The sequence below is a fragment of the Mesosutterella faecium genome (assembly GCF_022809315.2).
Taxonomy (GTDB): Bacteria; Pseudomonadota; Gammaproteobacteria; order Burkholderiales; family Burkholderiaceae_F; genus Mesosutterella; species Mesosutterella faecium.
On sequence record NZ_JAKZJU020000001.1, the window covers coordinates 1470006 to 1520000 of the forward strand.

Annotated in this window: 40 protein-coding genes (2 of these 40 running past the window's edge); 25 read left to right on the top strand and 15 right to left on the bottom strand. The window is 64.6% G+C overall.

Annotated features, from left to right (window positions below; translation table 11 throughout):
* On the top strand, positions 1–2803 hold the 3' portion of the coding sequence (locus MUN46_RS06845; RefSeq protein ID WP_243376533.1) for an SbcC/MukB-like Walker B domain-containing protein. The gene continues 686 nt to the left of window position 1, outside the view; the window shows 2803 of its 3489 coding nt (coding positions 687–3489); the start codon falls outside the window, past its left edge; the stop codon is at positions 2801–2803.
* Positions 2804–2920: 117 nt separating this feature from the next.
* On the opposite strand, the gene MUN46_RS06850 is transcribed toward MUN46_RS06845, so the two are convergent.
* Positions 2921–3484, bottom strand: coding sequence for a hypothetical protein (locus MUN46_RS06850; protein ID WP_243376534.1), 564 nt, complete (start codon positions 3482–3484; stop codon positions 2921–2923).
* A gap of 138 nt (positions 3485–3622) precedes the next feature.
* Positions 3623–4480 (bottom strand): posphoenolpyruvate synthetase regulatory kinase/phosphorylase PpsR, encoded by an 858-nt coding sequence (ppsR, locus tag MUN46_RS06855; RefSeq protein ID WP_243376535.1) that lies wholly within the window; start codon positions 4478–4480, stop codon positions 3623–3625.
* Between the two features lie 127 nt (positions 4481–4607).
* Here ppsR and ppsA point away from each other — a divergent pair, with 127 nt between their 5' ends.
* From ppsA to MUN46_RS06885, 6 genes are all read left to right on the top strand, one after another.
* Entirely contained in the window at positions 4608–6983 is a 2376-nt protein-coding gene (gene ppsA / locus MUN46_RS06860) for a phosphoenolpyruvate synthase (RefSeq protein ID WP_243376536.1), read from the top strand.
* Positions 6984–7090: 107 nt separating this feature from the next.
* Entirely contained in the window at positions 7091–7525 is a 435-nt protein-coding gene (locus MUN46_RS06865; protein ID WP_243376537.1) for an NfeD family protein, read from the top strand.
* Positions 7526–7562: 37 nt separating this feature from the next.
* Complete coding sequence (locus MUN46_RS06870; RefSeq protein ID WP_243376538.1) at positions 7563–8516, top strand: SPFH domain-containing protein; 954 nt, start codon at positions 7563–7565, stop codon at positions 8514–8516.
* Positions 8517–8635: 119 nt separating this feature from the next.
* The gene (locus MUN46_RS06875) at positions 8636–9184 is read left to right on the top strand and encodes a hypothetical protein (RefSeq protein WP_243376539.1); all 549 of its coding nucleotides are present in this window, start codon (positions 8636–8638) and stop codon (positions 9182–9184) included.
* A gap of 74 nt (positions 9185–9258) precedes the next feature.
* Positions 9259–9570, top strand: coding sequence for a hypothetical protein (locus MUN46_RS06880; protein ID WP_243376540.1), 312 nt, complete (start codon positions 9259–9261; stop codon positions 9568–9570).
* Positions 9571–9811: 241 nt separating this feature from the next.
* Positions 9812–10324 (top strand): hypothetical protein, encoded by a 513-nt coding sequence (locus MUN46_RS06885; protein ID WP_243376541.1) that lies wholly within the window; start codon positions 9812–9814, stop codon positions 10322–10324.
* Between the two features lie 98 nt (positions 10325–10422).
* On the opposite strand, the gene MUN46_RS06890 is transcribed toward MUN46_RS06885, so the two are convergent.
* Positions 10423–11040 (bottom strand): response regulator transcription factor, encoded by a 618-nt coding sequence (locus tag MUN46_RS06890; RefSeq protein WP_285230579.1) that lies wholly within the window; start codon positions 11038–11040, stop codon positions 10423–10425.
* Positions 11041–11447: 407 nt separating this feature from the next.
* On the opposite strand from MUN46_RS06890, the gene MUN46_RS06895 reads away from it, so the two are divergent.
* From MUN46_RS06895 to MUN46_RS06945, 11 genes are all read left to right on the top strand, one after another.
* A complete protein-coding gene (locus tag MUN46_RS06895; RefSeq protein ID WP_243376542.1) occupies positions 11448–11885 on the top strand; it encodes a hypothetical protein in 438 nt (145 codons plus the stop codon).
* 446 nt (positions 11886–12331) lie between these two features.
* The gene (locus MUN46_RS06900; RefSeq protein WP_243376543.1) at positions 12332–12553 is read left to right on the top strand and encodes a FeoA family protein; all 222 of its coding nucleotides are present in this window, start codon (positions 12332–12334) and stop codon (positions 12551–12553) included.
* A 23-nt stretch (positions 12554–12576) separates the two neighbouring features.
* Positions 12577–12804 carry a FeoA family protein gene (locus tag MUN46_RS06905; protein ID WP_281069861.1) on the top strand — a complete coding sequence of 76 codons (228 nt, stop codon included), beginning with the start codon at positions 12577–12579 and terminating at the stop codon, positions 12802–12804.
* 15 nt (positions 12805–12819) lie between these two features.
* Complete coding sequence (gene feoB, locus MUN46_RS06910; protein ID WP_243376544.1) at positions 12820–15165, top strand: Fe(2+) transporter permease subunit FeoB; 2346 nt, start codon at positions 12820–12822, stop codon at positions 15163–15165.
* A gap of 92 nt (positions 15166–15257) precedes the next feature.
* The gene (locus tag MUN46_RS06915) at positions 15258–15512 is read left to right on the top strand and encodes a FeoC-like transcriptional regulator (protein WP_243376545.1); all 255 of its coding nucleotides are present in this window, start codon (positions 15258–15260) and stop codon (positions 15510–15512) included.
* Between the two features lie 799 nt (positions 15513–16311).
* Positions 16312–17592 carry an MFS transporter gene (locus MUN46_RS06920; protein WP_243376546.1) on the top strand — a complete coding sequence of 427 codons (1281 nt, stop codon included), beginning with the start codon at positions 16312–16314 and terminating at the stop codon, positions 17590–17592.
* Between the two features lie 69 nt (positions 17593–17661).
* Positions 17662–21348 (top strand): nitrate reductase subunit alpha, encoded by a 3687-nt coding sequence (locus tag MUN46_RS06925; RefSeq protein WP_243376547.1) that lies wholly within the window; start codon positions 17662–17664, stop codon positions 21346–21348.
* 36 nt (positions 21349–21384) lie between these two features.
* Positions 21385–22839 carry a nitrate reductase subunit beta gene (narH, locus tag MUN46_RS06930; RefSeq protein ID WP_243376548.1) on the top strand — a complete coding sequence of 485 codons (1455 nt, stop codon included), beginning with the start codon at positions 21385–21387 and terminating at the stop codon, positions 22837–22839.
* A 6-nt stretch (positions 22840–22845) separates the two neighbouring features.
* Positions 22846–23445, top strand: coding sequence for a nitrate reductase molybdenum cofactor assembly chaperone (gene narJ / locus MUN46_RS06935; protein ID WP_243376549.1), 600 nt, complete (start codon positions 22846–22848; stop codon positions 23443–23445).
* 14 nt (positions 23446–23459) lie between these two features.
* The gene (gene narI, locus MUN46_RS06940; RefSeq protein ID WP_243376550.1) at positions 23460–24164 is read left to right on the top strand and encodes a respiratory nitrate reductase subunit gamma; all 705 of its coding nucleotides are present in this window, start codon (positions 23460–23462) and stop codon (positions 24162–24164) included.
* A 321-nt stretch (positions 24165–24485) separates the two neighbouring features.
* The gene (locus MUN46_RS06945) at positions 24486–25739 is read left to right on the top strand and encodes a YihY family inner membrane protein (protein WP_243376551.1); all 1254 of its coding nucleotides are present in this window, start codon (positions 24486–24488) and stop codon (positions 25737–25739) included.
* Positions 25740–25821: 82 nt separating this feature from the next.
* On the opposite strand, the gene MUN46_RS06950 is transcribed toward MUN46_RS06945, so the two are convergent.
* Together MUN46_RS06950 and MUN46_RS06955 are read right to left on the bottom strand one after the other, a co-directional pair.
* Complete coding sequence (locus MUN46_RS06950) at positions 25822–26727, bottom strand: XRE family transcriptional regulator (protein ID WP_285230580.1); 906 nt, start codon at positions 26725–26727, stop codon at positions 25822–25824.
* A gap of 13 nt (positions 26728–26740) precedes the next feature.
* A complete protein-coding gene (locus MUN46_RS06955) occupies positions 26741–26944 on the bottom strand; it encodes a hypothetical protein (RefSeq protein ID WP_243376553.1) in 204 nt (67 codons plus the stop codon).
* Positions 26945–27142: 198 nt separating this feature from the next.
* Between MUN46_RS06955 and MUN46_RS06960 the strand changes: the two genes are divergently transcribed.
* The gene (locus MUN46_RS06960; protein WP_243376554.1) at positions 27143–28930 is read left to right on the top strand and encodes a flavocytochrome c; all 1788 of its coding nucleotides are present in this window, start codon (positions 27143–27145) and stop codon (positions 28928–28930) included.
* A 236-nt stretch (positions 28931–29166) separates the two neighbouring features.
* On the top strand, positions 29167–30108 hold the full coding sequence (locus MUN46_RS06965; protein ID WP_243376555.1) for a DMT family transporter: 942 nt from the start codon (positions 29167–29169) through the stop codon (positions 30106–30108).
* Between the two features lie 13 nt (positions 30109–30121).
* On the opposite strand, the gene MUN46_RS06970 is transcribed toward MUN46_RS06965, so the two are convergent.
* From MUN46_RS06970 to queF, 6 genes are all read right to left on the bottom strand, one after another.
* Positions 30122–32032, bottom strand: coding sequence for an ABC-F family ATP-binding cassette domain-containing protein (locus MUN46_RS06970; RefSeq protein WP_243376556.1), 1911 nt, complete (start codon positions 32030–32032; stop codon positions 30122–30124).
* Between the two features lie 91 nt (positions 32033–32123).
* A complete protein-coding gene (gene prmB / locus MUN46_RS06975) occupies positions 32124–33062 on the bottom strand; it encodes a 50S ribosomal protein L3 N(5)-glutamine methyltransferase (protein ID WP_243376557.1) in 939 nt (312 codons plus the stop codon).
* 64 nt (positions 33063–33126) lie between these two features.
* On the bottom strand, positions 33127–34302 hold the full coding sequence (dapE, locus tag MUN46_RS06980; protein ID WP_285230581.1) for a succinyl-diaminopimelate desuccinylase: 1176 nt from the start codon (positions 34300–34302) through the stop codon (positions 33127–33129).
* A 111-nt stretch (positions 34303–34413) separates the two neighbouring features.
* Positions 34414–35229, bottom strand: coding sequence for a 2,3,4,5-tetrahydropyridine-2,6-dicarboxylate N-succinyltransferase (gene dapD / locus MUN46_RS06985; protein WP_243376559.1), 816 nt, complete (start codon positions 35227–35229; stop codon positions 34414–34416).
* Positions 35230–35274: 45 nt separating this feature from the next.
* Positions 35275–36495, bottom strand: coding sequence for a succinyldiaminopimelate transaminase (gene dapC / locus MUN46_RS06990; RefSeq protein WP_243376560.1), 1221 nt, complete (start codon positions 36493–36495; stop codon positions 35275–35277).
* Positions 36496–36528: 33 nt separating this feature from the next.
* Positions 36529–36948, bottom strand: coding sequence for a preQ(1) synthase (gene queF / locus MUN46_RS06995; RefSeq protein ID WP_243376561.1), 420 nt, complete (start codon positions 36946–36948; stop codon positions 36529–36531).
* A gap of 210 nt (positions 36949–37158) precedes the next feature.
* On the opposite strand from queF, the gene smc reads away from it, so the two are divergent.
* Together smc and MUN46_RS07005 are read left to right on the top strand one after the other, a co-directional pair.
* Positions 37159–40686 (top strand): chromosome segregation protein SMC, encoded by a 3528-nt coding sequence (smc, locus tag MUN46_RS07000; protein ID WP_243376562.1) that lies wholly within the window; start codon positions 37159–37161, stop codon positions 40684–40686.
* 175 nt (positions 40687–40861) lie between these two features.
* Positions 40862–41944, top strand: a complete 1083-nt coding sequence (locus MUN46_RS07005) for a hypothetical protein (RefSeq protein WP_243376563.1) — start codon at positions 40862–40864, stop codon at positions 41942–41944.
* 103 nt (positions 41945–42047) lie between these two features.
* Here the strand turns inward: MUN46_RS07005 and panF are convergent, their stop codons facing one another.
* Together panF and MUN46_RS07015 are read right to left on the bottom strand one after the other, a co-directional pair.
* A complete protein-coding gene (gene panF, locus MUN46_RS07010; RefSeq protein ID WP_243376564.1) occupies positions 42048–43547 on the bottom strand; it encodes a sodium/pantothenate symporter in 1500 nt (499 codons plus the stop codon).
* Entirely contained in the window at positions 43544–43858 is a 315-nt protein-coding gene (locus MUN46_RS07015) for a YhdT family protein (RefSeq protein ID WP_285230582.1), read from the bottom strand. Before MUN46_RS07015 ends, panF begins: the two co-directional genes overlap by 4 nt.
* Before the next feature lie 143 nt (positions 43859–44001).
* On the opposite strand from MUN46_RS07015, the gene ligA reads away from it, so the two are divergent.
* Positions 44002–46143, top strand: coding sequence for an NAD-dependent DNA ligase LigA (gene ligA / locus MUN46_RS07020; RefSeq protein ID WP_281069862.1), 2142 nt, complete (start codon positions 44002–44004; stop codon positions 46141–46143).
* A gap of 16 nt (positions 46144–46159) precedes the next feature.
* Entirely contained in the window at positions 46160–46924 is a 765-nt protein-coding gene (locus MUN46_RS07025; RefSeq protein WP_243376566.1) for an S-methyl-5'-thioinosine phosphorylase, read from the top strand.
* Here the strand turns inward: MUN46_RS07025 and MUN46_RS07030 are convergent.
* Both MUN46_RS07030 and MUN46_RS07035 read right to left on the bottom strand, forming a co-directional pair.
* Positions 46901–48646, bottom strand: a complete 1746-nt coding sequence (locus MUN46_RS07030; RefSeq protein WP_243376567.1) for a SulP family inorganic anion transporter — start codon at positions 48644–48646, stop codon at positions 46901–46903. The genes MUN46_RS07025 and MUN46_RS07030 overlap by 24 nt on opposite strands.
* Before the next feature lie 36 nt (positions 48647–48682).
* On the bottom strand, positions 48683–49573 hold the full coding sequence (locus tag MUN46_RS07035) for a DMT family transporter (RefSeq protein WP_243376568.1): 891 nt from the start codon (positions 49571–49573) through the stop codon (positions 48683–48685).
* Between the two features lie 256 nt (positions 49574–49829).
* Here MUN46_RS07035 and MUN46_RS07040 point away from each other — a divergent pair, with 256 nt between their 5' ends.
* Positions 49830–49995 carry the start of a DNA-deoxyinosine glycosylase gene (locus MUN46_RS07040; protein ID WP_285230583.1) on the top strand. The gene runs 332 nt beyond the window's last position, so the window shows 166 of its 498 coding nt (coding positions 1–166); the start codon lies at positions 49830–49832; its stop codon lies beyond the right edge, outside the window.

Below are 49995 nucleotides of genomic sequence, written 5' to 3' on the forward strand. Positions count from 1 at the left end.
CCGCCGGCAGGCGCTTCGCGACGAAATCGAGGCGCTGCGCCGCAGCAAGGAGGAGCTTTCCGTCAGGCTCGAGGCGCTGCGGCGGCTCGAGGCGCTCCGCGGCGAGCAGGAGCGGGCGAAGGCCGAGCTCGAGCGGGCGCAGGCCGAGGACCAGAATTTTTCCGCAACGCGCGCGAAGCTTGAGCTCGCGCGCCTGGCGCGGCGCTACGAGCCGAAGTACCTGGAGCTGCAGCGGCTCGAGCAGCAGCTCTCCGGCGAAAAAAGGCTGAGCCTGGATCTCTCGGACGTGGAAAAGGACAAGCAGCGGCTCGTGGAAAAAATGCGGCCGCAGATCGAAGAGGCGGGCCGGGAGCTGGAGCGCGGGCGCGCAGCGCTGGCCGAGCTCGAGCAGAAGGCGCCGGAAATCCTCCGCCTGGACGAGCAGTGCGCAGTCCTGTCGACGCGCCTCGAGGCGGCGAGCGAGGCGCTGGAGGCGGCCAAAAAGGAGAACGCCGCTCGAAGCGCCGACCTGAAGGAACTCGAAGGGCGTCAGAGCAGGCTCCTCGCCGACCGGGACCGGATCGCGCAGAGCCTGAAGAAGACGCAGAAGAACGATGCCCTGCTCGCGGGCTTTTCCGGGCTGGAGGCCAAGGCCTCGAGGCTCGCCGAGGCGAGCTCCCAGCTGGAGAGCCTGAAAGCGCAGGAGCGCCGCGCCGCGGCGGCCTCGGCCTCTGCCTCGGCCTCGGAGCGCGAGTCCGAGCGCCGGGTCGCGGCCGCCCGCGACGGACTGCAGCGCGCCCGTGAAAAGGCGGAAACGGCCCGGGTGAACCTCCAGGCCGCGCAGGCCGGGCAGACCCAGACCGGCCAGATGGCGGCTCTGGTCGCGGTGCAGGAGGAGATGGCGCTCGCCGGCTCGCTCATCACGGCCCGCAAGGAGCTTGAGCGCGCTTCGATTGCGCTGGAAAAAGCCGAGGCCAAATGCCGCGCCGCCGAGCAGGCGAGCCAGGAGAGCGAGCAGAGGGCGCAGCAGGCGAAGCGCTCCGGCATTGAGACTGCCGTGAGCTTCGCGCATGTCGCGGGCGAAAAGGCGGAGCGGCTCCGGGCCATCAAAAACGACGAGATCCCCCGCTGCAGAACCGAAAAACTCGCGCGCGAGGCAGCCCTGTCGCGCCTCGCTTCGAGGAACCCTTCGCTTTACAAGCGCTTTCAGAGCGAGTCAGCCCTGGCGCAGCAGCTGGTCAGGCAGCGCGACGCGATCCTCACCTGGACCCGCCAGACGGAGGCCTCGGCGCAGAAGGTCCGCGAGGCCGAGAAGGCCGTGCAGGAGGGCAGCCGCAGGCTCGAAGAGCTGAAGGAAGCGCAGGCCGGATTCCGCTCGGAAGCTTCAAGGCTCGGGCAGGCCGCGCAGACTGCAGCGGATCAGCTCGAGGCCGCCGGCGCGCGCTGCGCCGAAATCCGCAGCGACTGGGAGGCGGCCCTTGAGCCCCTGGGGCTGGACGGCTCCTCGCTCGCCCCCTCTCTGATCATGCAGCGTCTCTCCGAGCTTCGCGCCTCCAGGCTCGAGGTGCTGCGCGAGCGAGACGAAAACGAGCAGGCCCTTTCCTCCGGCCAGTCGCTCATCGCCCGGGCGCAGTCCGAGCTGCAGGACGCTGCCTCGGCCCTTGATCAGGCCCTCAAGTCCGAGGCAGACGCCCGCGCCCGCCAGCAGTCGGCGCAGGCCGAGCGTCGTGCGCTTTTCGGGACTGCGAGCCTGCAGGAGGAGCGCCGAGAGCTTACCGGACGCCGGGACCGCGCGGCCGCCGCCCTTGAGAGCGCCCGCGCCTTGAGCCGGGGCGCGGAGGACGCGCTGCGGGATGCCCGCACGCGCTCGGCACAGCTTTCCGGGCAGATCGCAGCGCGCGAGCAGGAGCTGCGGACCCTCGAGGCCGGATTCGAAACCGCCGTGAGCGAGTCCTTCGAAAGCCGGCAGGCTTTTCTCGCCGCCCGGCGCGACCCCGAGATCATCACGCGGTGGGAAAACGAGGACGCGGTGCTGCGCAGCAGCGTCAGGAGCACCCAGGAGAGGCTCTCGGCCCTCAGCCGCAGGCTCTCCGAGCAGACGGCCGCCATAGCCCGCCCCGCGGGGGCGGGGGACGTGCAAAAGGAGATCGAGCAGGTGGACGACCGGCTGCTTGCCGCAGCGGGCGAGGCCTCTTCGGTCGAGACCGAACTGTCGGCCGACGAGTCCCGGCGACGGGAAGCCGAGGAGGCGCGCCGGCTCACGGCCGAGGCTGAGGCCGACTACGAGCGCTGGCAGGAGCTCAACGCACGAATCGGCAGCGAGGACGGTTCACGCTTTGCCCGCTACGCCCAGTCGCTCACGTTCAGGCGGCTGCTGCATTTCGCCAACGAGGAGCTCGGGCGGCTTTCGCGCCGCTTTGTGCTGGAGCCTGCCGAAGGAGACCCCCTTGACATTCAGGTCGTGGACAACGCGCTGAACTGCATGAGGCGCTCGGCGACCAACCTCTCGGGCGGGGAGTCTTTTCTCGTGAGCCTCGCTCTCGCCCTCGGCCTTTCCCGCATGAGCAGCGAGAGCTCCGAGGGAAGCCTTCGGGTGGACACCGTGTTCCTCGACGAGGGCTTCGGCACGCTTGACCCCGAAATGCTCGAGAACGCGCTTTATGCGCTCTCGCAGCTGCGCGAGCAGGGAAAGCTGGTGGGCCTCATCTCCCACATTGAGGAAGTACGCCAGAAAATCCCGGTTCAGATCGAGGTCTCGGCCAACTCCACGGACGGGCACAACACGATTTCGGGGCCCGGGGTGAAGAGGCTGCAGACCGCTTAAGGGTTCAGGCCGCCCGCCTGCGGGCGGAGGGCCGGGGTTCTGCCCGGGCCGTTCGGTCATTTCGCGGCGGCTGAAGGCCGCCGCGAAACAGTCCCGGGCTTCATCGCAGCGTCATGCTCAGCGTCTGCCCGGTCCCCGCGGCGGCGGAGGCGGCGGGGGACGGTGGCCGCGCGGCGGCGGCCCCCAGAACATCGGCCCGCCGAACCATCCGCCCCAGCCCCAGCCGTCCATCATCTCGAGGTCTCTTTCGGCCGCTTCGGCCCGCGCCCGTTCGAGATCGGCCCGGCGCTGCGCGTTGCGAAGCGCGGTCCTCAGGTCGTCTTCGAGCCCCGGCGCATCCTTCGGCCTGTCAAAGCGGATCTGAAAGGCGACGTCGCGCGAGCCGCCCGGATCGCAGAGCTCAAGCGGGGAGGCGCTTGCGGCCTTCGCGCCCGAACCCCAGACCGCCTCGTAGCCCGAAGGCAGCCGGTAGCAGCCGGGCCTTGTCATCAGGTTGGCGATCTTGTCGCGCTCCATCGTCACCGTAAAGGGGGTGGTGCCTACGACCGAGCCGCTGTCGAGCGCCTTCACCACGGCGCCTTCCGGATCCGAAACGAACTGGAACGAGGCGGTCGCGCAGCCTGAAAGCGCGACGGCTGCGGCTCCCAGCGAAACAAGGGTTCTGGCAATGCGATGATTCATGGCGATCGCCCTGAAAGAGTGATATCTGAAGTGAGGCGGCGGCAGCCTGCCGCCGCCTCCTCCTTAATGTAGCTCGAGGAGCCGCCCGCGGATTTTATTTTTTTGTAAGAAATTTCCGAAAGGGCTGTTCCCGTATCCTCAGCCGATGCGCTCGTGCTTTTCGAGATGCAGCGTCGCGATGATCGTGGCGGCGATTTCCTCGATCGACTTCGTGGTCGAGGAAAGGTAGGAGATGCCGTTGCGGTTCATCATCGCCTCGCAGGCCGCGATCTCGGCGCGGCAGTTCTCGAGCGAAGCGTAGCGCGAGTTCGGGCGCCTTTCGTTGCGGATGTCGTGCAGCCTCTCCGGGGCGATCGTGAGCCCGAAGAGCTTGTCCTTCACCGACTGGAGCGCCTCCGGCAGGGTCCCGCGCTCGAAGTCCTCGGGAATGAGGGGGTAGTTGGCGGTCTTGATTCCGAACTGCATCGCGAGGTAAAGCGAGGTGGGCGTTTTGCCCGAGCGCGACACGCCCACGAGGATCACTTCGGCTTCCTCCAGCCCGTAGTCGGTCTGGCCGTCGTCGTGAGTGAGCGTGTAGTCGATGGCGGCAATCCGCCGGTCGTAGTTCTCCTCGTTGCGGATGCGGTGGGTTTCGCCCACCTGATGGGTGCTCTCCATGCCCAGCTCTTCCTCGAGGGGATTGACGAAGCTGCGGAAGAGCTCTGTCACGTAGCCCGTGCATTCCTCGCAGAAGGCCTCGCTGATCGTCTTGCGCGAAAAGGTTGAGAAGACCAGCGGGCGCATTCCGGTGCGTTCCTGCACCTGGTTGATCCGGTCCGCCGTCGCGGTGGCTTTTTCCACCGAGTCGATGAACGGAATGCGGCGCTGTTCATAATTGAGGTTCGGAAACTGCGTGAGCACAGCCTGGGCGAGAGTCTCCGCTGTGATGGCCGTTCCGTCCGAGACGATGAAGACGGGGCGCGGCGCGGTCTGATTGGGGCTGCTAGAGATGGTCATAGGATTCCGGAGGGGCGGCATCGCACGTTTTGGGGCGTGGATTTGCGCCTGCTATTAAAATTAACGATTACAATCCCGTTCGATTCTAAACAATCCCCGGTTCGGGGGCAGTTAAAGAGGACAAGGTATGCAGGGTACGTACGTTATTCCGTTCAGCGAACTGAGATACAAGGACGTCGACCGCGTAGGCGGCAAGAACGCTTCTCTCGGAGAGCTGCTTTCTCAGCTGACGAGCGCGGGAATTCGCGTGCCCGACGGATTCGCGACAACCGCGGATGCTTTCCGCCTGTTCCTGAAGGAAGGCGGGCTGGACAAGCGCATTGAGGAGCGCCTGAAGGACCTGAACGTCGAGGACGTGAAGGAGCTGGCGAAGGCCGGCGCCGAAATCCGCTCCTGGGTTGAGAAGGCCCCGTTCCCGGCCGCCCTCGAAAAAGAGATCCGCGAGTACTACGACTGGCTCTGCGCCGGCGAGAAGATCTCCGTTGCCGTGCGTTCCTCGGCTACTGCCGAGGACCTGCCTGACGCGTCCTTCGCCGGCCAGCAGGAAACCTACCTCAATGTGAACGGCATCGATCAGGTGCTCGCCCGCATGCGCGAGGTGTTTGCCTCGCTCTACAACGACCGCGCCATCTCCTACCGGGTGCTCAAGGGATTCGATCACTCCAATGTGGCTCTGTCCGCGGGCGTGCAGCGCATGTGCCGCTCCGACAAGGGCGCGGCCGGCGTGATGTTCACGCTCGACACCGAGTCGGGGTTCGATCAGGTGGTGTTCATCACCGCTTCCTACGGCCTGGGCGAGACGGTGGTGCAGGGCGCCGTGAACCCCGATGAGTTCTATGTGCACAAGCCCATCCTCGAGCAGGGCAAGTACCCGATCATCCGCAAGAGCCTCGGCTCCAAGCTGATCAAGATGGAGTTCAACCCCGAGCCCGGCGCGAAGGAGTCTGTCCGCACGGTGGACACCACCGCCGAAGAGCGCCGTCACTTCGCGATCACCGACGAGAACGTGATCGAGCTCGCCCGCTTCGCGCGGCTGATTGAGAAGCACTACGGCTGCCCGATGGACATCGAGTGGGGCAAGGACGGCATCGACGGCAAGATCTACATTCTGCAGGCGCGTCCCGAGACTGTGAAGAGCCGCCAGAACAAGGCTGACGTTCAGGAGCGCTTCGCCATCAACACCAAGGGCCTCAAGGCTCTGGTCACCGGCCGCGCGATCGGCCAGAAGATCGGCGCGGGCCCGGTTCGCGTGGTGCTCTCCGCCAAGGAGATGGACCGCGTGCAGACCGGCGACGTGCTCGTCACCGACATGACCGACCCCAACTGGGAGCCGGTGATGCGCCGCGCCTCCGCGATCGTGACCAACCGCGGCGGGCGCACCTGCCACGCGGCCATCATCGCCCGTGAGCTGGGCATTCCGGCCGTTGTCGGCTGCGGCAACGCCACCGAGACGCTCAAGGAGGGCGAGGAGGTGACGGTCTCCTGCGCCGAGGGCGACACGGGCCACGTTTACGCGGGCATCGTGGACTACCAGAAGTCCGAGGTGAAGCAGGGCGCGCTGCCCGAGATCCCCGTGAAGATCATGATGAACGTGGGCAATCCCCAGCTCGCCTTCGAGTTCCAGAAGATCCCCGCGAAGGGCGTGGGTCTCGCGAGGCTTGAGTTCATCATCAACAACAACATCGGCGTGCACCCGAAGGCCTGCCTCGAGTACCCGAACATCCCCGGAGAGATCCGCGATGCGGTCGAGCGGCTTTCGGCGGGCTACGCCAATCCCCGCGAGTTCTACATCAGCAAGATCGCCGAGGGCGTCGCCACCATCGCCGCCGCCTTCTATCCGCGCAAGGTGATCGTGCGCATGTCCGACTTCAAGAGCAACGAGTACCGCAAGCTGATTGGCGGCAAGCTCTTCGAGCCGCTTGAAGAGAACCCGATGCTCGGCTTCCGCGGAGCCTCGCGCTACATTTCGAACTCGTTTGCCGAGTGCTTCGAGCTCGAGTGCCTCGCCATGAAGCGCGTCCGCGACGACATGGGCCTCACGAACGTCGAGCTGATGATTCCGTTCTGCCGCACGCTCGATGAGGGCCGCCGCACGGTCGAGATCATGAAGCAGCACGGCCTCGTCCAGGGCGTGAACGGACTCAAGATCAACATGATGTGCGAGATTCCGAGCAATGCGCTGCTGGCCGATGAATTCCTCGACATTTTCGACGGCTTCTCCATCGGCTCGAACGACATGACGCAGCTCACCCTCGGCCTTGACCGCGACTCGGGGCTCGTCGCCGCTTCGTTCGATGAAAGAAACGAGGCCGTGAAGAAGATGCTCGCCATGGCGATCAGCGCCTGCCGCCGCCGCGGCAAGTACTGCGGCATCTGCGGCCAGGGTCCCTCGGACCACGAGGATCTCGCCCGCTGGCTGATGGAGCAGGGCATCGAATCGATGTCGCTCAATCCCGACACGGTCGTCTCCACCTGGAGGCGGCTTGCCGAGCCGAAGGCCTGAGAAGGAAAAAGCCTGCCGTCAGCCGGATAACCCGGTAGACTAGGGGAAAGAGGCTGCAGCGCGTGTGAAAGCCGCTGCAGCTTTTTTTCTCGAAGGAGTAAACGACAATGCCGATCTGGATCTGGCTGGTGGCGGCCGGCGTGCTCGGGGCGGCCGAGCTGCTCACGGGGACCTTCTACATGCTGGTGCTCGCAGCGGCCTCGCTGTTCGGCGCGGCCGCCGGCGTCCTGGGCTGCGGGCTCGAGCTGCAGGTGCTTGCGGCCGCGGCGGCCGCCGTGCTCGGCTGCGCGCTCGTCTGGAAATTCCACCGGAAGCCCGCCGCGTCGGAGCCCGCGCAGTCCTCGCTCGACGAGGGCCAGAGCGTGGAGGTGCGCGCCTGGCGCGAGGACGGCACCGCCGAGGTGAAGTACCGCGGCGCCGTCTGGACGGCGGTGGCGGCTCCCGGCAGCAGGCTCGTCCCCGGGATCTGGGTGATCGTGCGCACCGAAGGCCCGCGGCTGCTTATTTCACCCGGCCCGCGCAGCGGCGCCGGCCCCGCCTGACCCTTTCTCTTTTTTGTCAACTTTAGGAACAGCAGCTATGTCATCTGGTTTGATTTTCACGCTGGTGCTCGCGCTGATTGCGGTCATCATCGCCTACAAGGGCATCTGCGTGGTGCCTCAGCAGACGGCCTGGGTCGTGGAGCGGCTCGGGCGCTTTCATGTCGTGCTCAATCCCGGTCTCAATTTCATTGTTCCGTTCGTCGACCGGGTCGCCTACAAGCATTCCCTGAAGGAGGTCCCGCTGGACACTCCGCAGCAGGTCTGCATCACCAAGGACAACACCCAGCTGTCTGTCGACGGCGTGCTCTTCTTCCAGGTGACCGATCCCCAGCGCGCCTCCTACGGGACCAGCAACTACGTGATTGCCATCACGCAGCTCGCGCAGACGACCCTGCGCTCGGTGGTCGGCCGCATGGAGCTCGACCGAACCTTTGAGGAGCGCGACGCGATCAACCATTCGGTGGTCTCCGCCATCGATGAGGCCGCCCTCAACTGGGGCGTGAAAGTGCTGCGCTATGAGATCAAGGACCTCACGCCTCCCTCCGTGATCCTGCAGGCGATGCAGCGGCAGATCACGGCCGAGCGTGAGAAGCGCGCCGTAGTGGCCGCCTCCGAAGGCAAGAAGCAGGAGGAAATCAATATCGCCGAGGGCGAGAAGGCGGCGGCGGTCGCCCGCTCCGAGGGCGAGAAGCAGGCGAAGATCAACGTGGCTGAAGGACAGGCTGCGGCCACCGTGGCGCTCGCGCGCGCCACGGCCGAAGCCCTGCGTCAGGTCGCGGCGGCCACGCAGGAGCCGGGCGGCATGAACGCAGTGAACCTCGATGTGGCCAAGAAGTACGTCGATGCGTTCAGCAAGGTGGCGGGCTCCAGCAACACTCTGGTCGTTCCCGCCAACATGGGCGACCTCGCGAGCCTGGTCACTTCGACCCTGGCCATTGTGAAGGGCGGGGATGCGAAGAGCGCCGCCGGCGGCGCCTCGCCCAGGGCCTGAGAGAGCGCGCGGCTTGTCCGGCAGGGGGCGAAGGCCCCCTTTTTTCTGGCTCGCCAGGGGCCGCGTGAAGGCCCAGGCGTTTTTTTCGAAAAATAAACAGAAAGGCTCAGGGAAAAAAAGTGGAAAACGACAGCAATGATGAAGCCCGCAGCGCCGGGCAGCCCGAAGCGCAGGCGGTCCGGCTCTCGCTGGGCGACCGCGATGATGTTTACCAGATCTGCTTCGCATTCATCGAGAACGTGAGCGAAATCCTCGTTTCGGCCTCGGCCGGCGAGATTACAAGCGAGGAGGCTGAAGAGCGCATGGCCTCCGTGAATCAGTGGCTCACCGCGGCGCTGCTCGGAAAGATCCCCGGAATCAAGGCCGAGCCCGGGTGGACGGGCGCGCCTCTTGCCCGAAGCCTCGCCTCGCAGCTCGCCTCGGAGCTCTCGCGGCTGCCGCGCGAGGCTCAGGAGGAGCTCTCCTCGGTCGAGGGCGTGCTCATGTTCACCTCGATGGTCTTCATGCACGAGGTGCAGGAGATGGTGAGCCGGATCAACCACGTGCCCGAGGACCAGGCCGAAGAGGCGGTCGAGCGGCAGGGCCGGGAAATGCACGAGCTGTGCGAGAAATGGGCCGACCGCTTCACGGGGGGCGGCCGTCCTGATATCATCATTGCTTCGTCTTGAAGCCGGGTTGTTCCGCGGGCTCCAGAGCCCGCGCACTGACGATTCGGCTGAAACACTAAAGGATGGAAAAGAAAATGGCAGAAGAAGAAAAGAAGGCCGCGCCCGCGGCTGCTGCGAAAGAGGCCCCCACCGAGAAGCCCCGCTTCGTGCACATGCTCGTCCTGGGCGTGGGCGGCATCATCCGCAATGTCCAGATTGTCACCGACAATCCCCAGATCCCGAAGTCGTTTGCCGAATTCATCAACGGCTTCCGCTCCGGAAAGCTCGACCTCATCTGGACGCCGAACCCGTCCAACCCTGTTTTCGCGATCCGCATGAATTCGGTCGATTTCTACGAGTATCGTTCCGGTCCGGCCCAGGCCGCCGACAAGGGTTCGATTTCCTGATCCTCGAGCCGCCCCCTCTGCGGGGGAGGCCGGTCAGGCTTTCTGCTCCTGCGGGGCGGCCGGCCCCGCGGCTGCAGTCCTGCTTTCAAGGCCGCTGATGCGGCCTTTGCTGTAAACGAAGCCCGCGCCGGACGGAGCCGGGGCCAGGGGGGAGGCAGGCCCCGGGCCTGCCGCTTCCGTCCGGCTTCGCCGCACATCGGACGCGAGAGGCGTGAAGAAGAGAAAAAAGGAGCTTTTTGACATGTCTGCCGGACATTCCAAGCCCATCTGCGCGGGCTACAGCCCGTCGTGCCCCTCGCGCTGCCGCCTTGACCTCTCTTCGAAGCGGGATCTCGGCCCGCAGCTGACCGATCCGCGCGTGATCGAGGAGATCTTCCGGGCCGCGGTGGCGAAGACCGCCTCGAGGATGAGGGCCTGCCAGGAAGGGCGGATGACTGCTCAGGAGCTCAGGGAGGCCGACGGCCGGCTCATCGACTGGCTCGCGGCGACTCTGTCGGGAGAAAATGAAAACTTCGGGACAACGGAAGGGTGGAACCCCGAAGGGCTCGCCCGGTTTCTGAGCAGCGAAATCCCGGGCGCCCTGTCGCACGCGCTCGGACGCGAACCCGAATCGCAGGAAGAGGTGATCAGGGCGGCCGCGGAGCTCATGACGGCAGACATCTGGAGTTCCCTGCGCGCGGGAGAGGCTGCGCTCGAGGAGGCGGCGCTGCGCTGGTCCTCGCTTCTGACCGGGGCACCGGCTGAGTTTGCCTGAAAAAGAAACGCTTATTCCGGAAAGCTGGAACGACTCCGGCGCCGGGAGCATTCCGCGCTTTTTTTCAGCGCAGGAGCTCCCTCAATCCACAGCCGCGTTCAGAGAGGATCCCCGCAGCGCATCAGCAGCCGGGCGATTTCGGCCGCGTTGTGAATTTCAAGCTTCCGGTAGGCGGAGCCGCGGTGCACCTGAACCGTTTTTTCGGAAATGCCCAGCCCTTCGGCCACCGCCTTGTTGGAGGCTCCCTGGGCGACCATGCGGATCACCTCGCGCTCGCGCTGGGTGAGAGACTCAAGCTTCGCGCGGAAGCTCGCCACCTCGGCGTCAGCCCGCCGCTCATTCAGATTTTTCAGGACCGCGTTGTTGATCGCCTCGAGCAGCCTGCGGTCGTCAACCGGCTTCTGCAGGAAGTCCATGGCGCCGCTTTTGAGCCCCCTCACGGCCATGTCGATGTCGCCGTGGCCCGAAATGAAAATGATGGGCAGGTCCACTCCCTTTTCCTTCAGGGCGTCCTGCAGTTCCAGCCCGCTCATGCGGGGCATTCTCACATCAAGCAGCAGGCAGCCCGGGCGCGCAAAGTCATTGGCCGCGAGGAAGGCGAGCGCGTTCGAGTACGTCACCACTTCCCAGCCTTCGCCCTCGATCAGAAAAGCCCAGGAGCGTCGCATAGCGTCGTCATCGTCAATGACGCGGATGAGGGGTTTTAAAGTGTCCACGGTTGATCTCCATGTCGAATGTCTCAGGCGGGCCGGCAGGTGCGGCCCGTCCCTGCGGGGGCGCCTTTTCTCGGCAGCCCCCCGGCAGCGGAGCGCGGCCGCCGGCCTGACTAATCTGCATATAAGCCGATTTTAATCAAACGGCCTGTTTCCGGGCGATGCGCCGGGCCGGGAGCGGGGTGGCCGCCATAATAATTCCCGCGGTTATATTGAATCATGAGTCCCGCGGCCTTGTTTGCCTTTTATTCTGCTTAAATGCCCTAATATCGGGGTGTTTCATAATGTAACACTCATGTCTAATGGAAATAACCAAATTTATTTAACGAAAAAATAAGCTTTTTCGTCCCATAATATCGTTACCTAAAAGATGGGAACAGGTTTCCCGCGATTCGAGGAGTCAACCAACCATGCTGATGCACGATATCAACCTGCTGCTTCCCTCTGCGATTCGAACGATGCGTTCTGCGCTGCGGGACATTTCCCGGCAGCAGATTCCCTTCACGATCGAAGGGCTTGTCAGGCAGGGGCTGCCGGAAAAATTCGCCGGCATGCTCAGGGCCTCTGTGGATCAATGCGGCGGCGAGCGGCTCGTGGTCGCCCGCTTCATCGCAGACCTTTTTGCCATGAACCACGAGGACTACAAGGCGAGGGAGTCCCTCAAGCGCTGGCTTGACAGCCACGAGGGCGAACACCGCGAGGCGGTGAGGGCGCTCACGCGCTCCGTCCTTAAAAACTGGTACCGCGACGAGTTCGGACCGGGGCAGCCCGAAAGCGTTGAAATATCGGACGCCGATGTCGTGAGCCCCGGCTCCCGGGGCCGCTCTGTGGTCTTCAGGCTGTTCTAAGCGGCCCGGTCTTTCTTTCACGAGGTTTTTTCTCCCGGCTTTCCGAAAGGAAGCCGGGATTTTTCGACGCTGAAATCTCCCGCGGCGCGGGCTGAAAGCGCAAAAGGCTGCCGGCCGCTTCGGGCAAAACAATGCCTGCTTCCGGGGCAGAGGCTTGCGGCCCCTAGCACGCGAAGGCAGCGGCCGAGGTCTCCGGCAGAGCTGAATCCAGGCTTTCTTTCTTCTCTTCTTGTTTTTTTCTCTGACGCTCCCCGCCCGGGGCCCGCGCGCCGTCTTTGCACTTCTTTTCAATCTGCCCGCCTGTTCTGCCGTGCGATCCTTTTTGAGAGTGAGAGAGTAAGTAAAAAAATAAATGCAAGTAGAAATAATTCTCAATATGGATTAAGATGCAGGCGTCTTAAGCCTCCGTTAAGGGGGCGGGCTGTTTTTTCAAAAAGGGGTGTGAATTGGTCAAGCCGCTGTCCGAGCTGGAACTCAACGTTCCGGCAACCGTTGCGTTTCTTCGCGGGTCCGACAAGGATCTGAAGTCGCTCAAGGATCTGGGGCTGCGCACAGGCTCTCAGATCACGGTGCTGCACCGGGGCGAAGGCGACTCGCTGCTCGTTGCGATCGGAGAGACGCGCATCGGCGTCAATTTCGACCTTGCAAAGAACATCCTCGTCAACTGATTTCTTCAAAAAAGAGCAGAAAGATGAATCTAAACGACATGAAAGTGGGAGAAAAGGGAAAGATTCTCGCTTTTAACGCAGGCGCCCCGGACTACCGCCGCCACCTTCTGATGATGGGCGCGACGCCCGGATCGGAATTCGAGGTGGTCCGCGTCGCGCCGATGGGCGACCCGATCGAAATTCGCGTCCGCGGCTCCATGGTGTCCGTGCGCAAGCATGAAGCGGCCATCGTGGAAGTCGAGAAGATCTGAAGAAGGGGGTGAAAAGTGGCAAATCACAGAATCTGCATCGTCGGCAATCCGAACTGCGGCAAGACCACACTCTTTAACGCCATGACGGGCGCCCGCCAGGAAGTTGGAAACTGGCCCGGCGTCACGGTCGAGAAAAAGAGCGGCTTCTACCGCTCCGGCGACCAGGAGATTGAGATCGTCGATCTGCCCGGCATCTATTCCGTGACGCCTTCGCGCGCGACCGGGGAGGACGAGAGAATTGCCCGCGACTACCTCGTCTCCGGCGAGGCCGAGGCCGTCGTGAACATCGTTGACGCGAGCAACCTCGAGCGCAACCTTTACCTCACCACCCAGCTCACCGAGATGCGCATCCCGATGATCGTGGTGCTCAACATGATGGACATCGCCCGCGCGCACAAGCTCGCGATCGACATCAACGCGCTGTCCGAAGAACTCGGCTGCCCGGTGCTCAGCGTCGTGGCCAGCCGCGGCACCGGCGTCGAGGAGCTCAAAAAGAGCATTGACGCGATGCTCGAAAAGCAGACCGTGCCGCCGCTTAAGCTGCGCTATCCCTCGGACATCGAGGGGGTGATCGAGCAGCTGGGCTCGCGCCTTGAGAAGGCGGGGCAGAAGCACGGCCGCTGGAACGCGACCCAGATTCTCGAGGGGGCGCAGCCCGTGGAGCCGCTTCCTCCGGAGGTTGAGTCCGACCTCGCTTCGATCCGCAGGCCGCTCGAGCACTACGGCGCGGATCTCGACATCGAGATCGCCAACGCCCGCTACCAGTTCGTCTCCGGGGTTGTCTCGAAGGTCATGCGCCGCAAGGGCGAGATCGGCGCGACGATCACCGACAGGATCGACCGCATCGTGCTCAACCGCTGGCTCGGCATCCCGATCTTCCTGTGCATGATGTACCTGATGTTCGTGTTTGCCATCAACGTGGGCAGCGCTTTCATCGACTTCTTCGACATCCTCGTGGGGGGAGTCCTTGTCGACGGCTTCGGGGGTTGGCTTGAAAGCATCGGCGCTCCGGGGTGGCTGAAGACGCTGCTCGCCAACGGCGTGGGCGGCGGCATCCAGACGGTCTCCACCTTCATTCCGCCGGTGACCTGCCTGTTCCTCTTCCTGTCCGTGCTTGAGGACTCGGGCTACATGGCCCGCGCGGCATTCGTGATGGACCGCTTCCTGCGGGCGATCGGCCTGCCGGGACGCGCCTTCATCCCGATGATCGTGGGCTTCGGCTGCGGGGTTCCGGCCATTATGTCGACCCGCACGATGAACCGCGAGTCCGACCGCATCATGACCACCATGATGGTGCCGTTCATGTCCTGCGGCGCAAGGCTGCCGGTGTACGTGCTGTTCGGCGCCGCGTTCTTCGCGGGATCCGGCTCGCTGCTGATCTTCACGCTTTACCTGATCGGCATTCTTGTCGCCATCGCGACCGGCTGGCTTCTTAAGAAGAACACCTTTCCGGGCGACAACGCCTCCTTCATTATGGAGATTCCTCCCTACCATATCCCGACCCTCAAGGGCGTGCTCACCAGCACCTGGGACCGGCTCCGCGCCTTTATCCGCCGCGCCGGCATTGTGATCACGGGCGTGGTGGTCGTGATCTCCTTCCTCAACTCCTGGGGCACGGACGGAACGTTCGGCCACGAGGACAGCGACTCGAGCGTGCTCTCCGCGATCGGCAAGACGATCGTCCCGGCTTTCGGCCCGATGGGCATGCAGCCCGACAACTGGCCGGCCGCCGTGGGCATCTTCACGGGCGTTCTCGCCAAGGAGTCCGTGATCGGAACGCTTAACTCGCTCTATGCGGCTGCGGCCGAGCGCGAGAACGCCGCGGAGGGCAAGGCCGAGGAGAAGGAGGCCGAAGAGCCCTGGAGCTTCAGCAAGACGCTGCATGAAGCGGTCGCGTCCGTGGGCGAGAACCTCTCGGGCCTTGGCGAGCAGCTCGCCAACCCGTTCCTGCAGGGCAAGACGGTGGGCGACCTGTCTGACACGGAGGCCGCCGTCGAAGAAGCCGAAGGCACGATGACCACGGTCACCATGATGCAGAAGCTCTTTGTCACGAAGACGGCCGCGTTTGCCTATCTGCTCATGGTGCTGCTGTACATGCCCTGCTGCGCCGCGATCGGCACGATCTGGCGCGAGGTCGGAACCCGCTGGACGATCTTCGCCTGCGTCTGGACCACTGGCGTCGGCTACAGCGCCGCCACCACCTTCTATCAGCTGTCGACCTTTGCTTCGCATCCGGCCTATTCGATCGAATGCCTTGCAGCGGTGGCCGCTTTCCTCGCTGTCATGATTTTCTGGATGCGCTCCATGAAAAAGAAGGCTGAAGAGGAAGGCCCGCGGATCATCCCGATCCACCAGGCCTGAAGTCTGAGACGGCCTCCGGCGGCTTGAAGCCGCCGGATACCTTCAAAAAAGGAGGCCTTGCGGGCCTCCTTTTCACTCTGGAGAACAAAAAAATGGTTTCACTGATGGATCTTCGCGACTTCGTCCGCGGCAGGGGCTCCAAGGTGAGCCTCATTGAGCTCGCCAACGAATTCCGCACGAGAAAAGAGCTGATTGAGCCCATGATGCAGAGTCTCGTCGACAAAGGGCAGGTTGAAACCTGGGAGAGCACCCCGGTGTCCTGCGGGTGCGGAGCCTCCTGCGGCTGCGGGGGCGCCGCCTCTGCCGGGAAACCCATCCGGTTTTACCGCTGGAAGCAGCAGGCCTGAGCCTGCAGCAGCTTCCTGACTTCCCAGCGCTCAGCCCCCGGCGCCGGGGGACTGCCCGCAGGGGGGCTTGGGAGGAGCTCCGGCCCGGGGCTTCTCCTGCCGTCAGGCCGCCGGTTCTCCGGCGGCCTGCGCGTCCTCAGGACCTTGCGCGACCGGAACGAAAAAGCGTCCGTGGGAACCCCTTTTCCTGCACCTGTCCGCCTGCCGGGGCCGGTGTCGCCTGAGCCCCGCAGTTCCCGCGGCGAGCCGCGGAAGATCCCGCAGCGGGGCGTCCGGCTTCTAAAAAAACCAGAGGGTCTTTCAGGGCATCTCCGTGCTGCGGATCCCGGCAGACAGAAGGGGGCCGAGCCGGGATTGCGGCGCAAATTCGGCAGCATTCAAACTTTTTGGACTTAGTCCGAAGGGGGCGGCCGGGCCGGTCGTTTCTCTACCCCGCGTTCTACTCTTTTTCTTCTGAAGAGATACCTCTTTTGTGGGATGGGGTCAGGAGCCTTGCAAATTAAATATGCATTTTCAATACATATTTATTTAAAACGAATTCAAGCGCTCGATACGGGCCCGCGGGGAAGGGGACTCGGGCCGGGAGAAGCCTCCCCGAGCGCGCATAGCCGTTTGGTTTATGGTGCTTTTCCGGCACCTCTCCTAGACTGCGCACAGCTGTAGCAGAGGAGCGCCCTGCCTGCCGGCGGAGGCGTTGATTTCATGGGACTTTCTGCGGCGCCTCAAGCCCGCGGAACAGAGCCCGGACCCCAAAGAACCCGCGGCCGGCCGCCTCGCCCGGCCGCCCCGGACACACCGAATGAACAAAGCAGACTTTAAATTGAACGGCACGCCGACCCGGGCGCTTACCGCAGCGACCCTGGGCTTTTTTTTCGGCGCGATGGCGATTTCCCTTTTCGGCCCGACGGCCAGGGCCCTCAGCACTTCCATGGGGCTTTCTCCGATGCAGGTGGGGCTGCTCGTGGCCGCCCCGTCGCTCACCGGGTCGCTTTTCCGGATCCCCTTCGGAGCCTCGGTTGACGTGAACGGCGGCTGCAGGTCCTTCAATGTCCTGATGGCGGCCTCCGTGATCGGGCTCGTCGGGCTGTCCGTGCTCTTCTCGACCCGCTTTCCGGACCGCATGGACGGACTCTATGGCCTCGTTCTGCTGCTCGGCTGCCTGGCCGGCTGCGGCATCGCCACCTTCTCGGTGGGGGTCTCGCAGGTCTCCTACTGGTTCCGCAAGAAGGACCAGGGCTTCGCGCTGGGCGTCTTCGGGGGCCTGGGAACGGCCTCGGCCGGAGTGCTCGCGCTGGGGCTGCCGGTTCTGCTCGCCGCCTTTGGCTTCGTGTGGGCCTACTACATCCTCACCGGCATCATGATCGCCGGTGCGCTGATCTATTTCTTCCTTTCCTGCAACGCTCCTTACTTTCAGCTCCGTGACGCCGGCTTCAGTGAGAAGGAGAGCAGGAGCCGGGCCGCGGGCCTGGGGCAGGAGCTGTTTCCGGCAGGCAACATCCGCGACTCGCTCAGGATTTCCGCGGGCATCCCCCAGACGTGGCTGCTGGTGGGCACTTACTTCACGACGTTCGGCGGCTTCATCGCGCTCACGGCGTGGTTTCCCACCTACTGGCAGCAGGCGCAGGGGCTCGCTCCGATCCATGCGGGCGTGCTCACGATGGTGTTCTCTGTTCTGGCCGCGGTCATGCGGGTTCCGGGCGGCCTGGTGGCCGACAGGCTGGGCGGCGTGAAGGTCAGCTTTGGCGCGCTCACGGCAGCCGCCGCGGCCTGCGCTGCCATGAACCTCGACCTCGGCTGGGTCGGGCTGTTTGCCGTGTCCGTCGTGATTGCCGTTGCCTTCGGCTTCAACAATGCGGCCGTGATGAAGCTGATTCCGGTCTACGTCCAGAAGTCGGTCGGGGGAGCCTCCGGATGGGTCGGGGGACTGGGCGCCTTCGGCGGCTTCGTGTTCCCGCCCCTGCTCGGGCAGTTCGTGGCGATGTCGCCCGAGCACGGATTCGGCTGGGGGTTCCTGCTGTTCACCGCGCTGGCCGTGGTCAACATGCTGCTGAACTATTTCGGCATGGTGCGCAGGGCCTGAGATCCGGGGAAACCAATAACTAGAAAAGAAACGCAAGCGCCGGGGGACACTCCGGCATCAGGAGAAGCAATGACAGAACCATTTTCCAGCTACAGATATTTCTCCCGGAAGGATACGGACAACCGGGCCTGGGAGAAGTTCTACCGCAGCCGCTGGCAGCACGACAAGGTCGTGCGCTCGACCCACGGCGTGAACTGCACCGGGTCCTGCTCCTGGCGCATTTTCGTGAAGAAGGGCATCGTGACCTGGGAGCTTCAGGAAACCGACTACCCCCGCACGGCCGACGGCATTCCCAACCACGAGCCGCGCGGCTGCCCGCGCGGAGCCTCATACTCCTGGTACCTCTACAGCTCCGGGCGCGTGAAGCACCCGATGATCCGCCGCGAGCTGCTCGAGCTCTGGGAACAGGCGAAGCGGGAAAAGAAGGATCCCGTGGAGGCCTGGGGAGCCATTGTTTCGGATCCGGCCAGAAAGCTCGCCTACAAGAAGGTGAGGGGGCTGGGCGGCTTCGTGCGCCTCGACTGGGACAGCGCGATCGAAATCATGGCGGCGGCCAACATCTGGACCACGAAGGTGTACGGCCCGGACCGCAACGCGGGCTTCACCCCGATTCCGGCCTTCTCGCAGGTTTCCTATGCGGCCGGCATCCGCTACCTCTCCCTGATCGGCGGAACGAGCCTTTCCTTCTACGACTGGTACTGCGACCTGCCGCCTTCCTCTCCCCAGACCTGGGGCGAGCAGACGGACGTGCCCGAGTCGGCTGACTGGTACAACAGCGCTTTCCTGATGCTCTGGGGCTCCAACGTCCCGGTGACCCGCACGCCGGACTCCCCCTTCCTCACGCAGGTCCGCTACAAGGGCACGCAGGTGGTCGTGATCTCCCCGGACTACAGCGACGCCTCCAAGTTCGCCGACGTGTGGCTCGCGCCCAAGCAGGGCACGGACTCCGCCCTCGGCATGGCCATGGGCCACGTGGTTCTGAAGGAATTTTTCGTGGACCGCAGGGTGCCCTACTTCGAGGACTACGTCAAGAAGTTCACCGACCTGCCTTTCATGGTGAAGCTGGAAAAGAGGGAGGACGGCTTCGTGCCGGGCCGCTTCCTGCGCGCTTCCGACTTCGAGGGCGATCTCGGCATTGACAGCCGGGCGGATTTCTATCCCGTGCTCACCGATGAGAAGACCGGGGACTGGGTCGTCCCGAACGGAACGATCGGCAGCCGCTGGTCCGCCCAGGGCCGCTGGAACCTGAAAAATGAGGATTTCAGAACCGGCCGCCCCTTCACGCCGCAGCTTTCCCGCAAGGGCAGCGAGGACGCGCGCCTGACGGTTCTGTTCCCCTATTTCGGCGGAGAGACTTTCAGCAATCCCAACTTCGCCTTCACCGCGCACTCGGACATTCAAAAGCGCATTGTTCCCGCAAAGCGCATCATCGGCAAGGACGGCCGCGAGATCTGGGCCGCGAACGTCTTCGACCTGATGCTCGCGCAGTACGGCGTCGACAACGGGCTCGGGGACCCCGGCGCCGCGAGGAGCTACGAGGACGACATTCCCTACACTCCGAAGTGGCAGGAGGCGATCACGGGCGTTCCCGCCGAGCGCGTCATACGCGTGGCGCGGCAGTTCGCCGAAACCGCCGAGAAAACGCGCGGCCGGGCGATGATCATCATCGGGGCGGGCGTCAACCAGTGGTACAACACCGACATGACCTACCGGGCCGCCATCAACCTGCTGATGCTCTGCGGCACCTGCGGCGTGAACGGCGGCGGATGGTCCCATTACGTGGGCCAGGAGAAGGTCCGCGCCGCGGCCGGGTGGGCCCAGCTCACCTTCGGGCTCGACTGGATCCGGCCGGCCCGCCAGATGAATACGACGAGCTTCATCTACATGCACTCCGACCAGTGGCGCTACGAAAAGGTCCAGGTGGCGGACCAGCTCTCGCCGCTCGCGGACAACCGGAAGGACTGGAGCCGCATGACCCTGGTCGACTGCAACATCCGCAGCCAGCGCATGGGCTGGCTGCCGGCCGAGCCCGAGCTTTCGCGCAATCCGCTGCAGCTGGCGAGGGAGGCCGACGCCGCAGGAAAGCCCGCCGCGAAGTACATCGCCGAAGAGCTCGGCGCGGGGCGGCTGCAGCTCGCCTCCGAAGACATCGACGCCGAGGGAAACTCGCCGAAGACGCTGTTCATCTGGCGCGCGAACCTGATCGGCTGCTCGGCCAAGGGCATGGAGTACTTCATGAAGCATCTGCTGGGCTCGGAAAACGCCGTGCTCGGGCAGAACATCGAGGAGTGCGGCCTGCCGCTGCCGGAGTTCACGAAGTGGCACAGCAGGGACGTGACCGGCAAGCTCGATCTGGTGACGACGATCGACTTCCGCATGACCACCTCCGCCCTGTACTCCGACATCGTGCTGCCGGCCGCAACCTGGTACGAAAAGGAGGACATGAGCTCCACCGACATGCACTGCTTCCTGCATCCCTTCAGCAAGGCGGTGGAGCCGGCCTGGGAGGCCCGCTCCGACTGGGATGTCTTCAAGGCGCTCGCCAGGCGCTTCAGCGAGCTCTGCGCGGGACATCTCGGCGTTGAGAAGGATGTCGTGATGACGCCCCTGCAGCATGACACCCCGCAGGAGACGGCGGCCCCGATGGCTGAGGATGACTGGCGCGTGACCGGCAGCGAGCCGGTCCCCGGCGTCACGATGGGCAGTCTCGTCACGGTGGTGCGCGATTATCCGCACACCTACGAGCGCTTTACCTCCGTGGGGCCGAATCTGCGCGACAAGGGCATCGGCGCAAAGGGCTTTTCATGGGACAGCCGGCCCGAGTACGAGCTTCTCAAGGGGCTCAACGGCGTGGTTGAGGAGGGCCCTGCCAAGGGGGCCCCGAAGCTCGAGGACGCCGTCGACGGCGTCAACATGATCCTCACGCTCGATCCGACCTCCAACGGCCGGGCGGGCCGCCGCTCCTGGAAGGCCCTGGAGAAGTGCGTGGGCCTGAAGTTCGCCGACAGGCTCTGCGAGGAGTCGGGCGACACGAGATACACCTACCACGAGCTGCAGGTCCAGCCGCGCAGGGCGCTCAACACCCCGATCTGGACCGGCGTGAACAGCGGCGGCATGACCTACACCGCCAACTGGACCAACGTGAACTGCCTCATTCCGTGGCGCACGCTCACCGGGCGCCAGAGCTTTTACGTGGACCACCCCTGGCTGCTCGCCTTCGGCGAGGCTCTGGCGGGCTACAAGCCGCCCCTGTGCAAGAAGGAAATCAACAGCCTGAAGGAGCGTCTCGGCATCAAGGAGCCGACGCTCGCGCTCAACCTGCTCACGCCGCACAACAAGTGGACGACGCATTCGACCTGGTCCGACAACCTCATCATGCTCACCCTCGGCCGCGGCGGCCCCGTGATCTGGATGAGCGAGAAGGACGCGGAAAAGCTCGGCATTTCCGACAACGACTGGGTGGAGGCGCTCAACGACAACGGCTCGACCGTCGCGCGGGCCTGCGTGTCGCAGCGAATTCCGCAGGGCGCTCTTTTCATGTACCACAACCAGGGCCGCACGGTGAACGTCCCGCTTTCTCCGACGACGGGAAGGCGCGCCGGGGTGCACAACTCCATTTCCCGCGTCTGCCCGAAGCCCACGCACATGGCGGGCGGCTACGCGCAGTTCAGCTTCGGCCTGAATTACTACGGAACGATCGGGGCAAACCGCGATGAGTTCGTGCTGCTGCGCCGCCTCGATCACGTGGAGTGGTAACCGGGACATTGGACAAGAACCTAGGAAAAGAATGAAATGAAAGTTCAAGCTCAGATCTGCATGGTCCTCAACCTGGACAAATGCATTGGCTGCCACACCTGCTCCGTGACCTGCAAGAACGTCTGGACCAGCCGCAGGGGCATGGAATACGCCTGGTTCAACAACGTGGAGACCAAGCCCGGCGTCGGCTATCCCAAATCCTGGGAGGACCAGGAGAAATACCGCGGGGGCTGGGTCGTGAAGAACGGCCGGCCGGTGCTTCGCCACGGCGCGCGCCCGGCGATCATGTCCAAAATCTTCAGCAACCCGAGTCAGCCGCAGGCGGACGACTATTACGAGCCCTTTACCTTTGATTACGAAAGGCTCAGGGAATCGCTTCGGACGAGGACCGCGCCCAGCGCGAGGCCCTATTCGCTGCTCACCGGGAAGGTGATGGACACGGTGAAGGACGGCCCGAACTGGGAGGACAACCTCGCCGGGCCCTTTGCGAAGCGGAAGGCGGACCCGGATCTGCGGGGCATGGACACGGCGGGGTTCGAGGCCTTCGAGGCCTCCTTCATGTACTATCTGCCGCGGCTTTGCGAGCACTGCCTCCATCCGGCCTGCGCGGCCTCCTGCCCGTCGGGGGCCATTTACAAGCGCGCCGAGGACGGCATTGTGCTCATCAACCAGGACAAGTGCCGCGGCTGGCGCCAGTGCATCAGCGCCTGCCCCTACAAAAAGATCTACTTCAACCCGGCCCGAAACAAGTCCGAGAAGTGCGTCTTCTGCTATCCGAGGCTTGAAAGCGGCGAGCCGACGCTCTGCGCCGAGTCCTGCGTGGGCCGCATCCGCTACATGGGCGTGGTGCTTTTCGACGCCGACAGGATCGAGGAGTACGCCTGCGCGGAGGAAAAGGACCTTTATGAAAAGCAGCTTTCCCTCATCCTCGACCCGAATGACGAGGAAGTGATGCGGGCCGCCCGGGAGCAGGGTATCACCCGCAGCTTCCTTGAAGCGGCGAAAAAGTCCCCTGTCTACAAAATGATGAAGGACTGGAAGATTGCCTTTCCTCTGCACCCGGAATACCGCACTCTGCCCATGGTCTGGTACGTTCCGCCGCTTTCACCGCTGGGCGGGCAGGACATTTCAGGCGATTTCTTCGCGAAGCTCGAAGAGATGCGCATACCGGTCCGGTACCTGGCGAGGCTGCTCACTGCGGGAGACGAAAGGCCGGTCCGCGCAGCGCTGCTCCGCCTGATGGCGCTGCGCGCCTACATGCGCTCGAAGACGGTGGAGGGCTGCGCGAGCCCGGCCGTCGCCCCGGAGCTCGGCCTGAGCGCCGGCCAGTACGAGGAGATGTACCGCTATCTGGCCATCGCCGACTATGAGGACCGCTTCGTGATCCCGACGGCTCCGGCCGTGCATGAGCAGACCGATCTTTTCGCTCTGAGGGCCGGCCTGGGCTTTGAGGACGAAGGGGAGCGCCGGAACCTTTTTGGCGGGAGATGAAAAGCCATGCTGAAGACTTACCGAATCCTCTCGGCGCTGCTCGACTACCCGTCCGAAGAGACATGGACTGAGCGGGAGGCCGTCGTCCCGCTGCTGCGCGCAGAGGGCATCCTCAGCGCGGGGCAGCTGAGCCTGGCGGAGCAGTTTCTGGACTGGTGCCGCAGCTTTCCCGACCTCCGGTCCTGGCAGCAGGCCTACTGCGGCCTTTTTGACTCGGCCTCAAGGGAGAGCCTCTATCTCTTTGACCTCGTCTACGGGGAAAACCGCGAAAGAGGGCAGGCGATGGTCGACCTGCGCGACACCTATGAAAAATCCGGAATGCTCGCCGCCGGCAGCGAGATGCCCGATTATCTGCCGCTTTTCCTCGAATATGCGGCGAGCCAGCCTTCCAGCTCGAGCGCGCTCCGGATGCTCGGGGAGGTGGGCGGCGTGCTGCGCGTCATGGAGCGGAGGTTCCTCGACCGCAGCCATCCCTACCTGCCCCTGCTCACCGTGCTACGCGAGCTCTCCGGCGCCGAGCCCATGAAGGTTCCCGCCAGGGTCATTCCCATCGAGCCGGCGGACCGGCCTGCGGCGCCCTATGGCCGGCCGGACACCGATTTCTGAAAAGGGTGATTGACATGGAACAAACTCTCAGTTTAGCTACAACCTGGGCGTACACGTTTTTCTTTGCGTACTACCCCTACCTCGCCGCCGGCATCTTTTTCTGCGGCCTCGCCTGGCGCCTGACGCATGAAAACCGAACCGTTCAGGCGCTTTCCACGCAGTTTCTGTCCAATGACAGGTCGCTGCGCTGGGGCAGCAACCTTTTCCATTTCGCGGTGGTCGGGGTGTTTTTCGGCCACATCTTCGGGCTGCTCGCCCCCGAGCCGCTTTACATCTGGCTCATCAGCAACGAGACCAAGCGTACGCTCGCCGTCATCATGGGCGGGGCGGCCGGCCTTGTCGCCTTCATCGGAATCGCCCTGCTTTTCGTGCGCCGGTTCACGAACGAGCGCGTGGCGGCCTTCAGCACGGCAGGCGACAGGATCGTCGTGACGCTCATCCTGCTGCAGATCGCCACAGGGCTTGGCGGCACGGCCGTCACCGCCGTGTCGCCCCTGGAGTCCTATCTGGCGATCGACCACTGGGCTCAGGGGCTCTTCATCTTCAGGCCGCAGTCCTGGCAGTGGCTTCTCGACACGAGCGTGATCCATAAGATACACATCCTGCTGGGCTTTCTGATCGTCTGCATCTTCCCTTTCACGAAGCTCATGCACATGGTGGCGGTGCCGATCCTCTATTTCGTGAGGCCGAACCGCATCGTCAACAGCGGCGGCATGTGACGGAGGGAGGCCGCCCCGGGCCCGCCCAAGGGCCTGCCCGGGCCCGGGGGGCTCCTGCTGCGGAGGTGCGCCCGGCCGCCTGGGCAGCTCTCCGGACAGCCACGGGCCTTTTTTGCTCCTGACAGCAGCGCGAAGTGACCCGTCCAAGGCGGGAAGGGTGCCTCTTTTGAGGCTGGACAGGGGGACTCTTCGGTAGAATCCTCTCATCGATCCGCCTGGGGCGTCGCCTCAGCGACGCCGTTTCCCGATCCCGTGCTGCGGGGCGGCCTCAGGCGGGGACCGCAGTCTTTCTCTTTCCCGCGCCTGCTGGGAGTGCGCCAATTGAAAAATCCCGAATGCAAACGATCCAGAGCCGAGACCGCCGCGCTTTTGCGCAGGGCGGCCGGTCTCGCGGCCGCGCGGTTCCGCGAGACCAATATTGTCGAAGTGGCCAGCTCGATGACCCTGGCCACGCTGCTGTCGATCGTTCCGCTGCTGGCCGTCGCGCTGGCCATGTTCTCCGTGGTGCCGGCCTTCGCCCCCTACAGGGCGAGCCTTGAGGAGTTCCTGGGAGGGGTCATCCCCGGCCAGTACAGTGTGCAGATTTACCACTATCTGCGGACTTTTTCCCAGCACGCAAGCGGTCTTTCAGTTTTCGGCGCCGCGGGCCTCGCGGTTTCGGCCTATTTCCTCATTGACAAGCTTTTTGTGACCATCAACCGGATCTTCCGCGTCCGGCACCGCCGCAGCGTGATCCAGAACGCCATTCTCTACTGGGCCATCCTCACGCTCGGGCCGATGGTGGCGGTGGCCAGCATCTCGGTCACCACGTATCTGGCGAAGCTCGCCCTGTCCGGGCTTTCAAGCGGGGCGGCGGCCTGGGGGCTCACGCTCTTTGCGGTCCTTCTGCAGGCCCTGTTCTACACGGCGCTCTACTCGTTGGTGCCCAACTGCTACGTGGAATGGCGGCACGCCCTCGCGGCGGGCGTCTTCACGGCGCTTGCCGGCCTGGTTGTGAAGCGCTGCTTTTCCATCTACATCAGCAGCGGCACCCTCACCAATCTCTACGGGGCCTTTGTCGCGCTGCCCGTCTTCATTTTGTGGATTTACGTGACCTGGATCCTGGTTTTCGGCGGGGCCGCGCTTGCCGCCACGCTGCCCATGGTGCGCTCCGGGCGTTTCGCGGACGCCTTCCGCCCGGGCAACGATCTCGCCACCGGTGTGGCGCTGCTGTCGGTCCTCCTGAGAAGGAAGGACGCCGGCAGTCCCGTGGTTCCGCTTGTGCAGCTCGCCCGCGAAGCGGGCAGCTGGCCGGAGGCGGCGGAGTCGGTGCTCGAAAAGCTCGCCTCCGCGGGCTACGTCGCGGAAGTCAAGGGGGCGGGGAGGCCCAGAAGCGGCGCCTGGGTGCTGATCGCAGATCCGGACCGGACGACGCTTCGTGCGGCCTTTGATTCGATGGCGATCGATCCGCAGATCAGGTTCTTTCATCCGCAGGGCGGAAAGGCTCCCGCCTGGTACAGCGGGCTCGTCTCGAGCCCGGCGCTTTCAACGCCGCTGCGCAGGCTGCTTGAGCCGGACCCCGGGCGGCCGTCCTGAGAAGGCCTTAACCCGGGAAAGAGGGGTTGCGCCTGCGGCCGGGGGGCCGCGGGGAGCGGCCCTCTGAGGCCTTCCGCGCCCTCTAGCGGGGAAGAAACGTGCTGCCCTGCCGGATCAGCACCTGGCCCACGATGTGAATGAGCTTTTCAAACTGCCCGGGGCGGCAGCGCCTTGAGCGGTAGGCCGTGTTGTCAAACTGCAGCAGCACCGAGCCGTCGGGCTCGGCCGCGATCCGGGCGAGCGCCCCCTGGTTCTGCCAGTAGACCAGGTAGACGGCTCCGAAGTGCAGCTGCGGCTGCTCGGTGATGTCGACCACGATCTGGTCGCCGGGGCAGATGGAGGGCGACATGGCGTCGCTGCTCACCGTAAAGAGCCTGCAGGCCTTCGGGTCGTGGCCGAGAAAACCGCTTTTGGGGATCACGGCGTCGATCAGGCTCTCGTCGGGCACGATCTTCGGGACGAGCGGCGAGCGCCCCCGCACGAGCCGGCAGGCCGGCACCGAGGCGTAAAGCCGGCAGCGGTCCTCGCATTCGCTCTTCGCCCTCGGCTCGCTCGCCTCCTCGGTCTCCTCCGGGCAGGCCGCCTGCGCCGCTTTCTGCGCTTCGCCCGGCTCCGGGGGCAGGTCAAGCTCCAGGGTGTAGCTTTCCGCCCGGGGCCAGGTGGAGTGGCCGCGCTTTGCGGGCGCAGGCTGGGCGGCGGCCGCAGGGCGCGGCTCCGGGTCCTGCTCGGTTTCGTGAATCCAGTCGTCAGCGGCGCTCACCCAGGGCTGCCCCTGACCGTCCGAAAGCCACCGAGGGTTGACGTTAAAGAGGTCGGCCAGCCTGAAAAGGACGTCAGCCTGGACTTTTCTCGTGTCGCCGGCCAGCCACTTCGCCACGGCGGGCTGCGACACCCCGACCTGCTCGGCCACGAATTTCTGCTTGAAGTTCATCCGCGCCATGCAGTAGCGCAGCCTGTCGGCGAAATTATTCTGCCTGTTTGCCATCATGCGCTCCGGCGGTTCAGGAAAAAACGAGGCGCCCGGCCCAGCGCAGCGCCGCTGTGAGGACGCAGAAAATCGCGGCGAAGACGGCGGCCATCGCCGCAATCTGCAGCGCGTGGCTCTCGGTGAGCCTGAGCACCGCCGGGCCAATGCGCTTCCAGGCGGCAAAGAAAAGCGGGCAGGAGGCCGCAAGAGCAATAACTATTGTGATGATTTCAGCCATCGGGAGCCACGTTGCTTATAACTGCGGGAATTTTAAAGCACCTGCGGGAGGGCATGCGAGGCCGTAGCTTTTGGGCTGAAGTCTGAACTATTGCCTTTAGACAATAATTAAGCAAAAAGTCTACCGGTTTCGTCTATATGAAAGATAATAGGGGAGCGGTTATTCAAACCGTTTCAGCACTAATGGAGAGAATATAAGATGCAATTCACTTTCAAGCCTGTACTGATTGCGGCAGCGCTGGCCCTGGCCGGGACTTCCGCGCTGGCTGCTCCGATGAAGGCGGGCACCTACACCGCCAAAGTCACGGGACACAACGCTCCGATGACTGTGAAGGTGACGGTTGACCAGAACAAAATCGTCTCCATCGACACTTCCGATAACCTGGAAACCATCGGCGTGGGCAAGGTTGCCCTGAAGAAGGTTTCCGACAAGATTCTGAAGTATCAGTCCGCCGGGGTTGACTCCGTCACCGGCGCGACGATTTCCTCCATGGCCCTCAAGCAGGGCGTCGAGGACTGCCTCAAGCAGGCCGGCGCCGACATGAAGCAGTTCACGAGGAAAGTTGAGAAGCATCCGATCAAGAATCAGACGCTTGAAGCCGACGTGGTCGTCGTGGGCGGCGGCGGGTCGGGCCTTGCCTCGGCCATTTCCGCCATGCAGGCCGGCGCCAACAAAGTGATCGTCCTTGAAAAGCTGGGCTATCTCGGCGGCTCCACGAACGTGTCCGAAGGCGCGCTGAACGCCGTCGACCCGAAGCGCCAGAAGGCTCAGGGCATTGAGGACAGCGTCGATAAGTTCTTCGCGCAGACGCTGCGCGGCGGCCATGATCTGGGCGATCCGGCTCTGGTCGACTATCTCACGAGCCACTCCATGGACGCCGTCAACTGGCTGGAGAGCCTGGGCGTGAAGTTCCGCGACCACATCGGCTCGGCCACCGGCTCGCTCTGGCAGCGCTCCCACTACACGACCACGCCTTCGGGCAACTCCTACATTCGCGTCTTTGAGAAGGTGATCGCCGACTCCAACGGCCGCATCCAGGTGCTGCTCGATACGCCGGCCAAGGCCCTGATCCAGGATAAGACCGGCCGTGTGACGGGCGTCGTCGGCAACAACTTCGGCTCCAAGATCACCGTGAAGGCGAAGAAGGGCGTGATCCTCGCCACCGGCGGCTTCGGCGCCAACGTGAAGCTGCGCCAGCAGGTGAACACCGGCGTGTGGAAGCATGTGAAGCTGGACAACTCGATCGGCTGCACGAACATCCAGAAGGCCGCCCAGGGCGACGGCCTCGTGCTCGGCCGCAAGGCCGGAGCCCAGGTGATCGGGCTCTCGGACATTCAGATTCATCCCTGCGGCACTCCGGGCACCGGGCTGATGGAGAACATCCGCACTTCCGGCCGCAACCGCATCTTCGTGAACACTGACGGCGACCGCTTCGTGAACGAAGGCGCGCCGCGCGATGTGCTCGCGAACGCCATTTTCCGCCAGAAGGGCGGCACCTACTGGGTGGTGGTGAACAAGCTGCGTTATCCGAGCCGCGACTTCGTGGACCGCAACGGCGCCTCCATCAAGAACATGGTGGCCCTGGGCTCCGTGATTGAGGCCAACAGCCTCGATGAGCTCGCCGCGAAGACCAAGATGAATCCGGCCAAGCTGAAGGCCTCCATCGCCGACTACAACAACATCGTCGCCGGCAAGGAGAAGGACAAGCTCGGCTTTGTCGCCAACAACAAGGACGACAAGCAGATGACCGAAGGCCCCTGGTACGCCTGCAAGAAGGTCCCGACCGTTCACCACACGATGGGCGGCCTGAAGATCACTCCGAAGTCTGAGGTCGTGAGCACCAAGGGCAAGGTGATCCCGGGTCTGTACGCTGTGGGCGAAGTGACCGGCGGCATCCACGGGTCCAACCGCCTGGGCGGCAACGCCATCGCCGACGTGATGACCTTTGGCCATGCGGTCGGCCCGCACATCGTCCAGGGGAAGTAATAAGTCCTGAAGGACGCTGTGAAAGGCTTCGCCTGCCTTCACTCCGCGCAGTTCGGCTGTGAGGGCCGGGAAGACTGAAAGCCCAATGCCCGGCCGGGGCTCGTCTCCGGCCGGGCATTATTCGGCGTGCTGATAAGCAGATGCAGATATGCACATATTCTTATATGCATAGCGATATCTGCAGAGTGCGGTCTTCGCCCACGCCCTTGTTGCCGCGAAGCACAAAACCGCTCAGAATGAGGCGCTTCAGCAACAGGGAAAAAAGGATCGCGATGGAGGATCTGCACCGGACAAGGCTTCTGGGCGCGCTTGCGGTGGCGGCCGCCTCGGTGCTCTGGGGAACGACGGGGGTGTCCGCCTCTTTGGCGCCCGAAGTGCCGCCGATGGCGATTGGAGCGGCCGCGATGGGCGGCGGGGGGCTGCTTCAGGCGCTCACGGCGCTTCCGCAGATCGACCGCTCCGCAGCCCGGCTGAGGAGCAGGCGGCTGTTTCTTTTCTGCTCGGCCCTGCTGGTGGCGCTCTATCCCCTTGCTTTTTACAGTTCGATGCGGCTTGCGGGCATCACGGCGGGCACGGTGGTCTCGATAGGCTCGGCCCCGGTTTTCGCCGCCCTGATCGAGTGGGCGGCCGAGGGCAGGAGGCCTTCCCCGAGGCTCACGGCGGCTTCGGCGCTGGGCGCCGCGGGCATTGCGGTGCTGTGCATCGCAAGATCCGGCGGCCCGGCCGGCCCGTCGGTGAGCGCCGGCATTGCGCTGGGCCTTGCAGCGGGATTCACGTACGCCGGCTACAGCTGGGCCGCAGGGCGCCTGATGCGCGCGGGCATTCCTTCGCGCGCCGCGATGGGCGTCATGTTCGGGGCGGCCTCCGTCCTGCTGCTGCCGGTGCTTCTGGCCACTGGCGCCCCTTTCCTGCATTCGGCCGTGAATCTGTCGGTAGGGCTTTACATGGCTCTTGTGCCGATGTTTCTCGGCTACCTGCTCTTCGGGGCGGGACTGGCCAGGATCAGCGCTTCGGAGGCGACCGCGATTTCTCTGCTCGAGCCCGCGGTGGCGGCGCTGCTTGCCGCGCTCGTGGCAGGCGAGAGGCTGAGCGCCCCCGCCTGGGGCGGCATCGCCCTGATCTTCGCCTGCCTCGCGCTCGTTGTGTCGCCCCGCGGCAGGAAGCCTCCCCGGGGCTGACAGCCCGCCTGCCTCAGGCGCCTGCCTGCTCGAGTTTTTCAGAGACTTCGAGCCACTCCTCCTCAAGCGAGTCCTTTTCCCCGCCTTCGGCCGCACGCTGCTTCAGCACGGCCTGCACCTCTTCGGGGCTGCCCTGATAGAAGGCGGGATCGGCGATCCGGCGGTCGAGCTCCGCGAGGGACTCCTCGAGCTCGGCCACCCGGGATTCGATTTCGGAGAGTCTTTTCCGGAACGGCTTTTTGAGCTCGGCGATGCGGGCCCGCTCGCGGGCCGCCGCCTTTCTCGCCTCGCGGGGCGTCTGCTGGGCCTCGGAGGAAGCGGCCTTTGCGGCGCGGGCGGCGCTTTTTTCATCCCGCCTCGAGGCGAGCACGAGCTCGGCGTAGTCATCCAGGTCTCCCTCGAACTCGGTGACCCGGCCTTCGTGCACGAGCCAGAGCCGCTCGGTCGCCGCCCGCAGCAGGTGCCGGTCGTGCGAGACGATGAGCACGGAGCCGCCGAAGGTGGACAGCGCCATCGTGAGCGCCTCGCGGGTTTCCATGTCGAGGTGATTAGTCGGCTCGTCGAGCACCAGGAGATTGGGCTTTCCCCAGGCAATGAGAGCCAGGGCGAGCCGCGCCTTCTCCCCGCCCGACATGGAGCCCGCCTGCTCGTTCACCTGGTCGCCGGAGAAGCGGAAACGCCCGAGAAAATCCCGGAGATCCTGCTCGCGCGTGTCGGGAGAAAGCCTCCGGAGATGCTCAAGCGGCGTCTCGTCCAGCCTCAGCGCGTCGAGCTGGTGCTGGGCGAAGTACCCGATCGAAAGGCCCTGCCCGCGCCGAAGCTCCCCGGCCATGAGCGGGAGCTCGCCGCACAGCCCCTTTACGAGCGTGGATTTGCCCGCGCCGTTCACGCCGAGCACGCCGATGCGCTCGCCCGAGCGGATGGAAAAAGATACGCCGCTGAGCACCGCCCGGCCCTCGTAGCCGAGCGACATCCCTTCAGCGTCGAGCAGGTGCTCGGGCAGCCGCTCGGGGGCGGGGAACTCGAACCGCCATTCGGAGCGGGCGCGCACGGGCTCGACCGCTTCGAGCTTTTCGAGCATCTTGATGCGCGACTGGGCCTGGCGGGCCTTGGTCGCCTTGTAGCGGAAGCGCTCGATGTAGGCGCGCAGGTGCTCCGCGGTGCGCTCGTAGGCTTTGGCGCCTGCCGCCTGCTGGCGGAGCCTCTCGACCCGCAGCCGCTCGAACGCGGAATAATTGCCGGCGTATCGCCGGATCGTTCCGTCTTCAACCGACCAGATGGCGCTCACGCACCGGTCGAGGAACTCGCGGTCGTGCGAGATGATGACCACGGTGGCCCGCACGTGCCTGAGCCAGGCCTCGAGCCAGATCACGGAGTCGAGGTCAAGGTGGTTGGTCGGCTCGTCAAGCAGCAGGAGGTCGGCCGGCCGCATGAGGGCTCGGGCCAGGGCGAGGCGGTTGCGCCAGCCGCCGGAGAACTCGCGCACCGGAAGCGCGGTCTGCGCGTCGGTGAAGCCCAGGCCGTGCAGGATCGTGTGCGCCTCGGCGGAAATCGCCCCTTCGTTGAGTTCGGCCAGGGCTGCGGCGGCCGCGGCGAGCTGCATGTCGTCGCCGCCCGCTTTGGCCTTCGCATAATCGGTTTTCGCGCGCATGAGCGGAGCGTGCCCGCTCATCACGAACTGCAGCGCGGTCTCGTCCACCGCCTCGATGTCCTGGGCCACGTGGGCGATCCGGTCAGGCTCCGGGGCCTCGATTTCGCCCGACTCGGGCGCGAGCTCTCCCAGAATCGCGGCAAAGAGCGTCGATTTGCCGCAGCCGTTCGGCCCGACCAGCCCGATGCGCTCGCCGTCGGAGGCGATGAGGCTCGCTTTTGAATACAGAACCCGGACCCCCCGGGCGAGGCTGATGTCTAGCAGTCGCAGCACTTCAGAAAAGTCCTTCTTTTGCTTGGTGTCTTGCGGGGCGGCAGGGGGCGCCGGGCGAAAGCGCCTTCCCTGGGCGTTCCGGGGCGCCTTTTCAGGCCGCCGTCTCGCGCGGGCCGAAATAATCGCGCAGATCCCGGGCGGTGGCGAGGAAGACGAGGTTGTCGCCCGCGCTCACCGTGAGCCAGGTGAGCGGCAGGTCAGGCCAGATCGCCTCAAGCGCTTCGCGCCCGTCGCCCACCTCGACCACGAGAAGGCCGTTGTCGGTCAGGTGCCGCGCGGCCTCCGGAAGGAGCCGTCTCACGACATCCATGCCGTCGCCGCCCGCCTCAAGGGCGAGCGCGGGCTCATGGCGGTACTCGTCCGGGAGGCTTTCCATCGAGGCGGTTGTGACATAGGGGGGATTCGAAATGATGAGGTCCCAGCGCCTTGTTTTGAGCTCCGGCATGTCGAAAAGGTCGGACAGCACGAGTTCCATGCGGTCTTCGAGCCCGTAGTCGCTGCGGTTCACCCGCGCGACCTCAAGGGCGCTCGGGCTGATGTCGACGCCGGTCACGCGGGCGCTGGGAAACGCTTCGGCCAGCAGCACCGCCAGGCAGCCGCTGCCCGTGCACATGTCCAGGGCGCTGCCGATCTCCTCGGGATCCTGCACCCAGGGCTGCAGATGCTCTTCGAGCAGCTCGGCGAGGAACGACCGGGGAATGAGCACATTCTCATCACAGTAGAAGCGGTGGCCGACCAGCCAGGCCTCGTGCAGCAGGTAGGGCACGGGGACGTGCTCGGTCACCCGCTCTTCGATCAGGCAGGCGATCCTGCGCACTTCCTCTTCCGTGAGGTTGGCGTCGAAGAACGCGTCGAGCCTGTCGAAGGGCAGCTTCAGGGCTCTGAGCACCAGAAAGGTCGCTTCCTCCCAGGTGTCGTTCGTGCCGTGCCCGAGTGAGATCCGGGACTCCTCCATGCGGGTCATGGCCCAGCGCACGAGGTCCCGGATCGTGTGCAGGCTCGAGGCCGCTTCAATCGAATTCTGTGGCATTTTGCGCTTTAATCCTTCCGTTTGTTGGTTCTCTTCTGTGCCGGAGGCAGGCCCCCCGGAGCCTTCAGGCGAGCAGCCGCTCGAGCAGGCCCCGGTAGATCCGCTTGAGAGCCTCGGGCTCTTCGGCGCCGATGTTTTCGTTGGGGGAGTGAATGGTTGCGTTTGTGGGGCCGAACTCAAGGGTCTCCTCCGAAATCGGCGCGATGAATCTTGCGTCGGAGGTGCCGCCCGAGGTCGAGAGCTCCGGGCGCATCCCGGTTTCCTCTTCAATCGCCCCCGCGAGCGCCTCGGCGAGCGACCCGGGGCCGCGCCGCAGCGTGACAAAGGGCAGGGCGTCGATCCTCCAGGTGAAGTCCGCGCGGACTCCAGTTCCTTCGAGCACCCGGCCTGCCGCCGACTCGATCTCTCGGATCAGATCCTGCGGCTTCCAGGCCGCGCTGTAGCGGAGGTTGAATTTGACCTCGGCGCGCCCCGGCACCACGTTGACGGCCCCCACCCCGGAGCGGAAGTTGGAGACCTGAAAGGAGGTCGGGGGGAAGTCGGCGCTGCCCTGGTCCCAGACCCGGGCGGAGAGCTCGGCGATGAGCCTGGAGGCTGCGTGGATCGGGTTTGCGCATTTGGCGGGATAGGCCACGTGCCCCTGCCGGCCGGTGAAGACCACGGCGGCGTTGAGCGAGCCGCGCCGGCCCACCTTCACCGTGTCGCCGAGCTTTTCGGCCGACGAGGGCTCGCCGATCAGGCTCCAGCGCGGGCGCACGCCCGCTTGGCGCAGCTGCTCGACAACGCGCTTGGTGCCTTCATCCCCGTCGCCTTCCTCATCGGAGGTGAGCAGCAGCGCGATGGAGCCGCGGTGCCCGGGATGCGCCGTGACGAATTCAGCGGCGGCTGCGGCGAAAGCCGCGTCCGAGCTCTTCATGTCGGCGGATCCCCGGCCGTAAAGGCGGCCGTCCCGCAGCTGCGGCTCGAAGGGCGGCGAAGTCCACAGCGAGGCCTCGCCGGGCGGCACGACATCGACGTGGCCAGCAAATACGAAGAGGGGATCGGACTGTCCGCGCCGCAGCCACAGGTTGGTGGTTCCGTTGGGCGTGAGCTCCTGCCGGGCGGAAAAGCCCAGAGGCTCGAGGAGCGTCCTGATCGGGCGGTAGGCCCCGGCTTCGCGAGGGGTCACGGACTCGCAGGCGATCAGCTGCCGGGCGAGCTCCAGGGCGTTGAAAGTTTTCTGCATGGGTAGTGGCTGCATGGGTTGGGGCTGCGCAGAGCACGAAGGTCTGCGCAGGGGCGGGGGCGCTGCGTGCGCCTTTCCGCCCCCCTTTTGTTACTTGAAGGGGCGGGAAAGGCGGAGAGGCGGCTCTTAGTCCCTCAGGAGCTCGTTGATCGAAGTCTTCGAGCGCGTGCGTTCGTCCACGTGCTTGACGATGATGCAGGCGTAGAGGCTGTACTTGCCGTCGCGCGGCACGTTGCCCGACACGACGACCGAGCCCGCAGGGATCCGGCCCTTGAAGGTCTCGCCCGTGGTGCGGTCGTAGATCGTGGTGGACTTGCCGATGTAGCAGCCCATCGAGATCACGCTGTTGGCGCCCACAATCACGCCCTCGGCGATTTCGGAGCGCGCGCCGATGAAGCAGTTGTCCTCGATGATGGTGGGGCCGGCCTGTACAGGCTCGAGCACGCCGCCGATGCCGACGCCGCCCGAGAGGTGACAGTTGCGGCCGACCTGCGCGCAGGAGCCCACAGTGGCCCACGTGTCGATCATGGTGCCGGAGTCCACATGGGCGCCGACGTTGACGAAGGAAGGCATGGCCACCACGCCCGGGGCGAGGTAAGCGCCGTGGCGCAGCACGCAGCCCGGGATCATGCGCACGCCCGAAGCGAGAACAGCCTCGTCGGAGAGCGCGCCGAATTTGGGCGAGAGCTTGTCGCACCAGGCGAAGGGGCCCGCCCGGAAGACCTTCTGCTCGGTGAGCCTGAAGGAGAGCAGCACGGCTTTCTTGATCCACTGGTGGGTGACCCATTCGCCGTCGATTTTCTCGGCGACGCGCACTTCGCCCTTGTTCAGGCGATCGAGCACCGCGTCAACGGCCTCGCGAAGGCCCGCCGGGGCGCTCTCGGCGGTCCACTCGGAGCGGTTGTCCCAGGCTGAATCGATGATGGTTTCAAGTTCGGTCATTTTCGTTTTTTCCAGATGAATTGGAGTGGTGAAAGGATAGTCGGTTCAATACGCGCGCTCAATCGGGCGGATCAGAGAAGCGTCGAACTGCTCGAGCCGCTTCGTCCCCTCAAGGATTTCCTTTTCCGTTGCGACCAGCGCGATGCGGACGTAGCCGCGCCCCGGCACCGTCCCGTCGGCCGTCTCGCGGCTCAGGAACGTGCCGGGCAGCACCTTGATGCCCACCTGCTCGTACAGAGAGCGGGTGAAGGCGAGGTCGTCCTCGACGGGGCTCTTCGCCCAGAGGTAGAAGGAGGCGTCGGGCATCGGGGCCTGGAAGTACCGGTTGAAGGCGGGCTGCCCGACCGCAAAGGCCCGGCGGTAGAGCTCCCGGTTCTCGCGCACGTGCTCTTCATCCGACCAGGCGGCGGCCGAGGCGGCCTGAGTGGCCGTGGGCATGGCCGAGCCGTGGTAGGTGCGGTAAAGCAGGAACGACTTCATGATGCGGGCGTCTCCCGCGCAGAAGCCGCTTCTCATGCCCGGCACGTTGGTGCGCTTGGACAGGGACTGGCAGATCACGATGTTCTCGAACCGGTCGTTGCCCCGGCGGGCCGCGGCCGTCAGCGCCCCGAGCGGCGGGCGAGACTCGTCAAAATAGATCTCGGAGTAGCACTCGTCGGAGATCAGCGTGAAGCCCCAGCGCTCGGACAGCGCAAGGACCTCGTCCCAGTGCTGCTGGGTCATCACCGAGCCGCAGGGATTGTTCGGGCTGCAGACGACGAGCGCCTGAACCCGCTTCCACTGCTCGTCCGTGATGGAGGAGTAGTCGGCCTGGAAGTGGTTTTCGGGGCTGAGCGGAACGTAAAGCGGCTCCGCGCCCGCGAGCAGCGCCGAGCCCTCGTAAATCTGGTAGAAGGGATCGGGTATCACCACGATAGGCCTGCCGCCCGCGGCGTGCCGGTCGACGAGCGTCTGGATGATGGAAAACAGCGCCTCGCGCGAACCGTTGGTGGGCACAATCTGTGTTTCCGGGTCGGCCTTGACGCCGTAGCGGCGCTCAATCCAGCGCGCGATCGAGCCGCGCAGCTCCGGCGTGCCCTTGGCGGCCGGATACCGGGCAAAAAGCGGGAAAGCCCGCTCGTAGGCGTCGAGCACGAACCGGGGGGTCGGGTGGCGCGGCTCTCCGATCCCGAAGGAAATTTCCTCCATCGCGGGCTGGATCCCCTTGAGCAGTTCGCGCAGCCTCGCGAAGGGATAGGGGCGTGTAAGGGCCAGTTCGGAATTCATGACGTTGAACCTCTGCAGGAATGTTTCGCCTTCTCAGCCCCTCATCGGGGAGTTGGTTTCAAAGTCAGGGAGATGGACCACGGGGGCCGGCGTCCAGCCGGGCTTGCGGTGCTCTGCGATCACGGTGGTGTAGATGCCCCCGCGGACCCACCAGCGGGCGCGGATTCTCATGAAGCGCGGGCTGATCGCCGACACGAAGTCGTTCAGAATGCGGTTCGTCACGTCTTCGTGGAAGGCCCCGAGTGAGCGGTAGGTCCAGGTGTAGAGCTTGATCGATTTCAGCTCAAGGCACTTCCGGTCCGCGATGTAGTCGACAATGAGCGTGGCGAAATCGGGCTGCCCGGTGAGAGGGCACAGGCAGGTGAACTCCGGAATTTCCATGTGGATCACGTAATCGCGTTCAGGAGCCGGGTTGTCGAAGGTTTCCAGTTTTTTTTCTGGTGACGAGGGCATAATGTCACTCCATTCATTTAAGGCGGTTCTCTGCAGGCCTGCCTTGAAGGATCCCCTCCGCCGGCGCCTCGCAGGCGGGACGCGGGCAGGTGCGGACGGCCTGCAGAATCGAACTATTATAGTGGTCTGCGCGCTCCGTTCACCGCCCCTTTGCCGGGAAAAGCGCCCCGAAGGCGCAGCCTCGGGCGGCAGGGCTTTCTTTTCATCCATATGCATCTTCGCCAGGTCAAAATTTCAGGCTTCAAAAGCTTCGCCGATCCGACCGTGATTGAATTCCCGAGCGGCTTTGTGGGCATCGTGGGTCCGAACGGCTGCGGCAAGAGCAATGTGATTGACGCCGTGCGCTGGGTGATGGGCGAGGGCCGGGCCGGGGAGCTGCGGGCGACCAGCTCGATGACGGAGCTCATTTTCGCGGGGTCGGCAGGCCGCGCGCCCGCGGGCAGGGCGTCGGTGGAGATGGTGCTCGACAACTCCGACGGAACGCTTTCCGGCCCCTGGGGCGCGTACTCCGAGGTCTCGATCCGAAGGACCCTCACGCGGGATGCGGCGAGCGCCTACTTCATCAACGGGCAGGCGGTCCGCCGGCGCGACGTGCAGGACATCTTCATGGGCACCGGGCTCGGGCCCCGCTCCTATGCGATCATCAGCCAGGGCATGGTGAGCAGCTTCGTGAAGGCGCGGCCCGAGGAGCTGCGGGTTTATTTCGAGGAAGCGGCGGGCGTTTCCCGCTACAAGGAGCGGCGGCGCGAAGCCGAGGGGAGGCTCTCCCTGACGAGAACGAATCTCGAGCGCGTCTCCGATCTGCAGCAGGTCCGGCGCGCCGACATCGAGCGGCTCTCGGCTGAAGCCGAGACCGCGCAGCAGTGGCGCAGCCTCACCGAGCGCCGGGAACGCTTTGCCGGGATGTGGCTCGTGCTGCAGGAGCGCGACATCCGGGATGCCAGGGACCGGAGGGCGGCGGACATCGCAGAGGCCATGGCTGAGATCGAGTCGGGCCGCACGGCGATCGCCTCGCTCGAAAAACAGGCGGCCCAGGCCCAGGCCGCTCTCGAAGAGGCCAGGTCGCAGGAAGCCCTGAAGCGCGAGGCGCTCAAGGCCAACGAGCTCGAGCTCGCGCGCAGGCAGAGCGCGCTGGCCGCGCTGGTTGAAAAAAAGAAGATGCTCGAGGAGCGCGTCCGCAGCGACGGCGAAAAGCTCGAGCGCGCGAGCCGCGGCGCTTCCGAATCCTCGGCCAAGGCCCAGGGTTTTGAAGAGGAGTCCCGGCGCCTCACCTCCGAAATCGCTGAAGTCGAGGCGCAGAAGGAAGAGCGGGCGCAGGCCCTGGAAGAAGCGCGCGAAGCCTGCGAGCAGGCAAAGGCGAGGGAACGGGCGCTCGCCCAGTCGGAGAAGGAAGCGCAGTCCCGGCTCACGGAGCTCAATTTCACGCAGCAGGCCCTCGGGCGGGAAAAGGCCATGCTTGAGGACCGGCTGAGGAGGCTGGGGCAGGAAAAATCGGACTCGGCCGCGCCGCAGGAGTCCGAGCTTGAGCAGGCCCGCGAGTACGCCGAAGAGTGCTCTGCCTCGCTCGAGGAGTGCGGGCAGCGCAGCGACCAGGCCCGCGAGGAGCTGGCCGCAGCCGAGGAGGACTGCCGCGGCCGGCTCGAGCAGAAGAACCGCTCTTCGGAGGCTCTCGCCCGCCTGCAGGCCCGTTCGAGCGCTCTGCGGGAGGTGCAGCAGAAGGCCCTTGCCGAAGGCCGCCTTCCCGAATGGATCCGCAGCCACGGCCTTGAGGGCCTGCCGACGCTTGTTTCCGGCATCCGGGTCGAGGAGGGCTGGGAGCGGGCCGTGGAAGCGGCGCTCTCGGCGAGAATGACCTCGCTCGAGGCGGGGTCGCTCGCGAGGGCGGCCTCGCTTGCGGCGGATCCGCCGCCTGCCAGGTTTGCGCTGGTTGACGTGAGGCAGGGCGAGGCCCTGCGGCAGCCACGGAACGAGGAGGGGAGCCTCGCCGGGAAGGTGCTCTCCGTGAGGCCTCAGAGCGCCGCTCTTGTGCGCGCCTGGCTCGCCGGATTCCGCATCGCCCCCTCCATCGGGGAGGCGCTGCGCCTTTCTCAGTCTGACCCCCAGGCCTCCTTCATCACGAAGGAAGGGCACACGGTGTCGGCGGGCTGCGTCCTCTTCTGGGCCTCAGAGAGCCCCGCCTCCGGGTTTCTGGAGCGCGCGGGGGAACTTTCGAGGCTTGAGCAGCAGCGCGATGTCGAGTCGAAGGCCTATCAGGCCCTGCTCGAGGGCGTCGTGCAGGCCGAGAGCCGCAGGGAGGACGCCCTTGCACGGTCCCGCGGCGCGGCCGCCGCGCTGGAGTCCTCGCGGCGCGAACAGCAGGCCGCAGCCCTGAGGCTGAGCGAAATGCAGGCTTCCTTCGAGGCCTGGTCCAAACGGGCTTCATCCATCGAGGCGGAGAGCTCCCGGGCCAGACAGCGGCTCGAGGAGATCGAGGCCCAGTCCGAGGCCTCGGAGGCGCAGTTCGAGGAGCTGGATCAGGCGCTCTCGAAGGTGTCTCAGGAGCATCAGGACGCAGAGATGGCCGCGGAGGCCGCTTTGTCGAGGCTGCAGGGCGAGGAGGGCGCCCTGCGCGACTGCGAGACGAGACTCAAGCTGCTCCGGACCGATGCGCGCCACGCGGCCGAGCGGGCCCGTGACGCCCGATCGGCGGCTTTGAGGGCGCAGTCCGAAGAGGCCGAGTTCACGGCCGCCATCGAGGAATCGCGGGCTCTGCTCGAGGAACTCGACGAAACGGCGGGCAGCCAGGGCGTGCGCGAGCAGCTTCAGGCCCATGACGCGGCCGAGGCCTCCCTGCGCGAGGCCGAGCAGCTCGCCGCGGCGGCGGCCGAAAAGGTCGCGGGACTGGATGCCGAACGCAGCAGGCTGTCGCTGGCCGAGCGCCCGAAGCTCGAGCGGGTGGGCGAGATGAAGGTTCGGCAGGGAAGCCTTGAAAACGAGCTCTCGGCCCTCACTTCCCAGATCGAGCAGCGCAGGGCTGACCGCTCGGAGCTGCTCGCAGCCGCCCAGGAAGGCGGCTGGAAGCCCGCAGCGGCCCGCCGCGAGGCGGCCAGGCTCGAGCGCGACATTGAGCAGCTAGGGCCCGTCAACCATGCGGCTCTTGAAAACCTTGAGGCGGCCCGCCGCGCTCTTTCTGAAACCGACGCCCAGGCGGCCGACCTGCAGAGCGCGGTGGCCACTCTCGAGGGGGCCATTCGAAAGATCGATGCCGAGACCCGGGGCGTTCTGAAAAGCACCTTCGACGCGGTCAATTCCAATTTTTCCGACATTTTCCGCCGCATCTTCAGCGGCGGCGAGGCCTCGCTCGAGATGGTGGGCGAAGAGGTGCTCGAGTGCGGCATCGAGATCAGGGCGCAGCCGCCCGGAAAGCGCAATGCCTCGGTCAAGCTCCTGTCCGGAGGCGAGCAGGCGCTCACGGCCACGGCGCTCATTTTTGCGATGTTCCGGCTCAATCCGGCTCCCTTCTGCCTTCTCGATGAGGTCGATGCGCCTCTTGACGAGGCGAATCAGGCGCGGCTCGCGAAACTCGTGGAGTCGATGAGCGAGGCGACCCAGTTCGTCGCGATCACCCATCACCGGATCACGATGGAGTACGCCCGGCAGCTGATCGGGGTCACCATGCGCGAGCCCGGGGTGTCCAGGGTGGTCTCCGTTGACATCAGCGAGGCGGTCCGCTACTCCTCGCAGCCTCTTCCTGTCTGAGAAGGCCGGAGCCGCAGGCAGCGGGACCGCCAAAAGCCCTTAGAATTCATCTGCCGGTGTTGTTCAGCTCGAAAACTGTCAATACAATGGGGGCCATGTCAATTCACGCGCCCGGCAGGCGAGGGCGCTGTCGCCGGCACCGCTTGTGAGGACCGGTACAGGAAATGCTGGAAATATGAGTACAGAAATGCTTCTGGCGGTCGTGCTGATCATTCTTGCCGCCGCCGCTGTCACTTATTATTGCATTGGGCGCAAAAGCCGCACGGACGGCAGCCGCCAGGGCGCTCCTTTCGAACATGTTGATCCGAAAGTGGAATTGTCAAGCCTGAAGCCTGAGGCCGGGCAGCAGGATGCGGGGGACCGGAAGACCGAGCCCGGGGTGAAGCGCAGCGAGCCCGAGGCGGGCGCCGAGCCTCCGGCCGAGCCCAGCCTGCCGGAGCCTGCGGCCTCGGGCGAAGAGAGCCTCACCGAGCAGCCCGACATCGACCAGATGACGGAGGTCGTCGTGCGGCTGAGCTGCAAGGCCCCGTTCAGTTCCAATCAGGCGCTGCTTGCAAGCCAGCCGCTTAGGAGCCAGGACTTCGACGTGCCGCTCCGCATCCAGGTGAAGAACCAGTTCACCAAGCTTTGGGGGCCCATCCAGCGCGGCAGCAACACCTACACGGACATGATCATCGCCCTGCAGCTCGCGACCCGCCGCGGCCAGGTCGATGAGCTCGCCGCCGGAAACTTCGCGGCGGCCGTGAACCAGGCGGTGGGGACGCTGGACGCCGACGCGGATGTGGTCGATGTGCCGAGCATTGTGGCGCAGGCGAAGTCCGTGAAGGCGCTGATTGACCGCTACAGCATGAGGCTGTCGATCGGCGTGAAGGGGCCGCTGCCCGTCTCGCAGCAGATGGCGATGGATATCGCGCGCGGCTGCGGTTTCGACATCCGCGGCAAGAGCGTTGAAAAGCGCGACCGCGACAGCGGCGCGCCCTGGCTGCGGATGCTGCCTCACCCGCAGGTGCCCAATATGGTCGTGTTCGAGCTCATGCCTGCGCTGTGCACGCCTTCCTGCAATCCGCTCGGGGCCCTGTTCGGCGTAGCCAACGATGCGGCGGCGCGCCTGAGCGGCGAGATTACCGATGCCTCGGGCCGGCCTCTGTCGGTTCCTCAGATTGTGGAGATCTCGCGGCAGCTGCGGTTCTTTTACGCCGCGATGGCAAAGCAGGGGCTTGACGCCGGCACGCGCCGCGCAAAGCGCCTCTTTTCTTAAAAGGGGCGGCCCTGCGGTGCGGGGCGCCCCAAACCTGCCTTAGCCCCCGCAGGGCTCCCCCTGCCTCTCTGCGGCCCGGGCGGCCTGCGCGCCGCCCCTGCGCCTAAAGCCGGTGCGGGAAGAAGATTTTCATCATGGCGGGGTCCGCGCGCGGACCCGTCACAGCCCCCAGGATTGAAAACACGAGTCCCGCGAGCACCCCGAAGACTATGTTGTGAAATCCCCAGAGATTCACGCCTCCGGCCATCAGCGCCGTGTACAGGCCCAGCCCTGCCGCTGCGCCGGCCAGGGCGCCCCGGGCATTCATGCGCGGCCAGAAAAGCCCCAGAACCACGGGCCAGAGAAATGCGCTCTCAAGTCCGCCGAAGGCAAAAAGATTGACCCACACGACGATCGTTTGAGGGTAAAGAGCGAGGAGGACGGAGACCGCGCCCAGCGCCAGCGTGACTGTGATGCTCACGACCCGGTGAGACTTCCTGCTGTTTTCCGCGCCCTCTGGCCTTGACGGGAAAAACTGACGCCAGAGGTCGCGCGCGACGGCTGAAGAAGCGGCGATCAGCAGCGAGCTCACGGTGCTCATGGTGGCGGCGAGCGGCCCGATGATGGTGATTCCGGCCAGCAGCGGGTCCATGTGGTTCACAATGAGGAGCGGAATCACAGCATCCGTGCCGGCGGCCGGCTTTTCAAGGATGGTGCCGCGCGAGAGCACCCCAAGCATCGTCATGCCGATCATGAGTGCGCCGCAGATCACGGTGGCGACGACCATGGCACGCGACAGATCCGCGGTGGTCCGGTAGCTCAGGCATCGGACCAGCGACTGAGGCAGCCCCACGGTGCAGAAGCCCACAAGAAGCCATGAGGAGAAGAGCAGGGTGTAGGGCAGCGCTCCGCCCGCGTCCGGGGTGAGGAAGCTGCTCCGCCCGGACTCGCCGATGCCGGACGAAGACAGGGTCGACATGATCCCCTCCATGCCTCCGCCGCTTTGGATGACCGTCCAGCCCAGCGTGGCCATGCCGGTGAGCATCAGCACTGCGCACACCGCGTCGGTGAGCACGACGGCGCGAAAGCCCGAGGAGGTGTAGATCACGGTGACGGCCGCAAAAAGCAGCAGCCCCAGCTTGTAGTCGAGTCCGGTGATGGCGGCGAAAATCTGCGCTCCGCCCATGAACTGCCCGACCACCATGGCGGTGAAGAAGACGACCATGACCAGGGCAAGGAGCACGGAAAGGGCCCTGCTGCCGTAGCGGGCCTGGAGGATGTCAATGACGGTGAGCGACCCGGTCCGCCGGGCGATCACCGCGAGCTTTTTGCCCACGGTCCCGAGCAGCAGGAAACCGGTGATGATCTGCGGGGCGGCGAAAACGACCCAGCCAAAACCCAGTTTCCAGGCGAGCCCCGGGCCGGAGACAAAGGAGCTCACGGAGCCGTAGGTCGCGACGAGCGTCATCGCGAGGACCACGCCCCCCAGGCTTCGGTTGGCAATGAAGTAATCCCGGTCGAAGTCGCCCGAACGCCCCAGGCTCCGTCCTGCATAAAGTCCGATGACGAGAAGGAGCGCCAGAAAGACCATGACCGGCACGAGCACTTCGTCGTGCGGCGTCATGAGCGGCTCTCCTTCGGGGGCTCCTGCTCCTCTCCCAGGTCAAAATTCCTGAAGAAGCGCCTGACGAGGAAGATGACCCCCGCGATGGAAAGAAGGTACCCGCCGATGCATGAGACCGTGAACCACAGCGGCATGGCCAGCAGCGTCTCGGCGCTGTCCTTAAGCAGAAAAACGGCGAGCCAGAAAAAGGCCATGATGATCACCGCCAGGGCGAGCGTTGCGGCGGCCTCCCGGTCCATGATCCGGAATTTTTCCCGATAGTCGAGCTTTTGGGACATCTTTTGCATGCTTCCGATTGAAGTTCGCTCCATTGTAGGCAGGCTGCGGAGTAGGACTGCCAGGAAAAGACTAGCAGGTCTTCATTAATCCCGTCAGTAATGAGACAATGATCGGCGGGCGGCCGTCCCGGCACAGGGCGCGGCTGTATTTTTTTTCTAACGGGACAGGGACAGGTATGCCTGAAGATAACAGTCCGAACACGGCGGGGAGCGGTGTTGTTCTGGGGCCTCTTTCCGAGGCGGCTGAACAGGAGATGCGCTCGCTCGAGGCTGACATTGAGCGCTGGAACCGGGAGTACTACGTCGATGACAACCCAAGCGTGTCGGACGCGATTTACGACCAGGCCTTCCGCAGGCTCCAGCAGCTTGAAGCCCAGTATCCGCAGCTCGCAAGCCCTGCCTCGCCGACCCTTCGGGTTGGCGGGGCCGTCCGCTCTGACATGGCGAAGGTGGTTCACCGCGTTCCCATGCTCTCGATCAGGACGGAAACGGATTTTTCCGCCGCCGGCGCAAAAGCCTTCGACGACCGGGTGAGAAGCGCCCTCGGGCTTACGGACAAGGATCCACCGGTCGAGTATGTGGCGGAACTCAAGTTTGACGGGCTCGCGATCAATCTGCGTTATGAGAACGGGCTGCTCGTGTCGGCTGCCACGCGCGGCGACGGAATCACCGGCGAGGATGTGACGGCCAATGCGAGGACCATACGGACCATTCCGCTGCGCATCAGCGGCCCCTGTCCGAAAATCCTCGAGGTCCGCGGCGAGGCGATCATGCATACGGCGGATTTCGAAGCGCTCAACCGCAGGCAGAAGCAGGAGGGAGGCAAGGTTTTCGTCAACGCGCGAAACGCCGCCGCAGGCTGCCTGAGGCAGCTCGATCCCTCGATCACGGCCAAACGCCGGCTGCATTTTTACGCTTACAGCCTGGGCGAGGTTTCTGAGGAGCAGGGCCCGTTTGCCGAGACCCAGGACGGGCTGCTGCGGCGCCTGGAATCCATGGGCTTTCCGGTGGCTCACGAAAGGCGCATCTGCCGCTCGCCCGAGCAGCTCGAGGCGTTTCACCGGCACGTGCTTGAGATTCGCAAGACGCTGCCTTTCGGAATCGACGGCGTCGTCTATAAGGTCAACAGCCTGCGGCTGCAGAAGCAGCTGGGATTCATCGCGCGGGAGCCCCGCTGGGCCTGTGCGCACAAGTACCCGCCCGAGGAGGCCCTCACGCGGGTGACGGCGATCGACGTCCAGGTGGGACGCACCGGGCGGCTCACCCCGGTGGCCCGGCTCGAGCCGGTCTTTGTGGGCGGAGCGACGGTGTCGAACGCGACGCTGCACAACGAAGACTTCATCCGCGATCTCGGACTGATGATCGGCGACACCGTGGCCGTCAGAAGAGCAGGGGATGTAATCCCGGAAATCGTGCGGGTGATTCCCGAAAAGCGCCCGCAGGACGCCCGCCCCTTCCAGATGCCGCGCTTCTGTCCGGTCTGCGGCTCTGCGGTCATCAGGGATGTGGAGGAAAAGGACACCCGTTGCACGGGCGGACTGTTCTGCCCGGCTCAGGTGAGGCTTTCGATACTGCACTTTGCGAGCCGCAGGGCGATGGGAATCGACGGCATGGGCGAAAAGCTCGTCGATGCGCTGACGGATCTGGGACGGGTCAAAACGCCGGCAGATCTTTACGCGCTGACTGAAAAGGATCTTCTTGCCGTTCCGCGGATGGGGGAGAAGTCAGCGGCCAACATTCTCGCGTCAATTGAGAAATCGAAGACGACAACGCTCGGACGGTTTATCTTCGCTCTGGGCATCCGGCACGTGGGCGAGGCGACGGCCCGCGATCTCGCCGCTCATTTCGGGACTCTGGGCAGGCTTGAGAACGCCACGGTCGATGACTGCCTCGAGGTCAGCGATGTCGGAGAAGTGATAGCCGAGTCGATCACCGGATTTTTCGCCGAGCCGCGCAATCGGGAGGTGCTGGAAAAGCTTCTGGCCGCCGGAGTGCACTGGCCGGCGGTTTCAGAGGCCGCCCCGGCTGCGGCCTCCGAAGTCGCAGGCAGGACTTTTGTTCTTACAGGAACCCTCCCGACGCTGTCGCGCGATGAAGCTTCGGATCTCATCCTCGCTGCGGGCGGCAGGGTTTCCGGCTCCGTGTCCAAAAAGACGAGTTATGTGGTGGCCGGCGAGGCGGCCGGATCCAAGCTTGAAAAGGCGAGGGCTCTGGGAGTGCCGGTGATCGGCGAGGCAGAGCTGCGCCGGATGCTTTCCGGCGGCGCGGCTTCCGGGGAAGCCTCCGGCGGCGAGGGCCCGCAGCAGGAGCTTTTTTAGGTGGGGGGAGAAGAAAATGGCGGCAGTAAGCCCGGCGGCTGTAGGGATTATCGGAGGTTCCAGCTTTTCCGACGGCTGGCTTGAAAAAGCGAGTTCAGAGGCCTTTTCCGGCGAGACGCCTTACGGCCTCCCCTCATCGCCCGTCCGTGAGGCTGAAATCTCAGGCCGAAGGGTTCTTCTGCTGCTGAGGCACGGGTTCGGGCACCGCTTTCCGCCGCACGCCGTTCCCTATGCGGCCAATCTTTGGGCTTTGAAGAAGGCAGGAGCGGAGGTCGTCATTGGCCTCGCGACGGTAGGGGGCATCGATGAGGCCCTTCCCCCAGGGGCCCTTTGCGTGCCCGATGACCTGGTCGACCGCACATGGGGACGAGAGTCGACTATATACAGCAGTGCGAAGACCGGAGTCCGGCATATCGATTTCACCCGGCCTTTTGACGAGGATCTGCGCCGCAGGCTTATTCTGGCCTGCCGCCGCGCCCGCATTTCTCGTCTGCTGGAGGGCGGAGTCTACTGGTGCAGCCAGGGCCCGAGGCTTGAGACCGCGGCCGAGATTCGGGTGATCCGGGCGCTCGGAGGGGCCATGGTCGGCATGACGGCGGCGACCGAGGCCGCCGTTGCCCGGGAGATGGAAGTCCCCTATGCGCTCCTTGCTCTTTGCGTCAACTGGGCGGCGGGCCTGCACAGCTCGTCGGATAAAGTTTCGCTGGAAGCCGGCGCTGGAGATGGCGGCTGCTCCTCAGAAGACATCCGCCGCGTATTAGAGCAGTTTCTGGCCCTCTGAGTTCTTCCCGGAGAGCGCCTCCGGCGCCCTGCTCTCAAAGAGGGTTCTTTCCTGGGCTTCTTTCACGGCCCGGTCTACGGAAAGGTAGGACAGGCGGTCCGGTGGAAGAAGCGGATAGGCTGCGCATACAAGAACCTCCCTCGCTCTTCGGTGCATGCGGCAAAGCGTGAGCGTGCAGCCCGCATTTTTTACGAACTGAGCGAATTTAAGCACTTCCTCCACGCAGGTTCCGTCCAGGTCTGCGGCTTCCTCCATGCTGACGACGACCTCCTTGACCGGATGCCTGCGGAGCTGCTCGGTAAGGAGGGCTTTTGCTTTTTTGAAGCTTTCCTCGGCATTGGCGAAAACGAGCGGCTGGTCCAGCCGCAGGACAAGCACTCCGGGGATGGGGACAGTGTCAGGAAACAGCTTCGTATTCACAAAGCTGTGGGAGCCGGGAAGTTTCTGCAGCTCCGATACGTGCGGCTGCGACACCCGTATGAGGATCAGGGCGACGGAGAGGACGACCGAAATGAGAAGCCCGTTCAAAACGCCGAGAATCGTCACTGAGCAGAAGGAGGCGATCACAAGCACGCGGTCTCTTTTCCATTCAAAGTACGGGCGTATGGGCTTGGGGGATAATCCGCCGCTCACCGCCTTGATGACGACGGCAGCCAGAACAGGCTCAGGGATCCTGCTGATCTGCGGCATCAGAAAGGCGAGGGCGAGGAAGAGCACCGCGAGGGCGAAAAAATTCGAAACCCGGCTCCGTGCGCCTGAAGCAATATTGAGGCTGGTGGCCGAAAATCCGGCGCCCACAGCGAGGCCGCCGAAAAATCCGGAGGCCAGGTTGGACAGGCCGATCGCAACGATGTCCCTGTTGGGCGCCGTCTGCTGCCCGCTTCGTTCCGCTGCGGCGTGGATGCTCGAGTAGGATTCGGCGTAGACCATCAGGCACAAGGCGGCGCTCATTTGAATCGCGCCGACCCAGTCGGCCCCTGCCAGTGTTTGAAAGGAGATGGCTGCTCTTTCAAGGCTGAAGGGGCCTACGAGCTCGATGCCCAGTGCTTCAAGCGGAACGAAATAGGACAGGAGCACGGCAGCGGCTACGACGATGAGGCTGCCGGGCAGACGCTGCCATCTCCACAGCAGGAGGAGGCCAAGAGAACCCAGGCCAAGGGCGGCGGCTGCAGGTGAAACCTCCTGGATGCGGGCAATCGTGTCAAGCAGCCTGTCCCAGACGCCGGACCCTGCCGCGTGCAGCCCGAGCAGCTTCGGCAGCTGCATCAGCGTGATGGTGAAGGCAAGCCCCATCGTAACGCCGCGCAAGACGGGCTTGGCAATGAAGCTGCTGGCCCGTCCGAAGCCCAGAAGCCGGGCGAGGATGAACCAGAACCCCGTCATCATGACCAGGACGGCCGCAAGGGTTTCGGGATGGACCTGCGGGTGCGTGGCGAGCAGGCTTGACACCGTTGCGGCGAGCACCATCGCGGAGGATGACGTGGCCGAAACGACCGCCGTGCGGCACGAGCCCACCGCCGTGTAGATGAGCAGCCCGCAGATGAGCGCAATGAGGCCTGCCGACGGAGGCAGGCCTGCGATGCCCGCGTAGGCCACGGCCTCCGGAATCAAAAGGCCGATAAGCGAAAGTCCGGCTGAAAAGTCGCAGGCGTGGCTGCGGCAGAACTTCATCCACTCGGAAGGCTTCAGCAGATTTTTCGCACTGTGTCCCGTCAAGGTCATTTTTGGTTCCTCACGCGGCGCGGCCTGCTCTCTCGCCTACACCCGCCGCTGCGGAATCTGGACGATCACGATGGCTATTCCCATCAGCACGCAGCCTACGATTTCCCGGGCTGACAGGGTTTGGCCGAGGATGATCCATCCCGACAGGGCGCCAATGACGGACTCAAGGCTCATCGTCAGAGAGGCGATGGCGGGATTGGCGCCTTTTTGGCCGATCACCTGGCAGGTGTAAGCGAGTCCGTTGGAGAAAATGCCGACATACAGCATGGCGGGCAGCGCAAGCATGACGGCCTGAAGCGTCGTGCCCTGCTCGAAGATCAAGGTGAAAATCAGGCCAAGCACGCCGCCCGTTAAGAACATCACCCATGACATTTCGACTGCGTCCGCCTTAGGCACGTAGTAGTCGATCGCCATGATCTGAGCAGAATAAAGGAAAGCGCAGATAAAGCACAGCAGCTCGCCCAGACCGATGGTGAAATCTTCCTTGATGGACAGGCAGTAAAGCGCAATGACGGCAATGGCGACGGCGATCCAGAGCAGGCACGAGCTCCTGATGCCGCGGATTCTGGCAAGAACGGGGACGATGATGATGTACAAGGCCGTGAGAAAGCCGGCTTTTCCGACGGTTGTGTAGACAAGGCCGAACTGCTGAAAGCTCTCCGCCGCAAAAAGCGCGCAGCCTGAGACAATGCCGCCGATAAGGGTATTGCGGCGCACTTCAGGCTGGCGTTTTCTGGCTCTTTTTGCCGGCGACTCGAAGCGGTCCAGGAAAAAAATGACGGGTATTAAAAAAAGGCAGCCGATGAATGACCGGCCAGCCGTGAAGGTAAAGGGAGCGACATAGCCCACGCCGATTGCCTGGCCGACAAAGGCGGTGCCCCAGAAAAAAGCGGCAAGCAGGAGGAAAACGAAGTTGCGGGTGGGCATGGTGGAGTAGAAATCCGTAATTTAAGTGTCTTCGTCAGATTCTAGACATTAAGATCAAATCTGTAGTAGAAAGGCTTCTTCTGCGGCTGCTGCGCTGAGGGAGCGCGCTTTCCCTTTCACTGTGCGGCCGCAGCACGAAGCGCCGCATCACAAAAAGGCGGCGGAAATACTTTTTTCTGCAGGCATCGCACTCGTGACCACATCGCAAAAAGATTTGAGAAGGGACGGCAGCCCTCTTCTTTATGGATTTCCTCCAGTGGCGGGGAAGAATCCTGCCTGTCTGATTCTCGGATCGATGCCCAGCGCGCGCTCCCTGGCAGAGAAGCGCTACTATGCGCATCCCAGAAACCGCTTCTGGCCTCTGATGAGAAGCCTTCTGGACGCGCGGTGCTCCGCGCTGTCCTATGACGAAGAGCTCGAGA

Bases quoted from the DNA above. Each gene is read 5' to 3' on its own strand.
- MUN46_RS06895 (WP_243376542.1), top strand. From the start codon at position 11,448: ATGCTGATGCACGATATCAACCTGCTGCTTCCCTCTGCGATTCGAACG.
- MUN46_RS06925 (WP_243376547.1), top strand. From the start codon at position 17,662: ATGACAGAACCATTTTCCAGCTACAGATATTTCTCCCGGAAGGATACG.
- narH (WP_243376548.1), top strand. From the start codon at position 21,385: ATGAAAGTTCAAGCTCAGATCTGCATGGTCCTCAACCTGGACAAATGC.
- MUN46_RS06905 (WP_281069861.1), top strand. From the start codon at position 12,577: ATGAATCTAAACGACATGAAAGTGGGAGAAAAGGGAAAGATTCTCGCT.
- MUN46_RS06915 (WP_243376545.1), top strand. From the start codon at position 15,258: ATGGTTTCACTGATGGATCTTCGCGACTTCGTCCGCGGCAGGGGCTCC.
- prmB (WP_243376557.1), bottom strand. From the start codon at position 33,062: ATGCCACAGAATTCGATTGAAGCGGCCTCGAGCCTGCACACGATCCGG.
- smc (WP_243376562.1), top strand. From the start codon at position 37,159: ATGCATCTTCGCCAGGTCAAAATTTCAGGCTTCAAAAGCTTCGCCGAT.
- MUN46_RS06965 (WP_243376555.1), top strand. From the start codon at position 29,167: ATGAGGCGCTTCAGCAACAGGGAAAAAAGGATCGCGATGGAGGATCTG.
- MUN46_RS07030 (WP_243376567.1), bottom strand. From the start codon at position 48,646: ATGACCTTGACGGGACACAGTGCGAAAAATCTGCTGAAGCCTTCCGAG.
- MUN46_RS07025 (WP_243376566.1), top strand. From the start codon at position 46,160: ATGGCGGCAGTAAGCCCGGCGGCTGTAGGGATTATCGGAGGTTCCAGC.
- MUN46_RS06870 (WP_243376538.1), top strand. From the start codon at position 7,563: ATGTCATCTGGTTTGATTTTCACGCTGGTGCTCGCGCTGATTGCGGTC.
- MUN46_RS06950 (WP_285230580.1), bottom strand. From the start codon at position 26,727: ATGATGGCAAACAGGCAGAATAATTTCGCCGACAGGCTGCGCTACTGC.
- dapD (WP_243376559.1), bottom strand. From the start codon at position 35,229: ATGACCGAACTTGAAACCATCATCGATTCAGCCTGGGACAACCGCTCC.
- MUN46_RS06885 (WP_243376541.1), top strand. From the start codon at position 9,812: ATGTCTGCCGGACATTCCAAGCCCATCTGCGCGGGCTACAGCCCGTCG.
- dapE (WP_285230581.1), bottom strand. From the start codon at position 34,302: ATGCAGCCACTACCCATGCAGAAAACTTTCAACGCCCTGGAGCTCGCC.
- MUN46_RS07005 (WP_243376563.1), top strand. From the start codon at position 40,862: ATGAGTACAGAAATGCTTCTGGCGGTCGTGCTGATCATTCTTGCCGCC.
- narI (WP_243376550.1), top strand. From the start codon at position 23,460: ATGGAACAAACTCTCAGTTTAGCTACAACCTGGGCGTACACGTTTTTC.
- narJ (WP_243376549.1), top strand. From the start codon at position 22,846: ATGCTGAAGACTTACCGAATCCTCTCGGCGCTGCTCGACTACCCGTCC.
- MUN46_RS06955 (WP_243376553.1), bottom strand. From the start codon at position 26,944: ATGGCTGAAATCATCACAATAGTTATTGCTCTTGCGGCCTCCTGCCCG.
- ppsR (WP_243376535.1), bottom strand. From the start codon at position 4,480: ATGACCATCTCTAGCAGCCCCAATCAGACCGCGCCGCGCCCCGTCTTC.
- MUN46_RS06850 (WP_243376534.1), bottom strand. From the start codon at position 3,484: ATGAATCATCGCATTGCCAGAACCCTTGTTTCGCTGGGAGCCGCAGCC.
- MUN46_RS06920 (WP_243376546.1), top strand. From the start codon at position 16,312: ATGAACAAAGCAGACTTTAAATTGAACGGCACGCCGACCCGGGCGCTT.
- queF (WP_243376561.1), bottom strand. From the start codon at position 36,948: ATGCCCTCGTCACCAGAAAAAAAACTGGAAACCTTCGACAACCCGGCT.
- ligA (WP_281069862.1), top strand. From the start codon at position 44,002: ATGCCTGAAGATAACAGTCCGAACACGGCGGGGAGCGGTGTTGTTCTG.
- MUN46_RS06865 (WP_243376537.1), top strand. From the start codon at position 7,091: ATGCCGATCTGGATCTGGCTGGTGGCGGCCGGCGTGCTCGGGGCGGCC.
- MUN46_RS07015 (WP_285230582.1), bottom strand. From the start codon at position 43,858: ATGGAGCGAACTTCAATCGGAAGCATGCAAAAGATGTCCCAAAAGCTC.
- MUN46_RS06880 (WP_243376540.1), top strand. From the start codon at position 9,259: ATGGCAGAAGAAGAAAAGAAGGCCGCGCCCGCGGCTGCTGCGAAAGAG.
- ppsA (WP_243376536.1), top strand. From the start codon at position 4,608: ATGCAGGGTACGTACGTTATTCCGTTCAGCGAACTGAGATACAAGGAC.
- dapC (WP_243376560.1), bottom strand. From the start codon at position 36,495: ATGAATTCCGAACTGGCCCTTACACGCCCCTATCCCTTCGCGAGGCTG.
- MUN46_RS07035 (WP_243376568.1), bottom strand. From the start codon at position 49,573: ATGCCCACCCGCAACTTCGTTTTCCTCCTGCTTGCCGCTTTTTTCTGG.
- MUN46_RS06960 (WP_243376554.1), top strand. From the start codon at position 27,143: ATGCAATTCACTTTCAAGCCTGTACTGATTGCGGCAGCGCTGGCCCTG.
- panF (WP_243376564.1), bottom strand. From the start codon at position 43,547: ATGACGCCGCACGACGAAGTGCTCGTGCCGGTCATGGTCTTTCTGGCG.